At 31.9% G+C, this 57,671-nt stretch carries 62 protein-coding genes (2 of these 62 running past the window's edge); 58 read left to right on the top strand and 4 right to left on the bottom strand.

Annotation, left to right across the window (positions count from 1 at the left end; translation table 11 throughout):
• Window positions 1-421, bottom strand: the 5' end (the start) of a protein-coding gene (locus MUA37_RS08755) for a site-specific integrase (protein WP_262624521.1). The gene continues 632 nt to the left of window position 1, outside the view; the window shows 421 of its 1,053 coding nt (coding positions 1-421); it begins with the start codon at window positions 419-421; the stop codon falls past the left edge of the window.
• Window positions 408-1,061 (bottom strand): helix-turn-helix domain-containing protein, encoded by a 654-nt coding sequence (locus tag MUA37_RS08750; protein WP_262624520.1) that lies wholly within the window; start codon window positions 1,059-1,061, stop codon window positions 408-410. The genes MUA37_RS08755 and MUA37_RS08750 overlap by 14 nt, the downstream gene beginning before the upstream one ends.
• Before the next feature lie 414 nt (window positions 1,062-1,475).
• Here MUA37_RS08750 and MUA37_RS08745 point away from each other — a divergent pair, with 414 nt between their 5' ends.
• The 27 genes from MUA37_RS08745 to MUA37_RS08615 all read left to right on the top strand — a co-directional run bounded on the left by MUA37_RS08745 (window position 1,476) and on the right by MUA37_RS08615 (window position 22,067).
• On the top strand, window positions 1,476-2,090 hold the full coding sequence (locus MUA37_RS08745) for a BRO-N domain-containing protein (protein WP_262624925.1): 615 nt from the start codon (window positions 1,476-1,478) through the stop codon (window positions 2,088-2,090).
• Window positions 2,087-2,356 (top strand): DUF771 domain-containing protein, encoded by a 270-nt coding sequence (locus MUA37_RS08740; protein ID WP_262624519.1) that lies wholly within the window; start codon window positions 2,087-2,089, stop codon window positions 2,354-2,356. The genes MUA37_RS08745 and MUA37_RS08740 overlap by 4 nt, the downstream gene beginning before the upstream one ends.
• An 11-nt stretch (window positions 2,357-2,367) precedes the next feature.
• The gene (locus MUA37_RS08735; protein WP_262624518.1) at window positions 2,368-2,547 is read left to right on the top strand and encodes a hypothetical protein; all 180 of its coding nucleotides are present in this window, start codon (window positions 2,368-2,370) and stop codon (window positions 2,545-2,547) included.
• A 1-nt stretch (window position 2,548) separates the two neighbouring features.
• The gene (locus MUA37_RS08730; RefSeq protein WP_262624517.1) at window positions 2,549-2,899 is read left to right on the top strand and encodes a hypothetical protein; all 351 of its coding nucleotides are present in this window, start codon (window positions 2,549-2,551) and stop codon (window positions 2,897-2,899) included.
• 1 nt (window position 2,900) lies between these two features.
• Complete coding sequence (locus MUA37_RS08725) at window positions 2,901-3,131, top strand: hypothetical protein (protein ID WP_041079686.1); 231 nt, start codon at window positions 2,901-2,903, stop codon at window positions 3,129-3,131.
• A gap of 5 nt (window positions 3,132-3,136) precedes the next feature.
• Window positions 3,137-3,421: a type II toxin-antitoxin system toxin TscT gene (locus MUA37_RS08720; protein WP_262624516.1), complete on the top strand. Its 285-nt coding sequence runs from the start codon at window positions 3,137-3,139 to the stop codon at window positions 3,419-3,421.
• A gap of 72 nt (window positions 3,422-3,493) precedes the next feature.
• A complete protein-coding gene (locus MUA37_RS08715; protein WP_262624515.1) occupies window positions 3,494-4,384 on the top strand; it encodes a primase alpha helix C-terminal domain-containing protein in 891 nt (296 codons plus the stop codon).
• Window positions 4,385-4,397: 13 nt separating this feature from the next.
• Window positions 4,398-6,116 (top strand): DUF927 domain-containing protein, encoded by a 1,719-nt coding sequence (locus MUA37_RS08710; protein ID WP_262624514.1) that lies wholly within the window; start codon window positions 4,398-4,400, stop codon window positions 6,114-6,116.
• 329 nt (window positions 6,117-6,445) lie between these two features.
• Window positions 6,446-6,853, top strand: a complete 408-nt coding sequence (locus MUA37_RS08705; protein WP_262624513.1) for a hypothetical protein — start codon at window positions 6,446-6,448, stop codon at window positions 6,851-6,853.
• A gap of 97 nt (window positions 6,854-6,950) precedes the next feature.
• The gene (locus MUA37_RS08700; protein ID WP_262624512.1) at window positions 6,951-7,151 is read left to right on the top strand and encodes a hypothetical protein; all 201 of its coding nucleotides are present in this window, start codon (window positions 6,951-6,953) and stop codon (window positions 7,149-7,151) included.
• 13 nt (window positions 7,152-7,164) lie between these two features.
• On the top strand, window positions 7,165-7,782 hold the full coding sequence (locus tag MUA37_RS08695) for a hypothetical protein (protein WP_262624511.1): 618 nt from the start codon (window positions 7,165-7,167) through the stop codon (window positions 7,780-7,782).
• 15 nt (window positions 7,783-7,797) lie between these two features.
• The gene (locus MUA37_RS08690) at window positions 7,798-8,271 is read left to right on the top strand and encodes a hypothetical protein (protein WP_262624510.1); all 474 of its coding nucleotides are present in this window, start codon (window positions 7,798-7,800) and stop codon (window positions 8,269-8,271) included.
• A gap of 1,167 nt (window positions 8,272-9,438) precedes the next feature.
• The gene (locus tag MUA37_RS08685; protein WP_041079930.1) at window positions 9,439-9,912 is read left to right on the top strand and encodes a phage terminase small subunit P27 family; all 474 of its coding nucleotides are present in this window, start codon (window positions 9,439-9,441) and stop codon (window positions 9,910-9,912) included.
• 25 nt (window positions 9,913-9,937) lie between these two features.
• Window positions 9,938-10,474, top strand: a complete 537-nt coding sequence (locus MUA37_RS08680; protein ID WP_262624509.1) for a pathogenicity island protein — start codon at window positions 9,938-9,940, stop codon at window positions 10,472-10,474.
• Window positions 10,471-10,797, top strand: coding sequence for a cyclin family protein (locus MUA37_RS08675; RefSeq protein WP_262624508.1), 327 nt, complete (start codon window positions 10,471-10,473; stop codon window positions 10,795-10,797). The genes MUA37_RS08680 and MUA37_RS08675 overlap by 4 nt, the downstream gene beginning before the upstream one ends.
• Window positions 10,794-11,129, top strand: a complete 336-nt coding sequence (locus tag MUA37_RS08670) for a sigma-70 family RNA polymerase sigma factor (RefSeq protein WP_232198138.1) — start codon at window positions 10,794-10,796, stop codon at window positions 11,127-11,129. Before MUA37_RS08675 ends, MUA37_RS08670 begins: the two co-directional genes overlap by 4 nt.
• Before the next feature lie 126 nt (window positions 11,130-11,255).
• A complete protein-coding gene (locus MUA37_RS08665) occupies window positions 11,256-11,834 on the top strand; it encodes an ImmA/IrrE family metallo-endopeptidase (RefSeq protein WP_232198137.1) in 579 nt (192 codons plus the stop codon).
• Between the two features lie 4 nt (window positions 11,835-11,838).
• A complete protein-coding gene (locus MUA37_RS08660; RefSeq protein WP_232198136.1) occupies window positions 11,839-13,062 on the top strand; it encodes an FRG domain-containing protein in 1,224 nt (407 codons plus the stop codon).
• A 132-nt stretch (window positions 13,063-13,194) separates the two neighbouring features.
• Window positions 13,195-13,785, top strand: a complete 591-nt coding sequence (locus MUA37_RS08655; RefSeq protein ID WP_262624507.1) for a hypothetical protein — start codon at window positions 13,195-13,197, stop codon at window positions 13,783-13,785.
• A 52-nt stretch (window positions 13,786-13,837) separates the two neighbouring features.
• On the top strand, window positions 13,838-14,029 hold the full coding sequence (locus tag MUA37_RS08650) for a hypothetical protein (protein WP_015900763.1): 192 nt from the start codon (window positions 13,838-13,840) through the stop codon (window positions 14,027-14,029).
• Window positions 14,030-14,056: 27 nt separating this feature from the next.
• Window positions 14,057-14,443 (top strand): YbgA family protein, encoded by a 387-nt coding sequence (locus tag MUA37_RS08645; RefSeq protein WP_316965048.1) that lies wholly within the window; start codon window positions 14,057-14,059, stop codon window positions 14,441-14,443.
• Window positions 14,444-14,747: 304 nt separating this feature from the next.
• A complete protein-coding gene (locus tag MUA37_RS08640; RefSeq protein WP_262624506.1) occupies window positions 14,748-15,587 on the top strand; it encodes an aminoglycoside 6-adenylyltransferase in 840 nt (279 codons plus the stop codon).
• A gap of 452 nt (window positions 15,588-16,039) precedes the next feature.
• Window positions 16,040-17,392, top strand: coding sequence for an IS1182 family transposase (locus MUA37_RS08635; protein ID WP_021459431.1), 1,353 nt, complete (start codon window positions 16,040-16,042; stop codon window positions 17,390-17,392).
• A 384-nt stretch (window positions 17,393-17,776) separates the two neighbouring features.
• Complete coding sequence (locus MUA37_RS08630) at window positions 17,777-17,995, top strand: hypothetical protein (RefSeq protein WP_002510900.1); 219 nt, start codon at window positions 17,777-17,779, stop codon at window positions 17,993-17,995.
• Between the two features lie 1,673 nt (window positions 17,996-19,668).
• The gene (locus MUA37_RS08625; RefSeq protein ID WP_262624505.1) at window positions 19,669-20,097 is read left to right on the top strand and encodes a helix-turn-helix transcriptional regulator; all 429 of its coding nucleotides are present in this window, start codon (window positions 19,669-19,671) and stop codon (window positions 20,095-20,097) included.
• A gap of 659 nt (window positions 20,098-20,756) precedes the next feature.
• On the top strand, window positions 20,757-20,912 hold the full coding sequence (locus MUA37_RS08620; protein ID WP_172604822.1) for a hypothetical protein: 156 nt from the start codon (window positions 20,757-20,759) through the stop codon (window positions 20,910-20,912).
• 471 nt (window positions 20,913-21,383) lie between these two features.
• Entirely contained in the window at window positions 21,384-22,067 is a 684-nt protein-coding gene (locus tag MUA37_RS08615; protein ID WP_002510902.1) for a YjjG family noncanonical pyrimidine nucleotidase, read from the top strand.
• A 39-nt stretch (window positions 22,068-22,106) separates the two neighbouring features.
• Here MUA37_RS08615 and MUA37_RS08610 read toward each other — a convergent pair whose 3' ends face one another.
• Entirely contained in the window at window positions 22,107-22,547 is a 441-nt protein-coding gene (locus MUA37_RS08610) for an N-acetyltransferase (protein WP_002510903.1), read from the bottom strand.
• A 248-nt stretch (window positions 22,548-22,795) separates the two neighbouring features.
• Between MUA37_RS08610 and bshC the strand changes: the two genes are divergently transcribed.
• From bshC to MUA37_RS08455, 31 genes are all read left to right on the top strand, one after another.
• Window positions 22,796-24,409 (top strand): bacillithiol biosynthesis cysteine-adding enzyme BshC, encoded by a 1,614-nt coding sequence (gene bshC, locus MUA37_RS08605; protein ID WP_002510904.1) that lies wholly within the window; start codon window positions 22,796-22,798, stop codon window positions 24,407-24,409.
• Window positions 24,410-24,558: 149 nt separating this feature from the next.
• Window positions 24,559-24,990 (top strand): division/cell wall cluster transcriptional repressor MraZ, encoded by a 432-nt coding sequence (gene mraZ, locus MUA37_RS08600; protein WP_002510905.1) that lies wholly within the window; start codon window positions 24,559-24,561, stop codon window positions 24,988-24,990.
• A gap of 14 nt (window positions 24,991-25,004) precedes the next feature.
• Window positions 25,005-25,940, top strand: coding sequence for a 16S rRNA (cytosine(1402)-N(4))-methyltransferase RsmH (gene rsmH, locus MUA37_RS08595; protein ID WP_021458932.1), 936 nt, complete (start codon window positions 25,005-25,007; stop codon window positions 25,938-25,940).
• Window positions 25,941-25,954: 14 nt separating this feature from the next.
• Window positions 25,955-26,353: a cell division protein FtsL gene (ftsL, locus tag MUA37_RS08590; RefSeq protein WP_021458931.1), complete on the top strand. Its 399-nt coding sequence runs from the start codon at window positions 25,955-25,957 to the stop codon at window positions 26,351-26,353.
• On the top strand, window positions 26,334-28,532 hold the full coding sequence (locus tag MUA37_RS08585; RefSeq protein WP_262624504.1) for a penicillin-binding protein: 2,199 nt from the start codon (window positions 26,334-26,336) through the stop codon (window positions 28,530-28,532). The genes ftsL and MUA37_RS08585 overlap by 20 nt, the downstream gene beginning before the upstream one ends.
• Window positions 28,533-28,724: 192 nt before the next feature.
• The gene (mraY, locus tag MUA37_RS08580; RefSeq protein ID WP_002510909.1) at window positions 28,725-29,690 is read left to right on the top strand and encodes a phospho-N-acetylmuramoyl-pentapeptide-transferase; all 966 of its coding nucleotides are present in this window, start codon (window positions 28,725-28,727) and stop codon (window positions 29,688-29,690) included.
• A gap of 1 nt (window position 29,691) precedes the next feature.
• A complete protein-coding gene (gene murD / locus MUA37_RS08575) occupies window positions 29,692-31,041 on the top strand; it encodes a UDP-N-acetylmuramoyl-L-alanine--D-glutamate ligase (protein ID WP_021458929.1) in 1,350 nt (449 codons plus the stop codon).
• Window positions 31,042-31,056: 15 nt separating this feature from the next.
• On the top strand, window positions 31,057-31,935 hold the full coding sequence (locus MUA37_RS08570; protein ID WP_021458928.1) for a cell division protein FtsQ/DivIB: 879 nt from the start codon (window positions 31,057-31,059) through the stop codon (window positions 31,933-31,935).
• 111 nt (window positions 31,936-32,046) lie between these two features.
• Complete coding sequence (gene ftsA / locus MUA37_RS08565) at window positions 32,047-33,471, top strand: cell division protein FtsA (RefSeq protein ID WP_002510911.1); 1,425 nt, start codon at window positions 32,047-32,049, stop codon at window positions 33,469-33,471.
• A gap of 29 nt (window positions 33,472-33,500) precedes the next feature.
• Window positions 33,501-34,676, top strand: coding sequence for a cell division protein FtsZ (ftsZ, locus tag MUA37_RS08560; protein ID WP_002510912.1), 1,176 nt, complete (start codon window positions 33,501-33,503; stop codon window positions 34,674-34,676).
• A 171-nt stretch (window positions 34,677-34,847) separates the two neighbouring features.
• A complete protein-coding gene (pgeF, locus tag MUA37_RS08555; RefSeq protein WP_262624503.1) occupies window positions 34,848-35,636 on the top strand; it encodes a peptidoglycan editing factor PgeF in 789 nt (262 codons plus the stop codon).
• 18 nt (window positions 35,637-35,654) lie between these two features.
• Window positions 35,655-36,329, top strand: a complete 675-nt coding sequence (locus MUA37_RS08550; protein ID WP_021458926.1) for a YggS family pyridoxal phosphate-dependent enzyme — start codon at window positions 35,655-35,657, stop codon at window positions 36,327-36,329.
• A 5-nt stretch (window positions 36,330-36,334) separates the two neighbouring features.
• Complete coding sequence (locus MUA37_RS08545; RefSeq protein ID WP_021458925.1) at window positions 36,335-36,937, top strand: cell division protein SepF; 603 nt, start codon at window positions 36,335-36,337, stop codon at window positions 36,935-36,937.
• A 13-nt stretch (window positions 36,938-36,950) separates the two neighbouring features.
• Entirely contained in the window at window positions 36,951-37,241 is a 291-nt protein-coding gene (locus MUA37_RS08540) for a YggT family protein (protein ID WP_002510916.1), read from the top strand.
• A 144-nt stretch (window positions 37,242-37,385) separates the two neighbouring features.
• Window positions 37,386-38,108 (top strand): YlmH family RNA-binding protein, encoded by a 723-nt coding sequence (locus tag MUA37_RS08535; RefSeq protein ID WP_107380034.1) that lies wholly within the window; start codon window positions 37,386-37,388, stop codon window positions 38,106-38,108.
• A 104-nt stretch (window positions 38,109-38,212) separates the two neighbouring features.
• Window positions 38,213-38,806 carry a DivIVA domain-containing protein gene (locus MUA37_RS08530; RefSeq protein WP_002510918.1) on the top strand — a complete coding sequence of 198 codons (594 nt, stop codon included), beginning with the start codon at window positions 38,213-38,215 and terminating at the stop codon, window positions 38,804-38,806.
• A 238-nt stretch (window positions 38,807-39,044) separates the two neighbouring features.
• Window positions 39,045-41,795, top strand: coding sequence for an isoleucine--tRNA ligase (gene ileS, locus MUA37_RS08525; RefSeq protein ID WP_262624502.1), 2,751 nt, complete (start codon window positions 39,045-39,047; stop codon window positions 41,793-41,795).
• Window positions 41,796-42,045: 250 nt separating this feature from the next.
• Window positions 42,046-42,843: a VOC family protein gene (locus MUA37_RS08520; protein WP_262624501.1), complete on the top strand. Its 798-nt coding sequence runs from the start codon at window positions 42,046-42,048 to the stop codon at window positions 42,841-42,843.
• Between the two features lie 281 nt (window positions 42,844-43,124).
• Entirely contained in the window at window positions 43,125-43,598 is a 474-nt protein-coding gene (lspA, locus tag MUA37_RS08515) for a signal peptidase II (protein ID WP_002510922.1), read from the top strand.
• 16 nt (window positions 43,599-43,614) lie between these two features.
• Entirely contained in the window at window positions 43,615-44,532 is a 918-nt protein-coding gene (locus MUA37_RS08510; RefSeq protein WP_021458920.1) for an RluA family pseudouridine synthase, read from the top strand.
• Between the two features lie 374 nt (window positions 44,533-44,906).
• A complete protein-coding gene (gene pyrR / locus MUA37_RS08505) occupies window positions 44,907-45,434 on the top strand; it encodes a bifunctional pyr operon transcriptional regulator/uracil phosphoribosyltransferase PyrR (protein WP_002510924.1) in 528 nt (175 codons plus the stop codon).
• A gap of 193 nt (window positions 45,435-45,627) precedes the next feature.
• Window positions 45,628-46,938 carry a uracil-xanthine permease family protein gene (locus MUA37_RS08500; RefSeq protein WP_002510925.1) on the top strand — a complete coding sequence of 437 codons (1,311 nt, stop codon included), beginning with the start codon at window positions 45,628-45,630 and terminating at the stop codon, window positions 46,936-46,938.
• A gap of 10 nt (window positions 46,939-46,948) precedes the next feature.
• Window positions 46,949-47,860 (top strand): aspartate carbamoyltransferase catalytic subunit, encoded by a 912-nt coding sequence (locus MUA37_RS08495; protein WP_002510926.1) that lies wholly within the window; start codon window positions 46,949-46,951, stop codon window positions 47,858-47,860.
• Window positions 47,847-49,121, top strand: a complete 1,275-nt coding sequence (locus tag MUA37_RS08490) for a dihydroorotase (protein WP_262624500.1) — start codon at window positions 47,847-47,849, stop codon at window positions 49,119-49,121. Before MUA37_RS08495 ends, MUA37_RS08490 begins: the two co-directional genes overlap by 14 nt.
• A complete protein-coding gene (locus MUA37_RS08485) occupies window positions 49,121-50,221 on the top strand; it encodes a carbamoyl phosphate synthase small subunit (protein ID WP_002510928.1) in 1,101 nt (366 codons plus the stop codon). Before MUA37_RS08490 ends, MUA37_RS08485 begins: the two co-directional genes overlap by 1 nt.
• Window positions 50,214-53,387, top strand: coding sequence for a carbamoyl-phosphate synthase large subunit (gene carB / locus MUA37_RS08480; RefSeq protein WP_107377637.1), 3,174 nt, complete (start codon window positions 50,214-50,216; stop codon window positions 53,385-53,387). The genes MUA37_RS08485 and carB overlap by 8 nt, the downstream gene beginning before the upstream one ends.
• Before the next feature lie 30 nt (window positions 53,388-53,417).
• A complete protein-coding gene (gene pyrF, locus MUA37_RS08475) occupies window positions 53,418-54,110 on the top strand; it encodes an orotidine-5'-phosphate decarboxylase (RefSeq protein WP_262624499.1) in 693 nt (230 codons plus the stop codon).
• Complete coding sequence (pyrE, locus tag MUA37_RS08470; protein WP_002510931.1) at window positions 54,111-54,722, top strand: orotate phosphoribosyltransferase; 612 nt, start codon at window positions 54,111-54,113, stop codon at window positions 54,720-54,722.
• Window positions 54,723-54,746: 24 nt separating this feature from the next.
• Window positions 54,747-54,929 (top strand): hypothetical protein, encoded by a 183-nt coding sequence (locus MUA37_RS08465; RefSeq protein ID WP_002510932.1) that lies wholly within the window; start codon window positions 54,747-54,749, stop codon window positions 54,927-54,929.
• A gap of 451 nt (window positions 54,930-55,380) precedes the next feature.
• Window positions 55,381-56,226 carry a YitT family protein gene (locus MUA37_RS08460; protein WP_002510933.1) on the top strand — a complete coding sequence of 282 codons (846 nt, stop codon included), beginning with the start codon at window positions 55,381-55,383 and terminating at the stop codon, window positions 56,224-56,226.
• An 81-nt stretch (window positions 56,227-56,307) separates the two neighbouring features.
• A complete protein-coding gene (locus tag MUA37_RS08455) occupies window positions 56,308-56,718 on the top strand; it encodes a VOC family protein (protein WP_002510934.1) in 411 nt (136 codons plus the stop codon).
• Window positions 56,719-56,766: 48 nt separating this feature from the next.
• Here the strand turns inward: MUA37_RS08455 and MUA37_RS08450 are convergent, their stop codons facing one another.
• On the bottom strand, window positions 56,767-57,671 hold the 3' portion of the coding sequence (locus tag MUA37_RS08450) for an Rqc2 family fibronectin-binding protein (RefSeq protein WP_193325356.1). It continues 793 nt past the right edge of the window; the window shows 905 of its 1,698 coding nt (coding positions 794-1,698); its start codon lies off the right edge, out of view; the stop codon is at window positions 56,767-56,769.

Here is a 57,671-nt window from a genome sequence, read left to right as displayed (position 1 = left end):
GTATAGCTTGGTCACAAGCATTGCGTACATAACTATTTAATTTACGTGCAGTTTCTCTATTATGAGATTTACCATACTCATTTAAGAATTGTTGGTAATCACTTTGTTTAATATCTTTAAGTAATTTGTTATTAAAATAATTTTTAAGATGCATATGAGCAGATTCATAACGATTAAGTGTTGACTTAGACACATGAGGTAACTTATTAATCTCATACCATTGTTTGAAATAATCTACAAATATAACATCATTGGAAATATCGAAACCACGCTTTAAATTATATTCTAGATCATTAGCATGTACTTGTGCTTCTTTCTTAGTATTAAATCCACCTTTTTGTATACGCTTATTTTGTCCTGAATCATCTTTATACGAAATAACATAACGCCACGTTTTACCACGTTTTTCAAAACTTGCCATAGTTATCCCCTTTAATAGACTTTAAAATTCTATCAATTTGATAATATTCTTGATTATATAATTTTTCGTTAATTTTATGTTTATTATACAAGTCGTTCAATTGTGATAAATGAATTTTATATTTTAAAACAATATAATCTTCGATGTATTTATTTATATGTTCTTTGTCGCTTGTACTCAATTTAATTTTGTTAAAGTATTTTGGATTTTCTGGATCTGTTAAATGAAACATTATATCATTTATTGGAAAATCAAAATGCTCTTTATCGCTTTCTCCATTTCGTTTTTCATATTTTAAAGAATTAATTTTTGAAGTATCATCTTCGTAATCATTAACAAACGCATTCATTAATGATGTACTATCATCTAAATAAGTGGCAAGTTGGATTTCACCATTTGCTATTTCGTTTATATTATTAATATAAAAATTCATTTCAGAAAAATTGGAATTGGTAATAAATTTCAAATAGTTAGTGATAAATCTTTTGTTTGGAATAATTTTTGTGCCGTTTTCTATACCACTAATATGACTTTGAGAATATCCTAACACGTCCCCGATTTTTTGGGCTGACACTTTATACTTTTTTCTAGCCTTCTTTAACTCTTCGCCTATTTTAGAACTTAATTCTTTTTCGATCATTTACAATCACCTCAATATGAATAGTAACATTAAAACCTTTTTAAAGAAATAGAAAATTACCACTGGACATAAAAATGAAAATAGTAGAGTTAAATAAAGTTAAAGAAATAAGAAATTATCTCTAGACATAAACAAACAATTATAGTAGAATTAAATCAAATCAAAAGAGATAAAATATTATCTCTAGAAATGAGGTGAATGCAAATGATTGAAGTCAAAGACCCTAAAGAATTAAATAAGCAAATCGTAATGAGTGGCAACACGAAAAACAGTTTTGCATCTTTAATAGGAGTTTCTCCTGCTACTTTAACTATCTTATTTAAAGATAAAAAAGTTAGTCCTAAAACTGCAAAGCTCATTACAGACAGTTTAGGTATAAACTTTGATGACTTTTTTAAAATAAAGGGGCATAACATGATTAAACAAATTTTTGATGACAAAGAAATTCGTTTTATTGAAAAAGACGGTGAGTATTGGGCAATAGCAGGAGATGTTGCAAAAATTTTAGATTTTAGAGATGCACATACTGCCACTAGAGTATTACCAAACCATGTAAAGGATACTCACAAAGTGTGTACCCTTGGTGGTGAACAAGTAGTAACTATTATTAATGAAAAAGGTATATACAGACTTGTAATGAGATCTAATAAAACTGAAGCATTGGACTTTCAAGACTGGATTTGTGATGTACTTGTTGAATTACGACAAGCAACTGGTCTTAAAGGATATGAGGCGTTTCGTATGTTGGATAAGCAAAAGCAAAAAGAGGCAATGGCTATTATCCAGAGAGCGCACAAATCAGATAAACCAATCAATTACATTAAAGCGAATACGATTGCTAATAAAGCAGTATCTACTGCATTTGGCTATAAAAAGATGATTGGCAAAGATGAAATGACACCAGATATGTTAGAAGTACGACAAGCGATACTTGATGATGTTGTAAAACTTACTGAAGCAAAACAACAATTCAATTTGGATATTAAAGTTAGTGAAAGTATTTATGACAAGTATGGGGTGGCACAATGAAGCAAACTATAGAAAAAACCTTCGAACAGACGATGCTTGAACATCGAACAATTTGGAATCGAGAGCAATTCCTACAGCATATTAATTTAAGTTGGAATACAGCAACAAAAATATTGTTATATAATCCAAAATTTCAAGAGGATCTAAAAGCATTTGTACATTATCCAGATGAATATAACAATAAATGGTTATTTTGTGCTGAACCAATGCGGAAGTATATAGAAACAAATTTTCATGAAATATTTAACAAACAAAATGATTATTAGGAGAAGATAACATGAAATTATTCGCAACACTTATCACAGCAAGCTCATTGACATCATTTGCAGTAGGTTATGTGACGGAAGATATATTTAATAGTTTTGCTTTATACACGCCACTAGCTGTTTTGTCATGGGCAATAACAGAATGGTTTAATGATAGAAAAATTAGAAAACAATTATTGGAGGAAAAATAATATGAATCAAGAAATATTGAACGCATTTGAAGAAATGTCGAGCGCTTCTAATAAAGTTTATTCAATAGGTGGTGAAATAGATAGACTTTCAGAACTGTCAGGAGTATTAAGTGAAAAAGTTACAACTTACAGAGAAGTAGGAGATTATGACGGCGCAAATGCAATTAGTGTGATATTGATAGACGACATCAAATCAGAAATTGATGATTTGTTTGAACAATTTTATGAATCTATGGAAATATTCAAACAAAAAGCAAAAAAATTAAAAAATGTATGTGCTTATCATGGAATTAACATCAAATTAAGCAAAAGCGATAATGTCGTTAAATTTAATAAACAAGGAGAGTTATAAAATGACAAAAGATGAATATATAGAGCAGACAGAAAAAATGCATCATTTAATGGGGCAAAGTGATTACTCAAACGAATTAATGCAATGGTTAGTTGATTACTGTAATTCAAAACCACTTGAAAAAGAAATTAGCGAAGATTTGGGAGAATTGCTTTTTAATTTAAATAACAAGTTAACTATCGATTTAGCAGATTTAAAAATGCAAATGCAACAAATTAGAGAAGGAGAATAAATAATATGAATTTTGAAATGGATAATATAGGTACACAACTAGAATTATTGAAGGAAAATTTTGAAGATTTGAAGGAAGCGCAAGGTTGGTTTGACGATGAGTGTTTACCGTATGACCGCAATTATCTTATGACTAAAGATGAAGCTCTTTCATATGCTCATGTTCACAGTAAACAAATGTTTGACCTATTGAGATTGTATATAAACGAATTTGATACGATTATTAAAGAGTTTAGAGAATTAGAAAAAGCGTCATCTGAACAGCGACCAAACTCAACAGATAACGCATAAGAACAAACACATGAGGTAATCATGCATGGATATTTTATCATGGTTGCCTCTCAATTAAAAAGAGGTGAAAGCATGAAAGAGTTTAACAAAATAAAATTGGATAACGATTTTCGTATATCCATTATACAATATGACAGCCTTTATGCCAACTCATTTAGAGCATTTGATACATGGAATTGGTCTGATTGGCTGAATAAATTACAAATACCAATGAATCATACTGATAAATATAAACGTGGTTTAGTGCTTTATGGAGATGTAAAAGATGAAGTGAAAGACGGTGAAACAATACTGAAATACCGTAAAGACGACAATATTATTAATCGTTCAGTGATTGCACTAGATTATGATAAAATTACTGATTTCAAAGGTCTATACAATGCTATTTGCAAGCAATTAGAAAGCTATTCTTGGGCATTTCATACCACGCATTCACATACTACTGATAAGCCACGTATACGCTTAATGATGCCTTTAAATGAACCTGTGAGTGCAGAGGATTATCGTAAATATAGTAGGGCGTTAGCAAATCATGTTGGTTATGAAGTAGATGAAGCTAGTTTTGTACCATCTCAAGCTATGGCGTTACCAGTTAAGAAGGATAAAATCGCAGCATACATGTTTAGGCATAACGATGCACCAGCTATTACAAGTGAACAGTTAGAAAGTTTGTCTAGAAATCTAGACAATCATCAAAAAGATAAACCAATTATTATTAATTACTCAAACCAATATAAAAAACGTGATTCATCATATTGGCGTGATATAGCCTTCGGTGTAGGAGAAGGTGAACGTAATCAATCTTTAGCTTCAATAAGTGGCTACCTATTACGCAGATATGTTGAACCTGAACTTGTATATGGACTCGTGACAGCGTGGGGTAAATCATGTAATCCACCGATGGTCGATAGCGAAATTAATAAAACATTTAATTCTATACTCAAAAAACATATGAGCAACTAGAGGGGGACGGTATATGACAGTAGAGGAAATGGAAGTAACTCAAGAAGATGTTTTTGAAAATATGAATAAATTTAAAAAATTTCAAGAAATTAATAAAGATAAACCAACAATCCCAGAACCCTATTTAATTAAAGGTAAATGGTTATATCTGGAAAAAGAGAAAAAGAATAATAAAGGTGAAGTTATAGATGTAGCACATATTTATATTACTAGCACGCCACCTTATGTTACTGAAAGATATAAAAATATTGAATCTGGTGAATTTTATTATGAATTAGAATTTGAAGATGCAAAACGTAAATATAAATTACCAGTGTTAGCTCGAGATATTACTCAAAGTAAATATTTAGTAGAGCTTGCAAGTAAAGGGTTAGAGGTTACTCAAAATGAAGCAGCTAATCTCGTTCAATATCTTAGTTTTTACAGACGTTTTAATAAGATACCAGATTACGATGTAGCTACACGATTAGGTAATATAAACGGTCATTTCATCTCAACTTATGATGAAGATAAGCAAGATAATCAATACAAAATATTTAATTCTGATAAGGGGTATCGAGCGTTGATTGATGCGTTTGAAACAAAAGGTAGTATTGATGATTATATAAACGGTGTGTTCAATCCAATTAAAAATAACCCAATGGTTATGATGATGTTCTATAGCTCATTAGCTTCAGTATTACTCAAAGATTTCGATGTAGATCCTTTTGTAAGTGAAATATCAGGGCGTACCTCAAGTGGTAAAACATTCACTTTAAAGATATGTGCAAGTATATGGGGAAATCGTAAATTAGTTACTGAATGGAATGCCACAAATGTCAGTGTAGAGCGTATGGCTTCGTTTTTAAATTCATTCCCTTTAATTAAAGATGACACACGTAAGGCAGATAATCCATTTAGGATACCAAGTATTGTATATCAATTTTCTGGTGGGCAATCTAAAGGTCGTGGCAATTCTGACCGTTCTATTGATTATTTAGAACCGTGGAACAATATCATGCTTTCAAGTGGCGAGGTTGCTATACCAGATATTGCACCCGATAAGGCAGGTGTTGCAGGGCGTGTTATTACTTTACAAGATGACCCATTTCCTAACACTGATAAAGCTGAATTTGGCGATATAGCTAAAGCAATGGAAAATAATCATGGTTTACTAGGTAAGTTATTCATCAAGCAATATAGAGCTGACAAAGATAAATACAAATCATCATTTGAGAGTGCCGTTAAATATTTTATGAAACAGGCTAACGGAAATGAAGTGATGGATCGTATAGCACGTAGTTTTGCACTGCTGCAGATTACTGGTGAGATATTAAATGATATTGAAGGCTTTGAGCATGACCCATATATTAATGTGAATAAAGCACATACAAGTATGATGAAGAATAATAAAAATATTGATAAACCAAAACAATTATTAGAAGAATTGCTTGAAAAGTTAAATGCGAATCGAGGTCGTATTGCCTACAATAAATACTACCATGATAATGCAGAATTAATGGCCATTTATAAAAATGAGTTTTTATTGGTTATGACACCAACTATAAAAGAAATGCTAGGTGCTGAATTTAATTCCACTGTTAAACAATGGGACGAAAGAGGATACCTTGAAACGAATAATTATGGCAAACAAAAAAATATTACTTTTGCTGGTGAATCTCAAAAAGGTTATGCCATCAAAACAGCCATAATAAAAGAATTAGGATTTAACTTTGAAAAAATAAATTACTAGTATTACTACTTAATTACTACATTTATAGCAAAAGTAGTAATTCTTGTAACCATTGGTATTAAAAGGTTTAAAGGCGTTGAACTATATAAAATTACTACTATTACTACTTTCAAAATAGGAGGTTATATATAAAGTACACAAAAAACGGTGTGTTTCTTATAAACGTACCCCCTTAAAAAAAGTAGTAATTGTAGTAATTGTAGTAATTGATAGCTCAAAACCACTGGTATAAAAAGCTTTGAGAGATTACCCTAAGTAGTAATTTTAGAAAATAAATAGTAATAAGTAGTAATTTTTTAACACATACGGACAAAAAGGAGATTAAGAAAATGAGATACCTATACAATAGTGGCAATAGATATGGAACAGTAGTAACTAAAGAAAATGCACATCGTGTGATTATGGATTATCCACGTGAAGTATTTAATTTTACCGATGAAGAACTACAGCGATATATGGCAGATAACGATTTAGGATTTAACGCAATTGATTTCAACGATATGACAATGGAACAACTAGAAACAGTATTAATGTGGTGTAAGCAGTTAGAACCTATTAAGACAGTTAATGAAAACTATTCGAGCTATAACTTAAAGCACATGTTTGAACGTGAACCCTATGGCTTTTATATCTCAAATAGCAATATGAAAGAAGCGATGGCACTTGCAGGATTTAAGCCTAAAAGTGCTGATGATCTAAACTGGTTTTATCCAATAAGTGAGCGTAGTATTAAATAACTTTAAAAGTAAGCTTTTCAATTGAAGTTGTATAGCTACAAATCATTAACAGATATTAAAGATTGTTTATATCCATATAATTAAAGGGGGCATGCACATGTGGTATAGAGATGTGGTTAATCAAATTGTTGCCAGATTACCGACCGATATAAGTAATGTATCAGAGAGTTATTTAGATACTGTAATCAAGCGATATGTAACTAGGCGTGAAGATATTGAAGAAGTGAAGCAATGTATTAATGAAATGAAAAGCAGTAAGCAAATTAAAACGTATAAAGATTTTATAACTAAAAAATAAGGGAGTTTTTAAAATGACTAAAGTAAATGAAAAATCAATCGAAGTATTTAATAAGGTAATTGAACCAAAGGTAGAGAATAAAAAACATGTGGCTTTAGAAAAAAGCAAAGTCACTGACAAATTAAAAGAATTTGATTTTAAGATGTCACATTATCGAAATGAAAATGATTACGCTATGATTGCATCACTTAAAAAAGAACAAGGAAAACTTGAAGATGAAATTGTAGCATTACATGAGCAAAGTGAAGATGACAATCATAAATTATTAGATGAAGATATAAAAGCATTTAATGTTGCGTATGATAAAGAGATTAAAGAATTAAAAGATAATAACAGTAAACTAATACAAGAATTCAATGAAAAATTAAATGGTGCATATGAAGTATATGAGAAGATTGCAGCTAATAAAGTAGAGGCTATTCGTAGAGCATCAAGACGTAATTATATGAATACAGCAATAAATAACCCAGACCAATGGAGATTGAGTTTACAGCGTAATACGAATTTAGTTGATGATCCATTTAGAACGAATACTGACCCAACTACATTAGCCAATATTTTTAAGGAAAAGTTATTTAATATAAATGGTCGTGCTGATTCGGAATACAACAACGGAAATCATAAATGGTAAGAGGGGGAATATAAAATGAGTTACACAGTATTAAGTCCAATAAAACAAGATTATGCACTAGGCTTTGATGAAAAGAAGAATACTATTATTTTAAAACCATTATATTCAAATTCACAAGTTGGGATTGCTACAGTTGATGGTGTGGCTAGTTCTGATATTAATTATAAAAAAGGTTCTCTAACTAGAAGAGTGTTTAAAAATTTTAAAGATACTGATGGTATCAATATTGTAATAAACAACAATGAGCATTCATTTGTTGCAAACAGTAAAGATGCAGGCGTACTTACTGTTATTAAAGAAGAATTTATAGGCTTTGGTATTCAAGTAGATAGAGTGAAAGATAAGGGCGAGGGATTAAAAGAATTAATAGACATAGCTAAGAATAAACGTTCAGTGTCAGTACAATGTTACGCTACTATGCTAGGTATGGATAATACAACAATTGGCAATGTTGATAAGATTGAATTAGTATCGGTGAACACAAAATAAATAAGTTATAAAATAATGTTGTTATAATATATTTTGTGTAGTATAATGTAAGTAGGTAGAAATCTACCTTGAATGCTTTATAAAACATTCAACTAATTCTTCTGGTATCGGTTGTTTAAACGCTTGTTCTTGAAAGTTGTATACTTCCTTTGTACGCCATCATCACTTGTTCTGCTCTTATACTTGTGGTGGTGGCTGTTTTAATATCAAGGTTTATTGTAAAGGAAATAGTATTGGTTGATTCTAGTGTTAAGCAATCATATTTAAACATGTTATTAGATCATGATTAACATATTGATAATGAACATTGATTCAGAAGAGAATAATAATAAGTTGTTGTGATGTTAAGTTAAGAAGTAGTTAAGATAGATTATGATAGAAGTTGTATTGAACATTAATAAAGAGATTAGTTCAATGATGATAATGATTAAGTTGTTATATCAACAATGTTAATAAGATAAATAAAATGTATTTAACTAAATGATTAGATCATAATGAATTCATTTATATTATCAATAGAAGTTTGATGAATGAAATAATTTTGCTGAACAAACTTAAAAGATAAATGATTTCAAAATGTTTTTGTTCTTTCATTTGAAATTTAATTTAAAACAAATTATAAAAAGAAGATTAATAAACAATTATAAATAAACATTCAATATGAACATGAATACAATAAGTATCTTCATACTTATTCATAGGTTAAAGGCTTAATAGTGATAATAGGTTAATAGCAAATAGATTACTAATACAATGGTTATAAATTTTCCAATTATAATGACGTATTTTGAGAATGAAAACATTTATAGTTTGAGTTGAATTATTTAACTAAATAAAGTTATAAAATGAAATAAATATCATAATGATTAGTAATACAAAACATTTGAAAATGGACTTCATAGAAGGCATTTAGAGCTTGTTTTAGAGCATATAACAACACTGTGATTAAAGCTATATAAATAATAAATGCACGTCATAATCGCGCAGCTATTACCATCTAAGCATTACTAATATAAAAAGCCAGGGGTCTGTTAGGCGCTCATGTATTTTAAAAAGATTTGTAATCGATCGATACTTAATCTTAACCGAATGTTGAAAATGAAAGTTGAAAATGTGTAAAGTAAAATAACTTTACTTAATAGAATGCATAAGAAAGGGGGAGTTTTAATGGCTCAAAGAAAGTTATTGTCACAACAAAAGAGTAGATTAACTACAGAAGTGCAGGAAACGAAACAAGCTACAGAAGAGGCATTGCAGCAATTAACAAAACTATCACCAGAACCTCCTGAATGGCTAGATGATACGGCTACAAAAGAATGGCATAGGATATTTCCATTACTACAAGAATTGCCTGTAGCTAGTTTAGATTTAGCATTAGTTTCTGCTTATTGTACAGCCTATTCAGATTACATCAATGCAACTATACGTATGAAAAATGAGGATGCAATTATTGTTACTGAACGTGGTACAAAGCTTAATCAGAATCATGCTATAAAACGTGATTCGTTATCTCAATTAAATAGCATTGCCCCTAAGTTAGGGCTAACTGTAGAATCACGATTAAAAATATTAGATCCTTCAAAAGAAAAGACAAATGATAAATCAGTATATGAAATGTTTGGCATTGATGATAATGATTAATTTATAAAATTCTAGGAGGGCTACTATGATATTAAAACATTGTAAATCAGTTTTGTGGTATTACGAAGAAAAGAAAATTACTGAATATGAATTGTTAACGCATTATAACCCACAGTTCATTAATAGTAAGATTCGAGCAATACAGGAACAAATCGATGCAATGTATCACTTAAATACATCTCATATGAGTTGTGATGATGTGATGGGTGTAATTTCAGTTTCATATCCAATAGAGAAATTAGTTTTATGGATTATAGATCAAAAAGAAGAATTGAATCGTTTTAAAAATAGTAGTACTAAGAAGTTAAATTTGTTAAAGAAAATCATCCATAATTACACACCTAAAGAGCAACAAGAAGTGATGAGATACTTTAAATCTAATGGTAGTAACAAGCCATTAAAGACGATTGATAAGTTACAGGAAGATTTATATAAAGTACATCATCATAAGCGTTTAGAGCGTAATAAACAGCAAGAAAAAGAGAGTGAAGTCATTTATAAAAACTTTGTAATAGAAGTTAAAAAATCATTAAATAACGAACATGAGGAGTTGGTTGTGTGATTAGAAGTTTAAACGATGTGGATTATCCTATATTAGAACGCTACATGCGTAATTATCATAGTATGGTAGATACCTATAAGAATAAACCTGGTGATATGAATGAACTTCAATATATGAACCTAGAATCGATTGTAAAAGGCGTTACTCAAGTTTATAACGATAGTGATGTGAAAGTGCAGCAGATTATTAAACTCACATGGTGGGATGATAAAAAGTACTCAGATGAAGTTATAGCTGATGTGATGGGTGTTAGTGAATTAACGTTAAGACAAGCTAGAAAAGTTATATTAAAGCGTGTTGCAAAGGCAGTAGATTATGTATGAGGTATGATAAAGGAACAGTAAAAGAGTTTATATTGAATTACCACAAGACAATAGAAAACGATAAAACATATGACAATGATATTGATATAGATGATTTCTTTAATGTGAATGATCAAATAACTACAGATGAGTTAGATGATAACAATATTAACGATGTGATATTTTTCAATGAATTGGAATCTGTTGTAGAAAGAGTAGCAACTGAAAAAGAACATAATCTATTTTTACTATTATGTAATGGTGTTACCTTTGAAAAGGTAGGAAATATATTTGGTGTTCAGGCGCAACGAGTTAGGCAGATGTTAAATAAGTTGTTGGATAAGTTGGAGTAGATATTATTTAAATCAATTATATTAAATAGTACTATTCAAGAGAAAAATAATGCTATACTATATATAAGTAAAAATAAAAAAAGAGTACAAATCTTTATGAATATAGTATATAAGGAGGGAAAGAAGATGAATGTAGCAGAAAGAAATACACAAGTATATTACAATCAACTTTTTGATAAAGAAATCGTGGATCTTTTTAATAACAATCAAATACTTGAATCTTTAGCGGTTACTTCAGATGAATTTTCCATAAATATAGATAAAATAATTCAATCCTTAGATATTCAAATAATTGAGGAATTTATGGAATACGATTGTTCCGGAAGGATTGATATTCCTAATCGTAAGATGTATATAAACAAAAATCATTCAGAAAACAGAAAAAGATTTACAAAAGCGCATGAATTAGCACACTACTTATATAAACATAAGGGAACCAATCATAGAACTCAAGATATTAATTCATATACTGATGTTAAAGACTTTGAAAATGAGAGAAAAGCTAATACAGTTGCTGCAAATATATTAATGCCTAGAATGCAAGTAGAGGCGCTATATGAAATGTTTTTATCAGATAATAACTTGGATTTTGGGTCTCCGCTAAATTCATCTCAAAAAGACGAATTATATAATATTATGTCAGATAAATTATTCGTATCTAAATCAGCAGTTAGCTATAGATTAATGAATTTGGGGATTTTATAGTAGTATGAATAAATTTACGTATGAAGATGTAATAAGCAAATATAAAGAAGAAGATTATTTTGATAAAATTATTATAAAGGTTAATATCGAGATTAATGACCCCCATAAAGGAAATGTAGCTAGTTATAAAATTGATAACTTAGAATTAAAAATAGATGATAATTTCAAAAATGAAAAACTACTAAAAAAAGTTGAAAGAATAAAAAAAGATATAGAAAATGATATAATTTCATACAGAAGCAATAATAATAAAGAATGGAATATTTTTTATTTATATAAAGAATTCTTTCAGAAGTTAGAAGAAGATTTTAATTATTATAGAGGGCAATGCACAGATTGGGAAATGTTACCTGGAATTATAAGAGAAAATGTAAATACTAAATTACGAAATGATTTTGAATTTATATACCAAGATGTAATGTACAGGTATCCAGATGTGATAAAATATTATCCTCCTATAGCTAAAAGTAAAATTATTAATAAGAGAGAACAACAATTAGCGCATTTACAACACTATGGTTTGAAAACAAGTTTGATCGACATTACTGAAAATCCATATATAGCATTGTTATTTATGGTTTCTGATACAAGTAAGAAAGATTTTAAGAATGCTATTATTGATTTTTATTCCATAAATCAAATGGTTCATACAGAAAAAAATTTGTTTAGTAGAGTGAAAATGTTAAAAAGTAATTCTAGACTAATTGCTCAAAAAGGTGCTTTTTTTAATTTTGATAAAATAGCATTAAGAGATTTACCAACTCAGATTCATAAAATACCTTTAGTTAGATTACAGTTGAGTTTTAACTTTAAAGAACTTGAGAAAACATCAAAGCTATTAGAGGATAGTAATGTTAAACTTGAAAGACTAAATAAAAAACTTTATGATGCAGATAAAATTGAAAATATTGAAAGTAAAGTTTTGAGAGATTTATTTGAACAGCAAAAATATAGAAAAGAATTAAAAACTGAAATAAATTCTTTGAAAAAATACTTTGATGATATACTTTTAGATTCAATCAGGTTTCAAATAAAAAGTAAATTATCTGAATATCATTATATTGAAAGTGAATTATTCCCAGATTTGTATAAATATATCGGATATATTCAATCAGGATATGATTCAGATAAAGATATAAAAAAACCAAACCTCGAAAATATAGATGATAAAAGTCAAAATACTAAACAAAATTTACGTAAGTTACTTAATAAAGAAAATAAAAGTTAAAATATTATTGTTTAAAAAAAATAATATTATGGCTGATTGGGGCAGGCACGTACCAGATGCTTGCCCTATTTTTTTGTGTGAAATGCAATTTTGAATTAGCATGGTATAATTGATATAAAAAGAGGTAATACAATGATTTTAGAAATGTTAGGCGGTTTTCTATCGGGTGGAATAGCTGTAGCGTTAGTGAACCAAGGCTTACAATTTTACAGAGAAAAAAAGCAAAGGATAGTCGAAAATAAAAGTTTTGTAATGAAAGAAAAATTAAAAGTGATTAATGAACTACAATTAGAATTTAAAAATTTCGAATACACTACAGGAATAATCATTTTAGAAATTAGAAACTATATTAATTCAAATATAGAAAATGAAGAAGTCGAGAAGCAAAAAGTTAAGAAAATTAGGGATACGATACAACAATCAAGTATTAATACACCTAATTACTTAGGAAATCTTGAATTGTATCTAAATTATTTTCCAAACTTAAGAAAAGTAATAAATGATAACGAATTATTTGGGGTACAAGGAGAGATTATAACAACTTGTTGGTCTGCTGAAAATAAAAATGATAAATATTTCGTTAAGAGGATTAATGGTATAAAAGACGAAAATATAGAACGGAAATTTTTCGAGAATACAAAACAATTTAAAAATCTAATGCATGAAGTAAAAATAAAACTAGGACAAGAAGTTACTGAGATATTAGGAAATTTAGAAGAATGATAAGTTTACATATACGAACAAACATTCTATCATATTCATGAGGTGATTATAAATGGAACCAAATTTAGATTGGAATAAAGATTTCCAAGAATTCCAGGATATTTTGAATTCAGGAATACATCCCGAATGGTTATATAACGCAAAAGCAAATATGATACTCAACCCTTCATACACAGGACAGGGCAAACAATTTTTCTTTACTAAAGATATTATTAAAGCTAGTAAAATAGTTCCTTTTTATTAAATAGAACATTGAAAGAAGGTATATAACATTAACAAACAATTTCAAAAAGAAAAACTGTGGAGTAGATATAAATACGAAGTTTTATGGCATGATCAAAACGCTTATAATGATATTAGATTTTTGATGAATAATGATGTTGAAATTGAATTAGTTCAACAAAAAATTCAATACGCCTTAAATAAGCAGCCTACTAAAGGCTCAATAATAAATGCTTATTGTCATATGTGGGGATATTTTAAAAAAATAAGTACTGAACAAGAAAAGCAGTTATTTATAAAACTAAAGACAGATTTTGAAAATCGTATTATAACAGAAAAAGTATTAATTGATTTTATCAAGAAATTAGCCGACTTATATGAAGTCACTTATTTAAAACAATCTACTATTATAAATAAAGCCCACCTAAATGAATAGGTGGGTTGTTTATTTATCTTTGAATAGGAAGAATTATTGTGAGAACCAAACGAACAACTATCCGTAAATTGATTTCTCGATGCAGCACAGAGTGAATGTCAGAACTATATATTGAGTTATTTAATGTAACAAAAGCTATTACTCAAAAATGAGTATGTATATTGTTTAGACAAAAGTGTTTAATCAATATGTAAAAGTACACGATCAAAAATGACCACTTACTGTTATCCAAAAAAGACTAGCAGGTATTGTTCAAAATTTAAAAAGTTGTTTATAATAGTATTGTCATATAGTGAGGTGTGTAATGAGAACAGAAAAAGAAATGATGGACTTAATTCTTAATATTGCTAAACAAGATAAAAATATAAAAGCAGTATGTATTAATGGATCTAGAGTTAATGAAAATATTCAACCAGATATACATCAAGATTTTGATATTGTTTACATTGTTGAAAATTTAGAAGCTATGGTAACTGATTTTGAATGGATAAATCAGTTTGGCAATAGAATAATAACTCAATTTCCAGAAGCACAAGATTTATATCCATCTGAATTAGAAGAACGATATCCAATATTAATGCTGTTTGACGATTACAATAGAATTGACCTAACATTATTATCTAAACATAAAATACCTGAATACTTAGAAGAAGATGATTTGATAGAAATACTTCTTGATAAAGAAAATTTATTACCCAAAAACAAAAGTGTTAGTGATTCTAGACACTGGATTAACAAACCATATCAGAAATTGTTTGATGAATGTATAAATGAGTTTTATTGGATTTCTACGTATGTAATGAAAGGAATATGGAGAAATGAACTGCTATATTCAATAGACCATTTGAATATTTGCAGAAGTATGTTACTTATGATGCTAGCATGGGATGAGGGAGTAAAATATAATTTTCAAGTTAATTTCGGTAAGAGTTATAAATACTTGCCTAACTATATAGAGACTTCTAAATATGAAAAATTGACTTCCACTTATCCTCATTTGGATATGACTGAAATAAAAGAAGCATTATTTAAAATGATTGAAATATTTGATTATGCAACAGTAAGGGTCAGTAAGAAGTGTGAATTAGAATATGATATAGAACGCTATGCAGAAGTGAAGAATTATATTGGTTATAAAATTTGAACTAGTAAATTTATGTGAAATTAACTACGCACAAACTAATATTATTAAGTATCTCACGCATACGGGAATGAATAGCGTTTGGGGAAAATATGGGGAAAGTAATTTGAAATACTATGAAAAGGTATAATAAAGAAATTACTAAACTTACTGTTATTAAGCTATTTTGAAATACTATAAAACAGTATGAACAGTAAATAAATCCCTTCCAGGACGCTAACAGAGCTTTATAGCTCACAATTAAAAAAGAAACCCCATTATGATGGGGTTTCTTTTCAGACTGTCGACAAAGTCTCCGACTTTGTTGGCAGTTTTTTTATGCACGCTTTCCGCGGGCACTGCCTTAGCCTGTAGTCTTCGGCTAGTGATATTCCCGCAGGAGTCGGCATAAATTACTGCCAATATTACACAAAAACATTATAATATATGTAAATTAAACAGTGGTGGTGTTTATTATGTTGAATAAATCAATTGATAAAAGAGATCAATATGAAATGATTTCTATCTCTGAATTAGTCCCTAATAATCATTTATTACGTAAAGTCGATGCGATATTAGATTTAAATTTTGTGTATGAACTTGTCGAAGACAAATATTGCCTTGATAATGGTAGACCATCTATAGATCCTGTTATTTTAGTAAAAATATTACTCATACAAAGGTTGTTTGGCATTAAATCAATGAGACAAACAATTAAAGAAATAGAAACAAATGTAGCTTACCGTTGGTATTTAGGATATAGCTTTTTAGATAAAGTACCTCATTACGGAACTTTTAGTAAGAACTATACACGTCGTTTTCATGATACAGATTTATTTGAACAAATATTTGAGAAAATACTAGAAATAGCTATCAAAAATAACTTAATAGATCACTCATCTTTATTCATTGATTCTACACATATTAAAGCAAATGCAAATAAGAATAAATACATCAAAAAAATTGTAAAAAAAGATACACTTCACTTCCAAGAAGAATTGGATAATGAAATAAATGAACAAAGGCGAGCACAAGGAAAAAAGCCAATAAAAAATAAAAGCAAGGAGGAATATAAAACCAAAAAAGTAAGTACGACTGATCCAGAAGCTGGGTACTACGTTAAAGGTGAACGAGAAAAGCAATTTGCTTATAGTTTACACGCATGTGTAGATAAAAATGGTTATATTATTGATAAGCACGTGACACCTGGTAATATTCACGACAGTACACAACTCAAACCAATGATTGAAAGATTGGAAACCAAGCAGATGTTGCCTATCACATTAGCAATTGATTCAGGTTATAAAACACCTTTTAATGCACACTTTTTGCTTGAAAAAGCAATTGTACCAGCAATGCCATATACGAGACCTAAAGGAAAACCTGGTTTTTTCAGAACAAAAGATTTCATCTACGATGAACATTATGATACTTATATTTGTCCTAATGATGAAACTTTACTATATAAAAGAACAATGCCAACAGGACACAGATTATATGTATCAGATGCTTCAATATGTCGAGACTGTCCACTACTAAATAAATGTACTGAAAGTAAAGATGCCATAAAACAAATTAGAAGACATGTTTGGCAAGATGATTTAGATATAGTTGAAGATTTAAGGTTTGTGGATACAATTAAAAAACAATATAAAATGCGAAGTCAAACAATAGAGAGAAAATTTGGCGATGCAAAAGAACAGCATGGTATGAGATGGACGAGATATAGAGGACATGACAAAGTTTCCATGGATACCACGCTAATTTGTGCTGCCATGAATCTTAAAAAAATCGCAATGTGGCTAATAAAAGGCCCAGTAATGGTCTGAAAGACCACTGCAATTTTGAAAAAAACTATAAAAAAAGAAAATAAATAAACCCTTCGCATTAACTTGCGAAGGGTTTGTCCACGTTCTGAAAAGAAACCCCATTATGATGGGGTTTCTTTTTTTGTTATACAATGCCACACTATAGAAAATAATAATCACTATATAAAAGAATAGATATTCTCAAGTGAAGCAAACTTGAGAAAATGATGATTAGAAATTATAGAGCAATCCTATACGACATATGAACTTAAGACTGTATTTTTTATGTACACTTATATTATGGTATGAAGTTATGATTATTGGTATAATTGATAGTTTTCGTTTATGTTTAGTGCAATGTATTTCGGTGTATTGTTGTAGTATTAAAGATAAGGGGGATTAGAAATGAAATGTGAAGTGATTTTAAAAAATGATAAAACAATTTATGTAGATGATTTTAATTGCATTGAATATACTGATGGGTATGATGCTGAAACGAAATTATTTGAAAATAAAGATTTCGGGGGCTTAGATTTGCTAGACGATGTTACATATACAATTATTGGCAGTAGTATCATAAAAGTTAAAGGAGAACAAATTCTTTATTTACATTTTAAAAAATAAGTATCTCATCTAATCAGGATTGAATAGCGATTGGGAAAAATATTTTGAATAACTACAGAAAAATATAAAGCAAATGAATACTTGATTTTGTTTAACTAATAAATGAGTGTATAAATCAACTATAATTATAATTTCTATCTAATATAGTAGATGTTTTATCCTTAAATCAGTACAACATGAGTTATGTTGTCAATCATTCAACTAATTTTAGAAATAATAAGCGTAAGAGGAATAGTACTAACAAAGCAACTAAGAACGCAATATGTTATATTTTAGCTAATAATCTTTTTTGGATATGCAAATAAATCTTGGCAACAAAATATATTGCCAGGTGTGTTAGTTAATAAAAAGGATGCACAAGAATCACTAAATTGGGTTAAGTTTATTGACCAAGACGAAAATTGTGTAGAAGTAATAGCAAATCATGATACGAACACAGAACCACATACAATAGTTTTATAATTTTGGAAAGAGTTAATGTAAGGTTTTTTTGTACAACCACCTATTATGATCAATGGGTGGTTGTTTTATGTGCGTCGCTAGTATGAAAGTTTAAATGAATATGACTCGAAAAAATATTTCATTATTTCGAGATGTAAAATAACTACTTTGTATATGGACAGTTTATATTTAGAAGTAGTGATCAAAACTATTTGAAATCGTAAAAATTAGTATATAGCAAAACTAGGCTAAATCTCATAATTGATAGAACTTTATACATCTAAAATTAAAATATCGTAATAACTAAAAAACAGCACCAACTCTAAAGAGTAAATGCTGTTTATTCTTAAACTTGAGATTGGCAATAATACTAAATGTTTGTCGATAGGATATATCGACTAAATACAGTGTAGCAAATAAAAGTGAAAAGAGCGTAATAGTCATTACAATAGTAAAAAAAGGGACACTATAAGTAATATGGAGAGTAGTTTGTGTAACAAGATTTAGTCATTTGATTCAGCATCATCCACTGATGAAATGAGCTTTTACTGTTCAATTTAAAAATTTTACTTTTAAATTGAATGATATTTACGTATTTATAAAGAGAAGCTTATTATATGAATAGTCTTAAAAACTATAATTTAAAAAAAGATACATAAATAACAATGTTTGGACGAAGTATTAACTTTTAATATAGATGGCATAATGAGCTACACACTTGAATAAAATAATTTACGTTTTGTATTTATCATCGTATGACGTGATTTTATAAATACTAAGTAATGTGAGATTAATAAAGAAATAAGCATGTTTAGTAATAATTAGTAAATATGAAGAGGAGTGGTTTTATAGATTACCGTTATAATATACATACTAATTGTATGGAAGTATTTGGAAACAGTGATGAAGTTAAAATTTGTTTCGTCGCTGCGGGTACTATTGCAATTAAAAAGGATATGAATTCAATTCAATATAAGCAGGGTGAAATCTTTGTACTTACACCTTATGATCAATTACCACTCATTAAATTTACTGGTGTGTTAATAGAATTAAGTATGAACGTGCTTATTTTCAATAGGTTTGCTTTTTATAACATAGAGCATGAAAAGAGTGTTTACTCAGAAAGACATGATTTTTTGAAGCGGCATTTTTTAGAAGTTATATCATAAATTAAAAAACAACAGTGGTTCGATGCTGATGTTAGTGTTATAAAACTTATAAATTATGTGCGTATGTATAATTATTATAATCCAGACGATATTAAGGTTCTGAGTCCTGTAATCAAACAAGTATTGGATTATATTAACGTTAATTATAAGCAAGGTTTAACACTAAACGATTTAGCACAGCAATTTTATGTAAATCCAAGTTATCTGTCGCGACTATTTTCAAAAGAGATGAATATTACTATGGGAAACTATATCAAGAAATTTAAAATATATAAAATAGCGTTGGAGATGTTAATAACTCAAACTACTGAAGGCTTCTATGAAAAGTACGGATATAAAAATTATTCAACGTATAATAAGAATTTTAAAAGTGTATTTGGTGTGCCACCTGAGCAGTTTTTACAAGATAGGAAAAAGTTGAAGGTAAATGACAATAGGTACAAAAACTTTACTGAATTGAAAAATTTTTGTGATGGTATAGAAACTGCATAAATGAATAGCAAAATAGTTCTAGTGTAAATTACACTTACTAAGAAAATATAAAATCAATATGATAAGTAAAATATGTAATTTGCATAAAAAGTAGCGCGCTTTCTGAACTATCATAGTGAAGTGAAGTATGAAACACGTATGATGATATTTTTATTATTATAATTTAATTGTATGAAAATTTAGATTTATAACAAAAGCACATGGATTTTTGTTAGTTATAGTAGCAAAATAAATTAACTAAAGTAAATTTATAAGCTTTGTACATGCGATTATGTAGCTAATCAACTCCATTTTGTGAATAATGTAATAAAATGTGTATATCTATGTAAGTATATAGTCTTATTATTTATATTACTATTTCTTTTCAATGAAATTAATGATATATTACAAATATGTTACATGTTATTGTGTAAACTTGTAACTAAAAAGTTCTCTACATCTAGTTATGCTCAAACTAAGATGTAATTTAAATTACTTCATGTTAATGAACAAAGACATTCATTTGTAAAGGCAATCGGTTGCGATTGCCTTATTTTAATAATCTTTATAAAAATTATACATTTTTTAATTGTGCAGTAATCGTATTGTAAATTGAATATGCTATTATCTGTGGAGTAACAATTAAAGATAGAAAAATAAGCTTGTCTGGAGAGATGACATTGAAGGATAAATTACAAAAAAGTTTAAATAAATATGTTGAAAATGGCAAACTTGAACAAGGTTTGTATAAAGTTAATGACCAAGTAAGAAAAAGAAAAGGTAAGGATTTTTCTAAATATATTGATAAAATAATGAAGAAATTACAACACAAATAATTGTTGCTAAGTATAATTAATGGATTAACAGTAAATAAAAATTATTGTGGGCTAGGGTATACACCTTAACCTTAGACTGTCGACAAAGTTTCTGACTTTTGTTGGCAGTTTCTTTATGCACGCTTTCCTCGGGCACTGCCTAAGCCTGTAGTCTTCGGCGGGTGCTATTACCGCAGGAGTCGGCATAAATCACTGCTAATATTACCCAAAATATTATAATATATAAATTAAACAGTAGTGATGTTTATTCTGTTAATTAATTGGTAAAAGATAGCAATATGAAATGATTTTTGATTATGAATTAGTTACTAACAATCATTTGTTGCGCTATGTTGATGCGATATTAGTTTTAAATTTTGCATATAGGCTTGTCGAAGACAATATTATGCTAGGGTATACACCTTAGTCTTTTTCTATATTCGATAAATTGTTAAACTAATCTTATAGGTAGCATAGATTGGAGATTAAGATATGACTAGAAAAACGGTACTTCTAGATTTTGATGACACATTGGTTAATTTTAACGACGCCGAAGAATTTGCTTTTTATGCTTTGGCAGAAAATTATCAATTAACATTAAATGAACAAGATTTAATAACATTCAAAGAGATTAACCAAGCGCATTGGGAAGCATTCCAAAATGAACGTTTAACTAAGGAAGAGGTATTGAGTAAGCGATTTGAAGCTTATTTTGCATTACATAAAATGAATGTCAATGGTGCTCATGCCGATCAAGTTTTTCGAGACGCTTTAGCAAATGCGCCTTTAAGTTATTTTGAACATACTTTAACTACATTACGTCAATTAAGCAAAGTGCATGATTTGTATATTGTTACAAATGGCGTATTAGAAACCCAAGAAAAGCGTATTGCTAAGTCTTTATTTAAAGATTATTTTAAAGGCGTCTTCGTATCAGAACAGACAGGTTTTCAAAAGCCAATGCCCGAATTTTTTGATTACGTTTTTAATACAATTGGCCATGAAAAACGTAAAAATAGTATCATTATAGGAGATTCTTTAACTTCGGATATTCTCGGTGGGAAAAATGCAGCAATTGCAACCTGTTGGTTTAATCCAAGACAGAATACTAATAATACACAAATACATGCTGATTATACTATTCAATCATTTGATGAATTATTAACTATTATATAGAAAAAGGTTGTGTAGCAAAAAGCCACACAACCTTTTATTTTATGGTTCCCATGTTAAAATGTCATGGTTTTCATTATTTTGTTGCTCTAAATCTTTAAAGCCATGTTTAAGGAAAAATTGCTTAGATTGATTACGAGCAATGACTTTTATAGGCAAATCTTGAGATTTTGCGAAGTCTAATAGATTAGTACCATAACCACGATTTTGGAAGTCTTTTAATACTTCTAATTTCCAAATTACTAAATAATCATCGAAGTTAGGGAAGTGTTCTTCTTCAACTTCTCCTTTTCTATATAAAGCCATCCTTGCACCGAGTCTATCACCGACGTAAACGCCGTAAAATGGAGAGTCGGAACTAGCGTCAATCATTTCTCCACGAAGCTCATCTACAAGATATAAATCTTTATTTCCGAAGTTTCTAAAATCTTCGAATAGTTCATCAGTTTTATAGTTAATATCAAGACGCTTTACTTCAGACATAGCATCTTCCCCCTTTTTAGTATTAACTTTATTATACCTATTTCTATTATATTAGTACAATAAACAATGTTCTAAACGTATATAAATCATTTTGTTTCCGATAGTTTAAAACTGTGGCAGAGATATTATTACAATAATGGATGTATTAGGTTATAGAAAAAATTTAAAATTTGTAAGCCGTTAAATTGTCATTGAAGAATATAAACTTTATACTTATTAGGAATAGAGTAACATAAGGAGAATTACGAATGGATTGTATGACAACGAAATTAAATGATAAAGATCAATTTATAGAAAAAATTAAAAATAGTGATTCTACATTAGCAGCTTTTTATAATTATGATGCTATGAATGAACAAAATTATAAGTTGAAACTAGATCAAGCTACAAATGGTCGAGAAAAAGCTGTAGCTGCAGTTATCAGTAACTACATGGAAGATTTATCACTTAGTGAAGCTCAAGAAAATAATATTGCTCAGTTACAACAGGGGGCTAAAGTTATAATAGGAGGCCAACAAGCGGGTTTGTTTGGAGGTCCGTTATATACATTTCATAAAATTTTTTCTATTATCTCATTAAGTAATTCGCTTTCTTCCAAATATAATCAACAAGTTATCCCAGTGTTCTGGATCGCTGGTGAAGATCATGACTTTGAAGAAGTAAATCATACATTTACGTATAATAATAAGGAAGCGAAATTATATAAAACTAAATATCATACAATGGAGCCTCCTGAAACAAGCGTCTCTAATTATTATCCAAACAAATTGCAATTGAAAGATGCATTGAAGCAATTTTTAAAACAACAGCCGGAAACAAATCATACAAAAGAATTAATAGAATTGTGCCACTCAATAATAGAGCGTTATGACAGTTGGACTGATATATTTAAAGCTTTATTACATGAAGTGTTTAAAGCTTATGGATTATTGTTAATTGACGCGCATAATCCTGACTTGCGTCAAATAGAAAAACCATTTATCCAAACAATTATTGAACAACATGAAACTATTGATCATGCATTTAGAGCCACACAGGGGCAAACAATGGCAGCTGGACTAAATCAAATGATTCAAACGAATACAAATGTACATTTATTTTTAGAAGAAGATAATATGCGCCAATTAATTTCTTATGAAAATGGTGAATTTGTATTAACTAAGTCTGACAAACGTTACTCAAAACATGAGCTCTTACAGCTTGCGGAACAAGAGCCAGAAAGGTTCTCAAATAATGTTGTGACTAGACCGCTAATGGAAGAATGGCTATTTAATACAGTTGCTTTTATAGGAGGGCCAAGTGAAATTAAATATTGGGCAGAGTTACACGGCGTGTTTAACACGTTATCTGTAGATATGCCGATAGTTTTACCTCGTTTAAGAATCAGCTATATTAATGGAAGAATTGAAAAAGTAATCAATAAATATCAACTATCAGTAGATGACATTTTAACAAATGGTGTCCATAATGCTAAAGCATCTTTTATTCGTGAACACGCATCTCAAACTGTAATTGATCAAATTGAAGAAATGAAACAACAACAACAATCATTTTATGAAACAATAAAATCTGAAGTGGCAGGTAATAATGATAATGAGCAATTAGTTGCAAAAAACAATGATATCCATTTAACACAGTATGATTATTTGCTCAAACGTTATTTATTAAACATAGAACGTGAAAATGCAATTAGTATGAAACACTTTAATGAAATAAATGAATCTCTCCACCCAATGGATGGATTACAAGAAAGAATTTGGAATCCACTACAAATAATGAACGAATATGGGATAGATGTGTTCAGTCCCTCCACTTATCCACCACTTCGTTACACTTTTGATCATATTATCTTAAAACCTTGATAACATAAGGATTTAGCCCGATTTATCGTATTGATAAATCGGGCTTTTTTTGTTTGTATAAACAAAATTTTGGTGAAATTTGTATAATTAGTGGAGGATAGTGGGGAGATGTGGTAAATTATATATATGGGAAGGTGAGGTGAGTATAAATGTTCATGGGTGAATACGAACACCAATTAGATACAAAAGGACGTATGATTGTTCCATCTAAATTTCGATATGACCTAAATGAACGTTTTATTATCACCAGAGGCCTTGATAAATGCCTGTTTGGTTACACTTTAGAAGAGTGGCAAGTTATTGAAGAGAAGATGAAATCTTTACCAATGACAAAAAAAGACGCACGTAAATTTATGCGTATGTTCTTTTCAGGTGCTACTGAAGTTGAGTTGGACAAGCAGGGACGTATTAATATCCCACAAAATCTAAGACAATACGCAAATTTAACTAAAGAATGTACAGTGATCGGTGTATCTAACCGCATTGAAATTTGGGATAGAGATACTTGGAATAACTTCTATGACGAGTCAGAAGATAGTTTCGAGGAGATTGCTGAAGATTTAATAGATTTTGATTTTTAAATGGAGGAATTGAATTGTTTCATCATATCAGCGTAATGCTAAAAGAAACCATTGATTATTTGAATATTAAAGAAGATGGTGTGTATGTCGACTGTACGCTTGGTGGAGCAGGTCATGCCCAATATTTACTGAATCAATTAAGTGATAATGGACATTTGATTGCAATAGATCAAGATACTACAGCCATTGAAAATGCGAAAAATGTATTGAAAGAACATTTACACAAAGTGACATTTGTTCATAGTAACTTCCGTGAATTATCTGAAATTTTAAATGAATTAAATATTGAAAAAGTTGATGGCATTTATTATGACTTGGGTGTATCTAGTCCACAATTAGATGTACCTGAAAGAGGTTTTAGTTATCATCATGATGCAAAACTTGATATGCGTATGGATCAGACACAGGAGTTATCAGCGTACGAAGTTGTTAATGAATGGAAGTTTGAAGAGTTAGTAAGAATTTTTCATCGTTATGGCGAAGAAAAATTTGCAAAACAAATCGCCCGACGCATAGAACAAAACAGAGAACTTAAACCTATTGAGACAACGTTAGAATTAGTCGAAAGTATCAAGGAAGGTATTCCAGCAAAAGCACGACGCAAAGGTGGACATCCAGCAAAACGAATTTTTCAAGCTATTAGGATCGCAGTTAATGATGAATTAGCAGCATTTGAAGATTCTTTAGAACAAGCTATAAATTATGTAGAAGTAAACGGTAGAATTTCAGTTATTACCTTCCATTCATTAGAAGATCGTTTGTGTAAACAAATGTTCCAAGAATATGAAAAAGGACCTGAAGTTCCAAGGGGATTACCAGTTATACCTGAAGCATACACGCCTAAATTAAAACGTGTTAACCGTAAGCCCATTACTGCTACTGATGAAGATACAGATAGTAATAATAGAGCGCGTAGTGCCAAGTTACGTGTTGCAGAAATTTTAAAATAAGGAGTGAACCTTGAGTGGCTGTAGAAAAAATTTACGAACCATATAATGAAGCAGAACAACATTCTCCTGAGAGACAACCCTCGACAAAACCACAAACCAAAACGGTAAAGAAGAAAGTTGTAGTACAATTAACGAAGTTTGAAAAAATGTTATACATAGGATTAATAACAATTATTGCTTTGATAAGTATATATATGCTATCTTTAAAAATGGATGCGTATGATACTCGAGGTAAAATTGCAGATTTAGATACAAAAATTGAAAAACAAGCAAGTGAGAACAGCGCAATTGAATCTGAAATTAAAAAGAACTCTTCTTATGAACGCATTTACGACAAGGCTAAAGATGAAGGAATGAGCCTGAAGAACGACAATGTAAAGGTAGTGCGTAATAATGGCGAAGCGAAAAATTAAATTAAAAAAACCCAGAATACCTAAGATACCAATAAAACAAAATAAAATAGGGGCAGTCCTACTCATCCTTGGATTCGGGCTGCTCTTTTTTATGTTAATCTTAAGGTATTCTTATATCATGCTAACCGGACACTCATCTGGTGAGGACTTAATTTTAAAAGCCAACGAAAAATATTTAGTAAACACGCAACAGCAACCCGAAAGAGGTAAAATATATGATCGTAATGGTAAAATTTTAGCTGAAGACGTGGAACGTTACAAATTAGTAGCGGTAGTTGATAAAAAGGCAAGTGAAGGTAGTGACAAGCCTAAACACGTTGTAGATAAAAAGAAAACAGCTAAAAAATTATCAGAAGTGATAGATATATCTGCAAAAGATATCGAAAAAAGACTACAGCAAAAAGGAAGTTTCCAAGTTGAATTTGGACAAAAAGGAACAGATTTAACATATCAAGAAAAAGAAAAAATTGAAAAGATGAATTTGCCAGGTATTACATTGTATCCGGAAACTGAACGCTTTTATCCTAATGGTAACTTCGCATCACATCTTCTTGGCATTGCTCAAAAAGATCCAGATTCAGGAGAGCTAAAAGGTGTGATGGGTGTAGAAAAAATCTTTGATAGTTATTTATCAGGACAAAAAGGTTCATTGTCATATATTCATGATATTTGGGGTTACTTAGCTCCTAATACTAAGAAAGAAAAAATGCCGAAGCGTGGCGATGATGTGCATTTAACCATTGATTCTAATATTCAAGTCTTTGTAGAAGAAGCACTTGATAAAATGGTTGACCATTATGAACCTAAAGATTTATTTGCGGTAGTTATGGATGCTGATACAGGTGAAATCTTAGCATTTAGTCAACGACCAACATTTAATCCTGAAACAGGTAAAAACTTTGGTGAGAAATGGGCAAATGATTTGTATCAAAACACTTATGAACCTGGTTCTACCTTTAAATCATTTGGTTTAGCAGCGGCTATCCAGGAAGGTAAATTCGATCCTAATAAAAAATATGAATCTGGACATAGAGATATAATGGGCTCAAGAATCTCTGACTGGAATAAAGTTGGTTGGGGCGAGATACCAATGTCTCTAGGATTTACTTATTCATCTAATACATTAATGATGCATTTACAAGATTTAGTTGGTGCAGATAAAATGAAATCGTGGTATGAAAAATTTGGATTTGGTGAAAGTACAAACGGTATGTTTGATGGTGAATCGACAGGTGGAATTGCGTGGGAAAATGAAGCGCAACAAAAAACGTCAGCCTTTGGACAATCTACAACTGTAACACCAGTACAAATGTTACAAGCGCAATCTGCTTTTACAAATAAAGGAGAAATGCTGAAACCATGGTTCGTTGATTCGGTAACAAATCCAGTTACAAAAGATACTTACTATAAAGGTAAAAAGCAAACAGCTGGTAAACCAATTACTGAAAAAACAGCAAAACAAGTTCGTAAAGAACTAGATAAAGTTGTTAATAGTGAAAAAAGTAATGCCAAAAATTATCGAATTGATGACTATGAGGTAGCAGGTAAGACAGGTACTGCTCAAGTAGCCGATTCAGATAATGGCGGTTATGTCGAAGGTGAAAATCCTTATTTTGTAAGCTTTATCGGAGATGCGCCGAAAGATGATCCTGAGGTAATTGTTTACGCAGGTATGAGCTTAGCGCAAAAAAATGATCAAGAAGCATATGAAATGGGAGTTAGCAAAGCATTTAACCCAATTATGGAAAACACATTGAAATATTTAAATGTTGATGACAAGAAGACAAAAGACATGTCAGACGTTAAATATAGTAAAGTACCTAATGTCTCAGGAAAAACAGTTCAAAAAGCAGAAGATAGTCTTAATGCTAAGTCATTGAAACCTATCGTTATCGGAGATGGAGAAAAGGTTGAAAAACAATCTGTATCTGCTGATAAAGAAGTGTTGCCTAATAGTAAAGTATTACTATTAACAAACGGCAACATTACGATGCCAGATATGAAAGGTTGGACTAAAGAAGATGTCATTGCTTTTGAACGTTTAGCAAATGTAAAAATAGAAACTAAAGGCAGTGGCTTTGTTAACGAACAATCTGTATCAGAAGGTCAGCAACTTAAGAAAAATGATAAAATTGAAGTGAAATTCGAAGCAGAAAACGTAGATAGTGAAGCAAAATAAATAAAGCGAATTAACACACAGCTTTAAATAAATGAGGTGTAAATAAGAGGTCAAGACAAAGTTTGGTAAGTTTAATATTAGGTGCTTTTTATCCTAATATGTACCTTTGTCTAGCCTCTTTCCTCATGTTATATTGTTTTAGGTGTTAATGAGATATATTACAATTCCATAATATATAAAAAGGAGAATAAGATGGTTTATTTACTCGCAATAATTGCATTTTTAATTACATTTATATTAGTACCAGTTTTAATACCTACCTTAAAAAGGATGAAGTTTGGTCAAAGTATTAGAGAAGAAGGCCCTCAAAGTCACATGAAAAAAACTGGAACACCAACAATGGGTGGCTTAACATTCCTAATTAGTATTATCGTAACCTCTATATTGGCGATTATATTCATGGATAATTCTAATCCGGTCATTTTATTATTATTTGTCACAATTGGTTTTGGATTGATTGGATTTATCGATGATTATATCATTGTTGTTAAAAAGAATAATCAAGGCTTATCGAGTAAACAGAAATTTTTAGCACAGATTGCTATTGCGATTATCTTTTTCATATTAAGCCAAGTATTCCAATTAACTAGTTTTTCTACAGGCATTCATATTCCATTTACAGGCATTGAAGTTCCATTATCACTTGCTTACGTAGTTTTTATTGTCTTTTGGCAAGTTGGTTTTTCAAATGCGGTTAACTTAACAGATGGGTTAGATGGATTAGCAACAGGTTTATCAATTATTGGATTTGTAATGTTTGCAATTATGGCGTATTTCCAAGGTGCAAACTCAATTGGTCTATTTTGTATAATTATGATTTTTGCATTACTTGGTTTCTTGCCATTTAACATGAACCCTGCGAAAGTCTTTATGGGTGATACTGGTAGTTTAGCCCTTGGCGGTATTTTCGCTACGATTTCAATTGTATTAAATCAAGAATTATCATTACTATTGATTGGATTTGTATTTGTTGCTGAAACATTGTCAGTAATGATTCAAGTAACATCTTTCAAATTGACAGGCAAACGAATTTTCAAAATGTCACCATTACATCACCATTTTGAATTGGTGGGTTGGAATGAAAAGAAAGTTGTAACAGTATTTTGGACAGTTGGTTTAATCACAGGTTTAATCGGATTATGGATGGGAGTGCACTAAAATGCTAAAATATACAGGTTTAGAAGATAAAGATGTCTTAGTCATTGGTTTAGCAAAAAGTGGTTACGAAGCAGCAAAGTTGCTTAATAAATTGGGTGCACGTGTAGTAGTTAATGACGGCAAAGATTTGACACAAGACTCTCACGCCAAAGATTTAGAAAATATAGGGATTAAGGTAGTTGGTGGAGAACATCCATTAACATTGTTAGATAATGACCCTATCATCGTTAAAAACCCTGGCATACCTTATACTGCACCTATTTTAGAAGCAGCAGTTGCTAAAGGATTAACGATTTTAACAGAAGTTGAATTAAGTTACTTGGTCTCTGAGGCTCCTATTATTGGTGTTACAGGCACAAATGGTAAGACTACTGTGACATCGTTAATAGGTGATATGTTTCAAAAAAGTAGGTTAGTTGGTAGAATTTCTGGGAATATAGGATATGTTGCCTCAAAAGTGGCACAAGAGGTAACTGCACAGGATTATTTAGTTACAGAGCTTTCATCTTTCCAATTGCTAGGAACAGAGCAATATAAGCCTCATATCGCTATAATTACTAATATTTATTCGGCACATCTAGATTATCACGAAACATTAGAAAATTATCAAAATGCCAAAAAACAAATATATAAAAATCAAGATGAAAATGATTACTTAATTTGTAATTATCAACAACGCCATTTGATAGAATCAGAAAATGTTAAAGCACGTACATTCTACTTTTCAACGCAACAAGAAGTTGAAGGTATTTACATCAAAGATGGTTATATCGTGTTCAAAGGATTTAGAATTATCCATACGGATGACTTAGTGTTACCAGGAGAGCACAATTTAGAAAATATTTTAGCAGCTGTACTTGCTGCATTATTGGCTGGTGTACCTGTAAATGCGATTATTGATAGTTTAACAACATTCTCTGGCATTGAGCATAGATTACAATATATTGGCTCAAATAAAACCAACAAGTATTATAATGACTCAAAAGCAACAAATACATTAGCAACTCAATTTGCGCTCAATTCTTTTAAACAACCAATTATTTGGCTATGTGGAGGACTTGACAGAGGCAATGGTTTTGACGAACTTATCCCATATATGAATAATGTTCGCGTAATGGCTACATTTGGTGAAACGCAAGATAAATTTGTGAAACTCGGAGAAAGCCAAGGTAAATATGTAGTGAAAGCTATAGATGTTGAAGACGCAGTCAACAAAATTCAAGATATTATTGAACCTAATGATGTAGTCTTGTTATCACCAGCTTGTGCAAGTTGGGATCAGTATAATACGTTCGAAGAGCGTGGCAACAAATTCATCAATAGTTTCAAAGCACAATTACCGTCTTTTTAAAGGATGTGACGAATATTGGCTGATAAAGTAAAGAAGTTTGACTCAGAATACTTAAAAGAAAAGCGCGAACGACGTCGAAAACAACAAAAACAAATACAATATGTTATATTTGGGATACTGTTGTTTATAATAATAATCATTTTACTTTATATGTTTACACCACTGAGCAAGATTAATAATGTCAAAGTGGTGGGGAATGATAACGTATCGAAAAGTAAGATTGATAAAATGGTCAATGTCACTTCAAAGTCAAGGATGTACACTTTTAGTACGAAAGATGCAGAAAATAAATTAAAACAACATAAGTTAATTAAAGATGCTAAAGTAACAAAACATTTTCCTAACTCAATGACGATTAAGGTGACTGAATATCAAGTAGTGGGGTTGGTGAAAAAGAAAGATAAATATGTACCTATTTTAGAAGATGGTAAAGAACTAAAAAATTACAGTGGCACAAGTACGGATGACGGACCTATATTAGAAGGTTTTGAGAAAGATAAAAAAGAGAAAATTATCAAGGCTTTAGCAGAAATGCCATCTAAAGTTAGAGCGATGATTTCAGAAATCAAATATGATCCTAAATCTAATTTGAAGAATCAAATAAAGTTATTTACTACGGATGATATTCAAATTATAGGAAATATTAATACAATAGGTAATAAAATGAAATATTACCCTCAAATGTCACAATCACTTGAACGTGATGACTCTGGTAATTTGAAAAAGTCTGGATATATTGATTTGTCTGTAGGTGCTTCATTTATACCATATTCACAATCTGATGATTCTGAGTCAGAAAGTGATAAGGATTTAGAAGAAGGTACCGCAAAAGAAGATAAAGCAAAAGACGAATTACAAAGTGCGTTAAATGACATAAATAAGAATTCAGACTAAACTAATTAAAAATTTTGACAAATACATGTGTTTATAGTTCACAAGCTACGCAACGTATTGTAAACTAAACATAGTGTAAAATAGAAAGTAACTGTCAGGAGGTGCCTATCTATGGAGGAACATTATTATGTAAGTATAGATATAGGTTCATCAAGCGTAAAAACAATTGTAGGCGAAAAATTTCACAATGGTATTAATGTGATAGGTACAGGACAAACCTACACAAGCGGTATTAAGAATGGCTTAATTGATGATTTTGACATCGCTAAGCAAGCGATTAAAGATACAATAAAAAAAGCCTCAATTGCTTCTGGTGTAGATATTAAAGAAGTATTTCTAAAATTACCGATTGTCGGTACTGAAGTTTATGATGAAGCTAATGAAATTGAATTTTATGAAGATACTGAATTAACAGGAGAGCACATTGAGTCTGTATTAGAAGGCATTAGAGAAAAAAATGATGTCCCTGAGACAGAAGTGATTACCGCTTTTCCAATTAAATTTGTTGTAGATGGTGATAATGAAGTTTCTGACCCTAAGGAATTAATTGCAAGACATTCACTTAAAGTCGAAGCTGGCGTAATCGCAATCCAACAATCAATTTTAATTAATATGATTAAATGCGTAGAGTCATGTGGAGTCGATGTATTAGATGTTTATTCTGATGCTTATAATTACGGCTCTGTATTATCAGCAACTGAAAAAGAGCTTGGCGCGTGTATAATTGATGTCGGTGAGGATATTACACAGATTGCCTTTTATGAGCGCGGCGAACTTGTTGATGCTGACTCTGTTCAAATGGCAGGAAGAGACATCACAGAAGATATTGCGGAAGCATTTAATACAACTCATGAAACAGCTGAAAAAATCAAACATCAATACGGACATGCTTTCTTTGACTCAGCTTCAGATCAAGATGTATTTAGTGTTGACCAAATCGATAGTGAAGAAGACGTCCAATATACACAAAAAGATTTAGCTGATGTTATCGAAGCACGTATGGAAGATATCTTCTTTAGTGTATTTGATGTTTTACAAGAATTAGGATTAACAAATGTAAATGGTGGTTTCATTGTCACTGGTGGTTCTGCAAACTTACTCGGCGTCAAAGAATTACTACAAGACATGGTAAGTGAAAAAGTTAGAATTCATACACCATCACAAATGGGAATCAGAAAACCTGAATTTTCTTCAGCAATTTCAACTATTTCTAGTAGCATTACTTTCGACGAATTATTAGATTATGTTACAATTAGTAATCATGATAGTGAAGATTTCGAAGAAGAAGTAATCGAGTCTGATAATAGAGAAAGTGCTTCCAAATCAAATGGTTTTGATTGGTTTAAGAAAAAATCAAACAAGCAAGATGATGAACCATCATATGTATCTGATGAACCAAGTACAACGACAACATCAGAATCGTCACATAGTACAACTGAAAATGACGATACATACGAATACGAAAACAAAAATCATGAGCCTGAACAAAAAGAAGAAGGTAAATTTAAAAAATTGATGAAATCTCTATTCGATTAATTGCCCATTAAAACTAGGAGGAAATATAAATGTTAGAATTTGAACAAGGATTTAATCATTTAGCGACAATAAAAGTCATCGGTGTAGGGGGCGGCGGTAATAACGCTGTAAACCGTATGATTGACCATGGAATGAATAACGTTGAATTTATTTCAATTAACACAGACGGACAAGCATTAAACTTATCAAAAGCAGAATCTAAGATTCAAATTGGTGAAAAGTTAACTCGTGGTTTAGGCGCTGGTGCTAACCCTGAAATTGGTAAAAAAGCTGCTGAAGAATCACGCGAACAAATTGAAGACGCGATTCAAGGTGCTGACATGGTATTCGTTACTGCTGGTATGGGTGGCGGTACAGGTACTGGTGCTGCTCCAGTTGTAGCTAAAATTGCTAAAGAAATGGGATCGTTAACAGTAGGTGTTGTAACTCGTCCATTCGGTTTCGAAGGACGTAAACGTCAAACACAAGCTGCAGCAGGCGTTGAATCTATGAAAGCTGCTGTCGATACATTAATCGTAATTCCAAACGACCGTTTATTAGACATCGTTGATAAATCAACACCAATGATGGAAGCCTTTAAAGAAGCAGATAACGTACTACGACAAGGTGTTCAAGGTATTTCTGATCTAATCGCTGTATCAGGTGAAGTAAACCTTGACTTTGCAGACGTTAAAACAATCATGTCTAACCAAGGTTCAGCATTAATGGGTATTGGTGTTTCTTCTGGCGAAAATCGCGCAGTTGAAGCAGCTAAAAAAGCTATTTCTTCACCATTACTTGAAACTTCAATTGTAGGCGCTCAAGGTGTGTTAATGAATATTACTGGTGGCGAATCACTATCATTATTCGAAGCACAAGAAGCAGCTGATATTGTACAAGATGCAGCGGATGAAGATGTGAATATGATTTTCGGTACAGTTATTAATCCTGAATTACAAGATGAAATTGTAGTTACTGTTATTGCTACTGGTTTCGAAGACAAACCATCAGTTCAAGCACGTAAAGCTTCTAATACTGGATTTGGTTCAAGTGCTACTAGCTCAGCAAAAGATGATTCATTTGCTTCTAACTCAGCTCAATCATCACAATCAACACAATCTTCTGAGTCATCAAGTGAAGGTAGAAGTCATACAACAAAAGAAGATGACATCCCAAGCTTCATCAGAAATAGAGAAGAAAGACGTTCTAGAAGAACAAGAAGATAATTAAAGTTATTACTGTGATTATCTGTTAATAATGGTAGGGAATTAGAATCAACTTAACCATTTTATAATGTCATCAGATCCAGAGATCTGGTGACATTTTTCATATAGTTAGACAACTGAATACTATGTATTTAATAAAACATAATGATTAATCATTTGGAGGAGTGAAACATGATGGAAAAATTTGAAAAGTATAATCATGTTTTATTGTATAAATCGCAAAATATCGACAATATCACTCTTGGTATTACCACTAGAGAACAAGGAATCAGTCCATACCCTCAAAATGCCTTTAATATGGCCAGATATATTGATGATGATCAAAATAATGTGACGCAACATCAACGACAATTAGCAGAAATTATCAACTATCCACGTGAACAATGGGTCTTTCCAATTCAAACACATGAAAATCGTGTCGCACATATTACACAGTCACAGCGCGGTACTAATATTGATGAATTAACAGATGCATTACATGGTATTGATGCTATGTATTCATATGATTCGGATGTCTTACTGACGATGTGTTATGCTGATTGTGTACCTATTTACTTTTATAGTGCAAAAAACAACTTTATTGCGTTAGCGCATGCTGGTTGGAGAGGTACAGTGAGCGAAATCGTTATTGAAGTAATTAAAAAGATTGATTTTGATTTACAAGAATTATCGATAGTCATTGGGCCTGCTACCTCAAATTCATATGAAATTAATGAAGATATTAAATCAAAATTTGATACTTTAGCTATCCCAAGTGAAGATTATATCGAGTTTAGAGCTGAAGATCGATATGGTATCGATTTGAAACAAGCGAACAAATTATTATTAATGCATGCTGGCGTCCCAGAAGCTAATATTTATATTACTAATTATGCAACTTCTGAAGACTTATCATTGTTTTTCTCGTATAGAGTTGAACAAGGAAAAACTGGTCGGATGTTAGCATTTATTGGACAGTAAATTAAGAGGTGTAATACAGTGAATGTACAACAAAATTATGACACAATAAAAACTGAATTAGATACATCAATAAAGAAAGCAGGAATTTCCACACAACCTAACGTGATTGCTGTTACAAAATATGTTACAATAGACCGTGCTAATGAAGCTTACGATGCAGGCTTAAGACACTTTGGAGAAAACCGTGTTGAAGGTTTTCTAGCGAAACAAAATGCTTTACCTGACGACGCAGTATTTCATTTTATTGGTACACTTCAAACACGAAAAGTAAAAGAAGTTATTAATCAAGTGGATTATTTTCATGCGTTAGATCGTTTGAAATTAGCTAAAGAAATTCAAAAACGAGCAGAGCATAAAGTAAAATGTTTTGTTCAAGTTAATGTCTCCGAGGAAGAATCTAAACAAGGCATAACTATCAATGAAATTAATGATTTTATCGAGGCTATTAAAGAATATGACAATATAGAAGTTGTTGGTTTAATGACAATGGCACCTCTAACAGGTGATGTTGACTACATTAGACAGTTATTTAACACATTAAAAGAGAAACAATCAGAAATTCAAGCGCTCAATTTATCATATGCGCCCTGTACAGAATTATCAATGGGAATGAGTAATGACTATCAACTTGCAGCAGAAGCAGGTGCGTCATTTGTGCGAATTGGGACTAAACTTGTAGGAAAAGAGGAGTGAGCCCGATGGCTTTAAAGGACTTATTTAACGGATTTTTCGTAGTTGAAGAAGAGGATGAAGAATTAGAGGCGCCACCAGTAGAAGAAAACGAGAATCAACGACAACAAAAGCAAGCACAGGCTCAGACTAACTTTAATGAACAAGCACAACAACCTAAATATGACAATACAGAAAGCGCACGTGCAATTCAATCAGTGCCTAAAAAACAATCTTCAAGACAGCAAAATGGGTCAAATGAACGTAAATATCAAGTGAACCACAATTCACCGAAAAACAATACAAGGAATGTTGTTAATATGAATCAAGACCAAGGTAATCACAATTATTTACAAGAAAGTTCAAAAATGTGTTTATTTGAGCCACGTGTTTTTTCAGACACTCAAGATATAGCTGATGAACTTAAAAATCGCCGAGCTACTCTTGTGAATTTACAACGTATTGATAAGGTGTCTGCAAAACGTATCATCGATTTCTTAAGTGGTACGGTATATGCAATTGGTGGAGACATTCAACGTGTCGGCTCAGACATCTTTTTATGTACACCAGATAATGTAGAAGTAGCTGGTAGTATTACGGACCATATTGAAAATATGGAACAAGGTGAATAGAGGTTAGAAAATTATGGATATTGGACTTTTAGCTACTATTTTTAATTTTATATTAATCGTAGTACAAATATATTATTACGGAATGATTGTCTATTTCTTTATGTCATGGATTCCTAATGCTAGAGAAAATAAATTTGGCCAATTTTTATCAAAAATATACGAACCATTTTTAGAGCCTTTTAGGAAAATCATCCCACCAATCGGTTTTATTGATATTTCATCAATTGTAGCTATTATAGCACTTGTACTATTTCAAAGAGGTTTAGCCAATATATTTAACTTAATCATTAGTAATTTGGCTTAACGTTCAAACGAAGTACATATTAGATATTTAGTAATGTTAAAGCACCTGTCGTTTAAGACGTTAGGTGCTTTATATCGTTGTTAGGGGTGAACTAAAATAGATATTTATCAACATTTTCGACAAGAGGAACGGGCAATTATCGATATGTTACTCGATAAATGCCAACAAGCAAACGAACAATATGCGCCTGTATTAACACATTTCTTAGATCCGAGAGGGCAGTATATTTTAAAAGTCATCGTGGGAAGCTTTGAAGATTTAGATGTTCATTTTTATGGTGGCAATCAAGCAGAAAGACAACGTGCCATTATTGCACCTACTTATTTTGAACCTAATTCAGACGATTTTGATATTGTGCTAATCGAGATTGACTACCCGCAAAAGTTTGTAACGTTACAACATCAACACATCTTAGGCACTATAATGTCATTGGGAATAGAACGTGAACAATTAGGTGATATCATTGTCAATGAGCGTATACAGTTTGTTTTGACAAAACAACTAGAATCTTATATTATATTAGAACTTACGCGTATCAAAGGTGCTACAGTAAAACTTAATACTATTCCACTGACAAATATGATACAATCTAATGAGCAATGGAAATATTTTGAAACAACGGTGAGTGGTTTACGATTGGATGTCGTACTTAAAGAAATGATTCGTAAATCTAGAACTATAGCCAAACAACTTATTGATAAGAAGAGAGTCAAAGTGAATCATACTATAATTGATGCTAGTGATTTTCAATTAGCACAAGAAGATTTACTATCAATTCAAGGATATGGCAGAGCGGTCGTTGTCGAAATCGGCGGCAAAACAAAAAAAGATAAAGTACGCATCAGTTACAAAACTCTTTTTAAATAATGTATAATAAAAGTGTCTTAAAAACACAATAAAGTATTGAAAGAAATGGTAGACACATATTTTTGAATTAACTAAAATAGTGTAATATAGAAGGAGGATATCCCATGCCTTTTACACCAAATGAAATTAAAAATAAAACATTTACACGTGTGAAAAATGGTTTAGAACCTACTGAAGTTGAAAGTTATTTAGAACAATTAAGTAATGAAATAGAACGATTAAAAGAAGATAAACAACAATTAGAAAAAGTCATCGATGATAAAGAAACTAATATTAATTCTTATAAAGAAGTACATCAATCTGTAAGTGACGCTTTAGTGCAAGCACAACATGCTGGTGAAGAAACAAAAGCAGCAGCTACGAAAGAAGCAGAAGCAACAATATCAAAAGCACAAGGACAAGCAAATCAAATTGTTAATGATGCTATTGAAAAGGCGCGTCGTTTGTCATTCCAAACAGAAGATATGAAGAGACAATCTAAAATATTTAGATCTCGTTTCCGTATGCTAGTTGAAGCGCAATTGGATTTATTAAAAAATGAAGATTGGGACTATTTATTAAACTACGATTTGGATTCAGAACAAGTTACAGAAGAAAATATTAACCATTTGCATGATAATGATTTAACAGAAGCTGAAAAAGCTCAAAAAGCGGCACAAGATAACAATAATCAATCATCAGATAGTGAATCTAAATAATTACAAATACTATATAGACGCGTAAATAACCATACGTATATCACAGCGAATTAGGGATAGTGTGAGCCTAATATATACCGGTTGTTTATATCACTATATGGCACAGTTTCATAATTATAACGAGAGAACTCTAAGTTGAGTTAATCAGGGTGGTAACGCGGTTAAATCGTCCCTGTTAATTGAACTTAGAGTTCTTTTTTAGTTCTAAAATTTAAAGTGAATATGAGGAGTGAAGAAAATGGATTATAAAGAAACATTATTGATGCCTAAAACGGCTTTTCCAATGCGTGGCGGTTTGCCGAATAAAGAGCCGAAAATTCAAGAGCAATGGGATCAACAAAATATATACCAAAAAGCATTACAACAAAATGAAGGAAATCCTTCATACATTCTACATGATGGACCACCGTACGCTAATGGTAGCTTGCATATGGGCCATGCATTAAATAAAATTTTAAAGGATATCATTACTAGATATAAAACAATGCAAGGTTTCTATACACCATATGTGCCAGGATGGGATACTCATGGTTTACCTATTGAACAAGCACTTGCGAAAAAAGGTGTTAAACGTAAAGAAATGTCTATTTCTGACTTCAGAAAAAAATGTGAAGCATTCGCATTAGAACAAATTGAATTACAGAAAAAAGACTTTAAACGTCTTGGTGTTAAAGGTGACTTTAATAATCCATATATTACTTTAAAACCAGAATATGAAGCTGCTCAGTTACGTTTATTCGGTGAAATGGCAGATAAAGGACTAATTTATAAAGGTAAAAAACCTGTTTATTGGTCACCTTCAAGTGAGTCATCATTAGCAGAAGCCGAAATTGAATATCATGATAAACGTTCAGCTTCTATATATGTAGCGTTTGATGTGAAAGATGGTAAAGGCATTGTAGATAATGATGCAAAATTTATTATTTGGACAACTACACCATGGACATTGCCTTCAAATGTTGCAATTACAGTGCATCCTGATTTAACTTATGCTCAATATAAAGTTAATGGTGAGAAGTACATTGTTGGGAAAGATTTAATCTCAGACGTTGTGAACCAACTTGAGTGGGATGAAAATGAGATTGAGTTAGAAAAAGAGTTTAGAGGTTCTGAATTAGAATATGTTGAAGCACAACATCCATTTATGGATCGCACTTCTGTAGTAATTAATGGTACGCATGTTACAACAGATGCTGGTACAGGATGTGTTCATACAGCACCTGGTCACGGTGAAGATGACTATATTGTCGGACAAAAATATAATCTACCTGTTATTAGCCCAGTTAATGATAAAGGTGTTTTCACTGAAGAAGCTGGACAATTTGAAGGCTTATTTTATGATAAAGCTAACAAAGAAATTACAGATCTATTGAAAGAGAAGCATGCATTATTAAAATTAGAATTTATCACTCATAGTTATCCACATGACTGGCGTACGAAGAAACCAGTTATTTTCCGTGCTACGCCTCAGTGGTTTGCATCTATTGATAAAGTGCGCTCAGACATTTTGGCAGCTGTTGAAGATACACACTTCAAAGTTGATTGGGGTAAAACAAGAATTTACAATATGATTCGTGATCGTGGTGAATGGGTAATATCACGTCAACGTGTTTGGGGTGTACCATTACCTGTATTTTATGCAGAAAATGGCGAACCTGTAATCACAACAGAGACAGTTAATCATGTGGCTGATTTAGTAGAACAATATGGTTCAAATGTATGGTTTGAGCGTGAAGCTAAAGATTTACTTCCAGAAGGTTTTACACATGAAGGTAGCCCTAATGGCACATTTACTAAAGAAACGGATATTATGGATGTGTGGTTTGATTCTGGTTCTTCACATCGTGGCGTATTAGAAGCTAGACCAGAACTATCATTCCCGGCAGATTTATATCTTGAAGGTAGTGACCAATATCGTGGTTGGTTTAATTCATCAATCACTACAGCAGTTGCTACAAGAGCACAATCACCATACAAAATGTTGCTATCCCATGGATTCGTTATGGATGGTGAAGGTAAAAAAATGAGTAAATCATTAGGAAATACGATAGTGCCAGATCAAATTGTAAAACAAAAAGGCGCGGATATTGCTCGTTTATGGGTAAGTAGTGTTGATTACTTGGCAGACGTTCGTATTTCTGATGAAATTTTAAAACAAACTTCTGACGTTTATCGTAAAATTAGAAATACGCTAAGATTTATGTTAGGTAATGTGAATGATTTTAATCCTGAAACGGATGCATTACCAGAAACAGAATTATTAGAAATTGATCAGTATTTACTCAACCGTTTACGTGAATTTACAGCTAGTAAAATTGAGCATTATGACAACTTTGATTATCTAGATATCTATCAAGAAGTACAAAACTTTATCAACGTTGAACTAAGTAACTTCTATTTAGATTATGGTAAAGATATTTTATATATTGAAGCTCAAGATGCACATAAACGTCGTAGTATGCAAACAGTGCTATATCAAATTATTGTCGACATGACGAAATTGTTAGCACCAATTTTAGCGCATACAGCTGAAGAAGTATGGTCACATATTCCTCACGTTAAAGAAGAAAGCGTACATTTAACGCGTATGCCTGAAGTAGTAGAAGTAAACCATGAAATATTAGAAAAATGGAATACTTTTATGAAATTACGCGATGATGTGAACCGTGCGTTAGAAGTGGCACGAAATGACAAAGTTATTGGTAAATCGTTAGAGGCTAAAGTTATTATTGGTAATAATGCCCAGTTTGATGTGACTTCATTCCTAAATCAATTTACGGATCTTGAACAATTGTTTATTACTTCTCAAGCAGAAGTAGTAGACGAAGTTGACAACGGTACATCATACCCTTACGGTGATATTCGCATCGAACATGCTGAAGGTGAAAAATGTGAACGTTGTTGGAATTATAGTACAGAATTAGGTAACGTAGGAGAATTAGAAAATCTCTGTCCACGTTGTCAAGAAGTTGTGAAAACTTTAATTTAAAACTGTACAAACTAAAAATGAATGACTGATAAATAGCTTATGTAACATATATAACGACGAAAGTGATTGTTTAGGTGCACAATATGTTGGTATTTTGCACTGTGAACAATGCAATCAATGTTAATGGGGACGCGTATATGAAATCAAATGATTGTTATTTGGTTTCTATAGCGTCCCCAGTTTTTTTATTTTGTCATTATAAATGAATAAAGTATAATTAATGAAATAGATTTGTAGAAAGGTGTTTCATATGTCTGAAAACGTAAAAGACCATTTTATTAATGGCATTACTTTAAATGTTCGAGATAAGGCTTTGATGAAATGGTTTTATGGAGAAGTTCTGGGCTTAAATATAGTAAATGAATCATATACTGAAGTACGTTATGAGATAGGCCAACACAATCATTTTATTATATTTAAACAACTTGCAGCAGGTAGAGAACCTTTGCAATCAGAAGCAGGTTTATTTCATTTAGCCATTGAACTGTCCTCATATAGTGAACTTGCGGATTTACTAGTACAGCTAAATCAATATCATATTCCAATGAATGGTGGAGAGCATAGATTTGCAACTTCCTTATATATAGAAGACCCTGAACATAACGGGTTAGAGTTTTATGTTGCAAATCAAAATATTAAGCCAATTAGTACCAATGAAAAAGAACATAACCATGGCATCCAGCCAATTGATGTTTCACAACTTATGACACATGTTTCACAGGAACAGTGGCAACATATACCAGATTTAGCTAAAATTGGCTATGTTAATATCAAAACTATAGGTATAAATGCTGTTAAGCAATATTATAAAGATTGTTTTGGTATGAGCGCAATGATTAGAGAAACAGAAGACGCTTTATATTTTGAAAATAGTAATCAGCAACAACATTTAGTATTAAATAATTGGAATTCTCATATTAAACGTATGAACAATGAGCAAACATATGGTTTAGCGTGTATTGATATGCATAATCCTCAAACAACTCATAAGCAATTACAAGGTCCTGATGGGATATTGTACAGGTTTAATCAGCTAAAGGTAAAATGACAACATGAAAATGAGCTGTTGATACTGTGTTTCACTTTAGTGTTATTTAAGAATATCAGAATGAAAATATGGTCATGTAGTATAGTTAGCAACTGTTAATTAGTTGGTTCACACTAGCTATGTAAAATGTGTTTTAGCAATACTTATCATTTTACAACATCTACATAAGTAGATTTTCGAAAAATAATTAATTGTGTTGTGACAACTCGAACTTTTTTTATACTAACGAGTAAGCTATAATGAAAGATGTTGTACAGCAAGGTGAAATAGGAGGAACGATCATGAAACGTCAGTATTATGTTGGATTATCGTTAACAGTTACTTTTTTAATAATTATTATTGATCAGTTAACGAAGTATATTATTGCCACTTCAATGAAGATAGGTGATTCAGTAGAAGTATTGCCAGGATTTTTAAATATTACTTCACATCGTAATGACGGTGCAGCTTGGGGCATTTTAAGTGGGAAAATGGGCTTTTTCTATGTTGTTACAGTTATTATTTTAGTTGTGTTGATAGTGTTCTATATACGAGAAGCCAAACATAATTTGTTTATGCAACTTGCACTAAGTTTATTATTTGCTGGCGCTTTAGGGAATTTTATTGATCGTGTGCTACATGGAGAAGTGGTAGATTTTATAGATACTTATATTTTAGGGTATGATTTTCCAATTTTTAACGTGGCCGATTCTAGTTTAACAATAGGAGTTATTTTGATTATTATAGCTCTATTAACAGATATAAATAAGGAATGATAGGAGTATTATTAATATGGATAGACATGAATTTGTTATAGATAGTCCAGCATCAGCCGGGCAACGTATAGATAAAGTATTACCTGAATTTAATGCTGATTGGTCACGCACACAAATGCAAGATTGGATTAAGGATGGGCTTATTAGTGTTAATGGTAAAGAGGTTAAATCAAATTATAAAGTGAAGATGAATGATACAATTGAAGTAACTGAAAAAGAAGTCGTAGAGGCAGACATACAACCAGAAAATTTAGACTTAGATATTTATTATGAAGATGATGATGTTGCGATAGTCTATAAACCTAAAGGTATGGTAGTGCATCCTTCAGCTGGTCATTATACAGGAACTCTAGTAAATGGGTTGATGTATCAGATGAAAAATTTATCAGGTATCAATGGCGAGGTTCGTCCTGGAATTGTTCACCGAATAGATAAAGATACATCTGGTTTATTAATGGTCGCTAAAAATGATATTGCTCATCGAGGCTTAGTAGACCAACTCGTAGATAAATCAGTGACACGTAAATATACAGCTTTAGTACATGGCAATATTCCACATGATTACGGTACTGTAGATGCACCAATTGGTCGTAATAAAAATGATCGTCAAGCAATGGATGTTGTAGACGACGGAAAAGAAGCGGTCACACATTTCAATGTCAAAAAGCATTTTAAAAATTATACTTTAGTAGAATGTCAATTGGAAACAGGACGTACACATCAAATACGTGTGCATATGAAATATATTGGTTTCCCGCTTGTTGGCGACACTAAATACGGTCCTAGAAAAACGATGGATATTGGTGGACAAGCATTACACGCTGGAGTTATTGGTTTTGAGCATCCGATAACAAAAGAATACATTGAGCAAGAAGCACCATTGCCACAATATTTTAATGAAATTTTAACTGAATTAGAAGAAGTAGAATCTTAATTAACAGTAGTATCTACAGCGTGAAAATTAACTTGAATAATTAGAATTCTAATATAGTCGCTTGACTTAAAATAACTAGTGGGTTAAACTAATGACAGTTGAAAAAGAAAACGTTCATCTTTAATTGAAAGTCCAGAGAGGCTTCGAAGATATGAAAATATAGTTGGAATAGAGCATAATATTCTATATATTACAGGAGTTATCATACTTTTGTAGTGGACTACGTGAAGAAAGAGCTACCGGCGGGTAAGCCGTCCAGCGTTCGCGTGTCAGACTGTATATCTAAACCTCATGTCTTCAATGAAGATGTGAGGTTTTTTTGTATCATTGAAGCGCTAGTTATTTTTGAAAACACGAGGAGGCGAGTATATAACATGGCAGAACGAGTTATTATGGATGAGGCTGCGATACAAAGAACAGTAACACGAATTGCACATGAAATATTAGAATACAATAAAGGCACAGATAATCTAATATTACTTGGAATTAAAACACGTGGTGCTTTTTTAGCAAACCGCATACAACAAAAAATTAACTCAATTGAAAATATACAAGTTCCCACTGGTACAATTGATATTACGCAATTTCGAGATGACTTAGAACAAGTTTCAACGACTATGACTGAAAAGTCATATGAAATTGACGTGGATATTACGAATAAAGTAGTAATTATAATTGATGATGTATTATACACAGGCCGAACTGTGAGAGCATCATTAGACGCAGTACTTAAACATGCTCGACCTAAAAAAATTGGTCTAGCAACCTTAGTTGATCGAGGACATCGTGAACTGCCAATAAGAGCAGATTTTGTTGGCAAGAATATACCTACTGCACGTCATGAAGATGTAGAAGTATTTGTAGATGAAATCGATGAGCAAAATGCAGTAATAATTAAATAGACCTTTTAATTCAGTACGAGAGACTGGAAAAGGAAGTGAGTCGCGATTAAGTTGCGGCTCACTTGATACAAACAAAATTTAGTATAGGTATAACTGTTGGCAGTTAAACGCTATTTAAATTACTTTGTATACCTTTGACGTCTCTTTACATGAATTCATGTAAAGAGTTTTTTTGAAGGGAAGCGAATTAAAAATGGAAAATGACATGATGTTTGAACGTACAGCTAAACCAGTGTTAGATGTACGAGATAGGCCAAAATTAGGAAAGTGGGCGTTTTTAAGTACACAGCACCTCTTTGCAATGTTTGGAGCAACAGTACTTGTCCCGTTCTTAACCGGATTGCCAATATCAGCAGCGTTAATTGCTTCAGGAGTTGGCACATTATTATATATCTTAATAACACAAGCAAAGATCCCGGCTTATTTAGGATCTAGTTTTGCTTTTATTACTCCAATCATTTCGGGTTTAAAAGCACACAATTTAGGAGACATGTTAGTTGCTTTGTTCATGAGTGGGGTAATGTACGTCATTATAGGCCTATTTATCAAAATCAGTGGTACCAACTGGTTAATGAATTTGCTCCCACCTGTAGTAGTTGGTCCTGTAATTATGGTCATTGGATTAAGTTTAGCTCCTACAGCAGTAAATATGGCGATGTTTGAAAATTCGAATGCTATGGAGGGCTATAACTTAAATTATTTAATAGTAGCAATGATTACGCTTGTAGTTACCGTCGTGGTCCAAGGTTATTTCAAAGGCTTTTTATCACTCATTCCTGTCTTAATAGGAATTGTGACTGGTTATGTAGTAGCGGCATTTATGGGAATTGTTAATTTTGCACCCATTGCGCAAGCAAAGTGGTTTGCGATTCCTGATATTTATTTACCATTCAAAGATTATACACCTACATTTCACTTAGGCTTAATCCTTATTATGATACCGATTGTCTTTGTCACTGTGAGTGAACATATTGGCCATCAAATGGTAATTAATAAAATTGTAGGTAAAAACTTCTTTAAAGATCCTGGCTTAGATAAATCAATTATCGGCGACGGTGTATCGACAATGTTTGCTAGTATTATTGGCGGGCCACCAAGTACAACATATGGTGAGAACATTGGAGTACTGGCAATAACAAAAATTTATAGCATTTATGTTATTGGTGGTGCAGCAGTTATTGCAATAGTACTAGGTTTTGTAGGTAAATTTACAGCAATTATTTCATCAATACCGACACCAGTTATGGGTGGTGTTTCCATACTCTTGTTTGGAATCATCGCATCAAGTGGCTTGAGAATGTTAGTAGAAAGTGAAATCGACTTTGCACAAAATCGTAATTTAGTTATCGCATCTGTGATACTAGTAATTGGCATTGGTAATTTAATGCTGGATTTAAAAAGTACAGGTATTAACTTGCAAATAGAAGGCATGGCATTAGCGGCATTAGCAGGCATTATACTCAACGTAATTTTACCTAAATCAACGAAGGCAGTTAAAGACTAGGAGGCTAATCATGAATCATCTATTATCTATGGAACATTTAACTACAGCTGAAATAAATACATTAATACAAAAGGCAATTGAATATAAAGAACAAGGAATTCAAACCACACAATTTGATAATAAATATGTTGCTAATTTATTTTTTGAAAACTCAACTAGAACAAAAAGTAGTTTTCTTGTGGCTGAGCAACAACTCGGTTTAAAATTAATAGATTTTGAAACATCAACTTCTTCGATTCAAAAGGGCGAGTCGTTATATGACACATGTAAAACACTTGAAAGCATTGGTGTGAACTTATTAATTATTCGACATTTCCAAAATGAATACTATGAAGAATTGAAAAATATTAACGTGCCAATTATCAATGCAGGCGATGGTAGTGGTCAGCATCCAACACAAAGTTTGCTAGATTTGATGACAATTTATGAAGAATATAGTTCTTTTGAAGGTATGAATGTTTTAATTTGTGGCGATATCAAAAATTCACGTGTCGCCAAAAGTAATTATTTTAGTTTGAAAGCTTTAGGAGCCAACGTAATGTTCTCCAGTCCTGAAGCATGGCGTGATGAAACATTAGATGCACCATATGTAGATATAGATGAAGTTATAGACCAAATCGACATTGTTATGCTGTTAAGAGTTCAGCATGAACGTCATGATAATGGTGATGTTAATACTTTTGAAACAAACAGTTATCATGAAGAATATGGTTTAACACAAGCAAGATATGATCAATTGCAAGCACATGCTATAGTAATGCACCCAGCACCGGTCAATAGAGGTGTAGAAATTGATAGTAACCTAGTAGAAGCATCAAAATCCAGAATATTTAGACAAATGGAAAATGGTATGTATTTAAGAATGGCTGTCATAGATTATATTTTACAAACGAAAGGGGAACAAACAAATGCAATTAATTAAAAACGCACAAATATTACGAGATGGTGAATTATCAGTAGCATCGATTTTGATAGAGGGAAAATATATTAAAGATATTGGCACGGATATTAGTGTAGATTCAACAGTAGAAGTTATTGACGCACAAGGTCAGTTCATAGCACCGGGTTTAATTGATGTGCATGTTCATTTAAGAGAGCCAGGTGGTGAGCATAAGGAAACTATAGAAACAGGAACAAAAGCAGCTGCACGAGGTGGCTTTACAACAGTTTGCCCTATGCCGAATACACGACCAGTACCAGACTCTGTCGACAATATAGAGCGTTTAAATCAATTAATTGCAAATAACGCACAAGTGCGGGTGCTACCTTACGCAGCTATTACTGAACGTCAAGCTGGTAAAAAGCATGTTGATTTTGCTGCGTTAGCAGAGCACAATGCATTTGCTTTTACAGATGATGGTGTTGGAGTACAAGAAGCAAGTATGATGTATGAAGCTATGCAACAAGCTGCAAAAGTCAATAAACCAGTTGTAGCACATTGTGAGGATAACAGTCTAATTTATGGAGGGGCTATGCATGAAGGTAAACGTAGTGAAGCATTAGGAATACCAGGCATTCCCAATATTTGTGAAGCAGTTCAAATTGTTAGAGATGTATTACTAGCGGAAGCAGCTAATGCACATTATCATGTTTGTCACGTATCTACTAAAGAGAGTGTTCGTGCAATTAGAGATGCTAAACAAGCTGGTATTCATGTGACAGCAGAAGTAACACCGCATCATTTGTTGTTAACTGAAGACGACGTACCTGGTGACGACGCAATTTTCAAAATGAATCCTCCATTAAGAAGTCAAGAAGATCGAGCGGCATTACTCGAAGGCTTAGTAGATGGAACGATTGACTGTATTGCTACTGATCACGCACCACATGCTGCAGAAGAAAAAGCACAACCTATGACTAAGGCACCATTCGGTATTGTAGGTAGTGAAACAGCATTCCCACTGTTATATACGCATTTTGTAAAAAATGGCAGTTGGACATTACAACAACTTGTAGATTATTTAACGATAAAACCGGCACAAACGTTTGATTTACCTTATGGTAAGTTGGAAGTAGGTAGCTTGGCAGATTTGACGATTATCAATTTAGATACTGAACGTGAAATTAAAGCTGAAGATTTCCATTCTAAGGCGTTTAATACACCATTCTTAGGTTACAAAGTATATGGTAATCCAGTACTAACAATGGTCGAAGGTGAAGTGAAATTTAAGGAGGAAATGTAATGTTAAAAACGCGTTATCTCGTATTAGAAGATGGATCATATTATGAAGGGTATCAATTAGGTTCAGATCAACTTACAATTGGAGAAATTGTATTTAATACAGCAATGACAGGCTATCAAGAAACTATTTCAGACCCGTCATATACTGGACAAATCATTACATTTACGTACCCGTTAATTGGTAATTATGGTATTAACAGAGATGATTTTGAATCATTAATTCCCACGCTTAATGGTGTAGTGGTGAAGGAAGCAAGTGCCAAACCAAGTAATTTTAGAATGAAAAAAACGTTGCATGAAGTGCTCGATGAATATGATATACCAGGTATTTCAGGTGTAGATACGCGCAGTATTACACGTAAAATTAGACAACATGGTGTTTTGAAAGCAGCTTTTACTGACAATAAAGAAGAAATTACTCAAATCGTAGATAAGTTAAAAACATATGTGTTACCACACAATGAAGTAGAAACTGTCTCTACAAAAACATCATATATTTCAACTGGATATAAATATAGTGTAGTATTAGTAGACTTTGGAAAAAAAGAAAATATCGTGCGTGAACTGAATGCCCGAGGTTGTAATGTGACGGTCGTACCACATAATACTACAGCTGATGAAATTATAAGAATGGAGCCAGATGGCGTAATGTTATCCAATGGTCCAGGTGATCCAGAAGCGGTCAAAGAAGCAGTAACAATGATTAAAGGTATCTTAGGACAAATTCCATTTTTCGGTATATGTTTAGGCCATCAACTATTTGCCCTTTCTCAAGGTGCACAATCATTTAAAATGAAATTTGGTCACCGTGGTGCAAACCACCCAGTTAAAGACTTGAAAACTAATAAAATAGCTTTAACTAGTCAAAACCATGGTTATGCGATAGATAAAGATTCGCTACAAAACACTGATTTAGAAGTAACGCATATAGCTATCAATGACGGAACAGTTGAAGGATTGAGACATAAATTTTTACCGGCTTTTTCTGTTCAATACCATCCAGAAGCATGCCCTGGTCCTTCTGATTCTAATTACTTATTTGATGAATTTATTGAGATGATGAACAACTTTAATACAAAGGAGTCAATTGCCAATGCCTAAACGTAATGATATAAAAACAATATTAGTAATCGGATCTGGACCTATAATAATTGGTCAAGCTGCAGAATTTGATTATGCTGGAACACAGGCTTGTTTAGCTTTAAAAGAAGAAGGCTACAAAGTCATTTTAGTAAACTCAAACCCTGCAACAATCATGACTGATAAAGAAATTGCTGACAAAGTCTATATTGAACCACTAACGCACGATTTTATTGCACGAATAATACGAAAAGAACAACCAGATGCATTATTACCAACACTTGGTGGTCAAACAGGCTTAAATATGGCAATACAATTACATAATAGTGGTGTACTCGCTACAAATAATGTGCAATTACTTGGTACAGAATTGGACTCTATTCAACAAGCAGAAGATAGAGAGTTATTCAGAACATTAATGAACGATTTGGATGTACCAGTACCAGAAAGTGACATTGTCAATACAGTTGAACAAGCATTCGAATTTAAAGAGCGTGTTGGATATCCATTAATAGTAAGACCTGCGTTCACTATGGGCGGTACTGGTGGCGGTATTTGTTACAACGATGAAGACTTACAAGAAATAGTCTCTAACGGCCTACATTACAGTCCAGCTACACAATGTTTGATTGAAAAATCTATCGCAGGATTTAAAGAAATCGAGTATGAAGTTATGCGTGACAAAAATGATAATGCAATTGTTGTGTGTAATATGGAAAACATTGACCCTGTAGGTATTCATACTGGAGATTCAGTTGTGGTAGCGCCGAGTCAAACATTATCAGATATCGAGTATCAAATGTTACGCGATGTATCCTTAAAAGTAATACGTGCATTGGGCATTGAAGGTGGATGTAATGTGCAGTTAGCTTTAGATCCACATTCTATGTCCTATTACATTATCGAGGTTAATCCTCGAGTGTCACGTTCGTCTGCACTTGCGTCTAAGGCAACTGGTTATCCAATAGCAAAATTAGCAGCTAAAATTGCTATTGGTTTAACACTTGATGAAATGTTAAACCCTATAACTGGAACTTCATATGCTGCATTCGAACCAGCGCTGGATTATGTTATTTCAAAAATCCCACGTTTCCCGTTCGATAAATTTGAAAAAGGTGAGCGTATATTAGGCACACAAATGAAGGCCACTGGTGAAGTTATGGCAATAGGTCGAACGTATGAAGAGTCATTACTAAAAGCTATACGTTCATTAGAATATGGTGTCCATCATTTAGGATTACCTAATGGCGAAACTTACGATTTAGACTATATTAAAAATCGTATTCAAGACCAAGATGATGAACGATTATTCTTTATTGGTGAAGCTATACGTCGAGGAACAACATTAGAAGAAATTCATGACATGACACAAATCGATTATTTCTTTTTAAATAAATTTCAACATATTATCGATATCGAGCACGATTTAAAAGCACATAAAGGTGATATCAATTATTTAAAATTTGCAAAAAATTACGGTTTCAGCGACCGTGTTATAGCACATCGTTTTGAAATGACTGAGCAAGAAGTATATGAATTGAGAAAAGCACATGGTATAACACCGGTGTACAAGATGGTTGATACTTGTGCAGCTGAGTTTGAGTCAGCAACGCCTTATTATTACGGAACTTATGAACAAGAAAATGAATCAGCAGTAACAGAAAAAGACAAAATCCTAGTACTTGGTTCAGGACCAATTCGTATCGGTCAAGGCGTTGAATTCGATTACGCAACGGTGCATGCAGTGTGGGCAATACAAGATGCAGGTTATGAAGCAATCATAGTTAATAATAACCCTGAGACAGTTTCTACAGACTTTTCAATTTCTGATAAGTTGTATTTCGAACCACTAACTGAAGAAGATGTTATGAGCATTATTGATTTAGAGCAACCTAAAGGCGTTGTTGTTCAATTTGGCGGACAAACAGCAATTAATCTTGCAGACAAATTAAGTAAACATGGTGTGCAAATATTAGGAACAACGTTAGGTGATTTAAATCGTGCTGAAGATAGAAAAGAGTTTGAGGCATTACTGCATACAATTGATGTACCGCAACCACAAGGGAAAACAGCAACATCACCAAAAGAGGCACTTGCAAATGCTCAAACAATTGGTTATCCCGTAGTAGTACGACCATCATATGTACTTGGTGGTAGAGCTATGGAAATTGTTTACAGTGATGAAGAACTAGAAAATTATATGAATCAAGCAGTTAAAGCTAGTCCTGATCATCCCGTGTTAGTAGACCGTTATTTAACAGGTAAAGAAATTGAAGTGGACGCCATTAGCGATGGCGAAACGGTAATTATTCCTGGAATTATGGAACACATTGAACGAGCGGGAGTACATTCTGGTGATTCTATTGCAGTTTATCCACCACAAACATTAACGCAAGCAGAGATTTATACATTGGAAGATTATACTATTAGATTAGCAAAAGGATTAAATATTGTAGGTCTCATCAACATCCAATTTGTAATTGCACATGACGGTGTATATGTACTTGAAGTAAACCCACGTTCTAGTCGTACTGTACCGTTTTTAAGCAAAATTACAAATATCCAAATGGCACAACTCGCAATGAAAGCAATAATGGGTGAAAAATTAAAATCATTAGGCTACCAAGAAGGCATTCAAGCATATACCGAAGGCGTCTTTGTTAAAGCACCCGTATTCAGTTTCAATAAATTAAAAAATGTCGATGTTACATTAGGGCCTGAAATGAAATCTACTGGCGAAGTAATGGGTAAAGATCAAACTTTAGAAAAAGCATTATTTAAAGGTTTAACAGCAAGTGGAGTGGAAGTTAAAGATCATGGCACTGTACTAATGACTGTCAGTGATAAGGATAAAGAAGAAATTGTGTTGTTAGCACAACGTTTAAATGAAGTGGGTTATAAGATATTAGCTACAGAAGGTACAGCACAGAAATTAATGGAACATCATATTCCCGTTGAAATTGTAGGTAAAATTGGTGCTGAAGGTGATTTGTTAACGCGTATCCAAAATGGAGAAGTTCAAATTGTCATTAATACCATGACTAAAGGAAAAGAAGTGGAAAGAGATGGTTTCCAAATTAGAAGAACTACAGTTGAAAATGGTGTACCATGTCTCACATCTTTAGATACAGCAAGTGCACTAACAAACGTAATAGAAAGTATGACATTTACTATGAGTAACATGTAAATGTCATAACTGAGAGGTGTAAAAATATTAATGAAAAACCTACCAATTATAGCATTAGATTTCGATTCTGCTAGTGCAGTACATGACTTCTTAGATCAATTTGACGAACCTTTATTCGTTAAAATAGGGATGGAGCTTTTTTATCAAACAGGTCCACAATTAATAGATGATATTAAAGTTAAAGGTCATGACATATTTTTAGATCTGAAATTACATGATATTCCTAATACTGTAGGTAAAGCCATGGAAGGATTAAGTAAATTAAATGTTGATTTAGTGAATGTGCATGCTGCAGGTGGTACTATGATGATGAAACAAGCTGTCCAAGGGCTGCGCAAATACAATCAAGATATTAAAATTATAGCTGTTACTCAATTAACTTCAACTTCAGAAACGATGTTACATGAAGAACAAAAGATAAACACTACTATGGATGAAGCAGTACTAAATTATGCGTCATTAGCACATAGTGCAGGTTTAGATGGTGTAGTATGTTCACCACTTGAGACGACAATGTTAACAGAACAGTTTGGTTCAACATTTTTGAAAGTTACGCCGGGCATAAGATTAAACAGTGCAACAACAGATGATCAACAACGTATTACAACACCGCAACAAGCAAAAGCATTGGGGTCTACGCATATTGTAGTTGGTAGACCTATTACTCAAAGTAGTTCACCAGTGGAACAATACAATATTATTAAAGAAAGTTGGTTACAATAAATGACAAAAGCGATTGCACAATCATTATTAGATATAAAAGCGGTGAGTTTATCTCCTAATAATTTATTTACGTGGAGTTCTGGAATTAAATCACCAATTTACTGTGATAATCGAGTTACATTAGGCTATCCAACTGTAAGAAAAGAGATTAGAGACGGATTGACTGATTTAATAAAGCTTCATTTTCCAGAAGTACAAGTAGTATCAGGTACTGCTACTGCTGGTATTCCTCATGCTGCTTATATTTCAGAGCAATTAGACTTACCTATGAATTACGTTCGTTCTAAAAGTAAAAGTCACGGAAAACAAAATCAAATTGAAGGTGCAAATTGCCAACAGCAAAAAGTAGTTGTAGTTGAAGATCTTATTTCTACTGGAGGCTCCTCTATTACTGCAGTTAATGCATTGAAAGAAGCAGGTGCAGAAGTGTTAGGTGTTGTAGCTATATTTACTTACGGTTTAAAAAAAGCTGATGATCAATTCGCTGCAGAAAAGTTGCCATTTTATACACTGAGTGACTATAACGAATTGATTGAAGTTGCACAAGAAAATGGAGAAATTTCTGCTAATGATATACAGACATTAGTTGATTGGAGAGACAACTTGTCATAAAATGATAGGTGGAGGGGATACTCTATGTCCAATAACCCAGATGAGATTTATCGAAAATTTTCGCATGTAAATAAATTTTTACAAAAAGATGAAGATTTTAGACACAATGTAAAACAAGAGAATAGTCATGAATGGCTGTCGAATTCAACAGACAAAGATATTTTTAAAAAAGCAAAGTCCGATATCAAGCAAAAAGGACATATTTAAAACCACATAAATAAGAGGTCGAGACAAAATAGTGTGCACACATCATTGTGAGTGGATACATTATTTTGAATCTCGACCCCTTTTTATATTTATCTAATATAAAGTTTAATTAATAAGTAACCGATTAATAAGACAAGAACAGCAATAGCTACAGGAATAATATAAAACATCATAAATTAAAACCTCCATAGGTATTTGTTATTAATTTTAACGGTTTCTATATAAATGTAAAGTTTTGGCTTTCTATAAACCCGACTATTAAATATATCATGAGTAAAATTCCAAAGCAATTTTGCAAGCTATTTATTGTAATGAAGCTTTAAAGCTAACGTGATGAGAGTTATGTCTTTTTGAGTGAAATATGCTACACTAATTTTATTTCTATGCAATTAAATAAAAGTGTTGAGGTAGTAACATCAATATAAGAAACTACTGGGGGTTAAAAGATCATATGAAAAAATTTATACAAGAACATTATAAAAACGTCTTATTTTGTTTAATTGGCTCATTTATCAATGCACTTGGTGTTAATTTGTTTATTATTGGTGCCAATATGGGGGACGGTGGTACGATAGGTATCGCGTTGGCATTAAAATATACATTAGGATTTTCTCCTGCAATAAGTTCATTAATTATTAATACCCTCGTTATTATAATTGGTTGGAAATTTTTAAGTAAATGGACTGCAGTATATACGTTTATTACAAACACTTCACTCTCGTTATTTTTAGATTTAACGAGTAGTTGGCACCTTGGACTGCATGATTTTATTATTAGTGCAGTATTTGGCGGTGTCTTTATTGGTATTGGTTCAGGTTTTATCATAGCTGCCAACAGTACTTCTGGTGGTACCTCAGTTGTAGCAAAAATGCTTAATAAATATTTTGACGTGAAAACATCACAGGGCATTTTTATTTTAGATGGTATTGTGGTATTATCATTTTTACTCGTATTACCAGTCAAAAATGTCTTGTTCACTGTAATAATGCTCTTTATTACAGAAAGAGCTACAGCATTTATTGTCGAAGGCTTTAATCCGAAAAAAGCAGTTACTGTTATTTCGTCAGAGAATGAGAAAATTAGTGATGCCATTAATTCCTTTACTGGAAGAGGGTCCACACTGCTTAATGGTAAAGGTGGTTACGGAAAAACTGAAACGAGTATGCTGTATGTCGTAGTACCTCAATCACAAGTTACTCGTGTAAAAAGGATGATAAGTGAGATTGATGATAATGCATTTTTAGTTATTCATGATGTTCGTGATGTCTTAGGTAATGGATTTATGAATGTGAAGTGATGGATCGTACAGCGCTTTATTCGATTTCTCAAAGTATATGTTTTATCATTAAGTTACTGAAGTAATGAAAGGGGAATTAGAATGAGCATACCCAAAGTCACAACATTTTTAATGTTTAACGGTAATGCTGAAGAAGCAATAAATCTCTACATGGATGCTTTTGAAGATGCTGAAATATTATCGATGGTCAAATATGACGAAGAGAGTGGGGAAATGGCTGGTGCAGTACAGCACGCTATTTTTAGAATTAAAGACCAAGTGTTAATGGCCATTGATAATATAAATGGAGTCGATATAGAAATAACACCAGCAATGTCTCTATATGTAACAGTTGATAATGCAATGGAGATGGAACGTTTATTTAGTAAATTAAAAAGTGGTGGTGCTATTTTAATGCCGAAAACGGAAATGCCACCAACTTTCAAAGAATTTACATGGATTGTTGACCGTTTTGGAGTCAATTTCCAACTTGCCTTACCAGAAGAAAATTAATAATAAAAATCCGAAGTTCTATGCAATGACAGAACTTCGGATTTTTGTTTATTCGTTTTTCATAGATTGAATGTGATTATAATCTGGTGTTACAAATAAAGTTTTTTGATTATCATAAGTGACAAAACCTGGTTTGGCACCTGAAGGCTTATGCACATGTCGAATTTCAGTGTAATCTACAGGTATTTGACTAGATAATCCAGCTTTAGAAAAATAACCTGCTAACATAGCCGCTTCTTTAATGGTATTTTCCGTAGGATTGTCAGCCAATATAACTACATGTGACCCAGGAATATCTTTAGTATGGAACCATAAGTGATGTTTTGCTGCTTTTTTATTCGTTAAATGGTCATTTTGCTTATTGTTTTTACCGACTAATATGGGCATACCATCTGTTGATGTGTAACTTTGTAAATGTATCGTGTGTTTCTTTTTTTGTTTTTGTTGTTTTCGCTGCTTCATAAATCCTTGTTCAGCAAGCTCATCTCTTATATCATCAATTTCATCAACTGAAATGTGCGTTAACTGTTGCTCTATACTTTCAAAGTAAGCAATGTTTTCTTGTGTTAATTCCATTTGATGTTGTAATTCATGTTCACGTGTTTTCAATTTATTGTATTGTTTATAATAATGTTGAGCATTAACTGATGGTGATTTTGTTGGATTTAATGGAATTGTCAATTCTTCGTTCGTATAATAATTCAATACTGTAACACTATCATCACCTTGTGCAATACGATAAATATTAGCAGTAATCAATTCACCAAACAGCTGTTGTTGTTCTTTGTCCTTAGTTCCTTCCAGTTCAGCTGCCAATTTGGATAATTTATTTTGATTTTTTTGCAATTGTTGATGAACAAATTTTACTAAATCATTCGCACGTTGTTTAACACGTTCGCGTTCGCCACGTGCATCATAGTAGCGATCTAATAGTTCATTTAATGAAGCATAAG

The organism is Staphylococcus arlettae (genome assembly GCF_025560845.1).
Taxonomy (GTDB): domain Bacteria; phylum Bacillota; class Bacilli; order Staphylococcales; family Staphylococcaceae; genus Staphylococcus; species Staphylococcus arlettae.
The sequence above is the reverse complement of the archived record's forward strand: the minus strand, read 5'-3'. Positions and strand labels throughout refer to the sequence as shown.

Excerpts from the sequence above, each read along its gene's own strand:
- MUA37_RS08695 (WP_262624511.1), top strand. The coding sequence starts at position 7,165 with ATGACTAAAGTAAATGAAAAATCAATCGAAGTATTTAATAAGGTAATT.
- MUA37_RS08665 (WP_232198137.1), top strand. The coding sequence starts at position 11,256 with ATGAATGTAGCAGAAAGAAATACACAAGTATATTACAATCAACTTTTT.
- ileS (WP_262624502.1), top strand. The coding sequence starts at position 39,045 with ATGGATTATAAAGAAACATTATTGATGCCTAAAACGGCTTTTCCAATG.
- MUA37_RS08730 (WP_262624517.1), top strand. The coding sequence starts at position 2,549 with ATGAATCAAGAAATATTGAACGCATTTGAAGAAATGTCGAGCGCTTCT.
- MUA37_RS08630 (WP_002510900.1), top strand. The coding sequence starts at position 17,777 with ATGAAATGTGAAGTGATTTTAAAAAATGATAAAACAATTTATGTAGAT.
- pyrR (WP_002510924.1), top strand. The coding sequence starts at position 44,907 with ATGGCAGAACGAGTTATTATGGATGAGGCTGCGATACAAAGAACAGTA.
- MUA37_RS08540 (WP_002510916.1), top strand. The coding sequence starts at position 36,951 with ATGGATATTGGACTTTTAGCTACTATTTTTAATTTTATATTAATCGTA.
- MUA37_RS08740 (WP_262624519.1), top strand. The coding sequence starts at position 2,087 with ATGAAGCAAACTATAGAAAAAACCTTCGAACAGACGATGCTTGAACAT.
- lspA (WP_002510922.1), top strand. The coding sequence starts at position 43,125 with ATGAAACGTCAGTATTATGTTGGATTATCGTTAACAGTTACTTTTTTA.
- MUA37_RS08670 (WP_232198138.1), top strand. The coding sequence starts at position 10,794 with ATGAGGTATGATAAAGGAACAGTAAAAGAGTTTATATTGAATTACCAC.
- ftsA (WP_002510911.1), top strand. The coding sequence starts at position 32,047 with ATGGAGGAACATTATTATGTAAGTATAGATATAGGTTCATCAAGCGTA.
- MUA37_RS08635 (WP_021459431.1), top strand. The coding sequence starts at position 16,040 with ATGTTGAATAAATCAATTGATAAAAGAGATCAATATGAAATGATTTCT.
- MUA37_RS08585 (WP_262624504.1), top strand. The coding sequence starts at position 26,334 with ATGGCGAAGCGAAAAATTAAATTAAAAAAACCCAGAATACCTAAGATA.
- MUA37_RS08610 (WP_002510903.1), bottom strand. The coding sequence starts at position 22,547 with ATGTCTGAAGTAAAGCGTCTTGATATTAACTATAAAACTGATGAACTA.
- pgeF (WP_262624503.1), top strand. The coding sequence starts at position 34,848 with ATGATGGAAAAATTTGAAAAGTATAATCATGTTTTATTGTATAAATCG.
- MUA37_RS08660 (WP_232198136.1), top strand. The coding sequence starts at position 11,839 with ATGAATAAATTTACGTATGAAGATGTAATAAGCAAATATAAAGAAGAA.
- MUA37_RS08500 (WP_002510925.1), top strand. The coding sequence starts at position 45,628 with ATGGAAAATGACATGATGTTTGAACGTACAGCTAAACCAGTGTTAGAT.
- MUA37_RS08715 (WP_262624515.1), top strand. The coding sequence starts at position 3,494 with ATGAAAGAGTTTAACAAAATAAAATTGGATAACGATTTTCGTATATCC.
- MUA37_RS08615 (WP_002510902.1), top strand. The coding sequence starts at position 21,384 with ATGACTAGAAAAACGGTACTTCTAGATTTTGATGACACATTGGTTAAT.
- MUA37_RS08640 (WP_262624506.1), top strand. The coding sequence starts at position 14,748 with ATGAGAACAGAAAAAGAAATGATGGACTTAATTCTTAATATTGCTAAA.
- MUA37_RS08705 (WP_262624513.1), top strand. The coding sequence starts at position 6,446 with ATGAGATACCTATACAATAGTGGCAATAGATATGGAACAGTAGTAACT.
- MUA37_RS08690 (WP_262624510.1), top strand. The coding sequence starts at position 7,798 with ATGAGTTACACAGTATTAAGTCCAATAAAACAAGATTATGCACTAGGC.
- MUA37_RS08485 (WP_002510928.1), top strand. The coding sequence starts at position 49,121 with ATGTTAAAAACGCGTTATCTCGTATTAGAAGATGGATCATATTATGAA.
- MUA37_RS08680 (WP_262624509.1), top strand. The coding sequence starts at position 9,938 with ATGATATTAAAACATTGTAAATCAGTTTTGTGGTATTACGAAGAAAAG.
- MUA37_RS08520 (WP_262624501.1), top strand. The coding sequence starts at position 42,046 with ATGTCTGAAAACGTAAAAGACCATTTTATTAATGGCATTACTTTAAAT.
- MUA37_RS08465 (WP_002510932.1), top strand. The coding sequence starts at position 54,747 with ATGTCCAATAACCCAGATGAGATTTATCGAAAATTTTCGCATGTAAAT.
- MUA37_RS08750 (WP_262624520.1), bottom strand. The coding sequence starts at position 1,061 with ATGATCGAAAAAGAATTAAGTTCTAAAATAGGCGAAGAGTTAAAGAAG.
- MUA37_RS08685 (WP_041079930.1), top strand. The coding sequence starts at position 9,439 with ATGGCTCAAAGAAAGTTATTGTCACAACAAAAGAGTAGATTAACTACA.
- carB (WP_107377637.1), top strand. The coding sequence starts at position 50,214 with ATGCCTAAACGTAATGATATAAAAACAATATTAGTAATCGGATCTGGA.
- MUA37_RS08625 (WP_262624505.1), top strand. The coding sequence starts at position 19,669 with ATGTATAATTATTATAATCCAGACGATATTAAGGTTCTGAGTCCTGTA.
- MUA37_RS08725 (WP_041079686.1), top strand. The coding sequence starts at position 2,901 with ATGACAAAAGATGAATATATAGAGCAGACAGAAAAAATGCATCATTTA.
- MUA37_RS08510 (WP_021458920.1), top strand. The coding sequence starts at position 43,615 with ATGGATAGACATGAATTTGTTATAGATAGTCCAGCATCAGCCGGGCAA.
- bshC (WP_002510904.1), top strand. The coding sequence starts at position 22,796 with ATGGATTGTATGACAACGAAATTAAATGATAAAGATCAATTTATAGAA.
- MUA37_RS08495 (WP_002510926.1), top strand. The coding sequence starts at position 46,949 with ATGAATCATCTATTATCTATGGAACATTTAACTACAGCTGAAATAAAT.
- ftsZ (WP_002510912.1), top strand. The coding sequence starts at position 33,501 with ATGTTAGAATTTGAACAAGGATTTAATCATTTAGCGACAATAAAAGTC.
- MUA37_RS08710 (WP_262624514.1), top strand. The coding sequence starts at position 4,398 with ATGACAGTAGAGGAAATGGAAGTAACTCAAGAAGATGTTTTTGAAAAT.
- mraZ (WP_002510905.1), top strand. The coding sequence starts at position 24,559 with ATGTTCATGGGTGAATACGAACACCAATTAGATACAAAAGGACGTATG.
- mraY (WP_002510909.1), top strand. The coding sequence starts at position 28,725 with ATGGTTTATTTACTCGCAATAATTGCATTTTTAATTACATTTATATTA.
- pyrE (WP_002510931.1), top strand. The coding sequence starts at position 54,111 with ATGACAAAAGCGATTGCACAATCATTATTAGATATAAAAGCGGTGAGT.
- MUA37_RS08650 (WP_015900763.1), top strand. The coding sequence starts at position 13,838 with ATGGAACCAAATTTAGATTGGAATAAAGATTTCCAAGAATTCCAGGAT.
- MUA37_RS08745 (WP_262624925.1), top strand. The coding sequence starts at position 1,476 with ATGATTAAACAAATTTTTGATGACAAAGAAATTCGTTTTATTGAAAAA.
- MUA37_RS08530 (WP_002510918.1), top strand. The coding sequence starts at position 38,213 with ATGCCTTTTACACCAAATGAAATTAAAAATAAAACATTTACACGTGTG.
- MUA37_RS08735 (WP_262624518.1), top strand. The coding sequence starts at position 2,368 with ATGAAATTATTCGCAACACTTATCACAGCAAGCTCATTGACATCATTT.
- MUA37_RS08655 (WP_262624507.1), top strand. The coding sequence starts at position 13,195 with ATGATTTTAGAAATGTTAGGCGGTTTTCTATCGGGTGGAATAGCTGTA.
- MUA37_RS08490 (WP_262624500.1), top strand. The coding sequence starts at position 47,847 with ATGCAATTAATTAAAAACGCACAAATATTACGAGATGGTGAATTATCA.
- MUA37_RS08545 (WP_021458925.1), top strand. The coding sequence starts at position 36,335 with ATGGCTTTAAAGGACTTATTTAACGGATTTTTCGTAGTTGAAGAAGAG.
- murD (WP_021458929.1), top strand. The coding sequence starts at position 29,692 with ATGCTAAAATATACAGGTTTAGAAGATAAAGATGTCTTAGTCATTGGT.
- MUA37_RS08700 (WP_262624512.1), top strand. The coding sequence starts at position 6,951 with ATGTGGTATAGAGATGTGGTTAATCAAATTGTTGCCAGATTACCGACC.
- MUA37_RS08720 (WP_262624516.1), top strand. The coding sequence starts at position 3,137 with ATGAATTTTGAAATGGATAATATAGGTACACAACTAGAATTATTGAAG.
- MUA37_RS08535 (WP_107380034.1), top strand. The coding sequence starts at position 37,386 with ATGTTACTCGATAAATGCCAACAAGCAAACGAACAATATGCGCCTGTA.
- MUA37_RS08460 (WP_002510933.1), top strand. The coding sequence starts at position 55,381 with ATGAAAAAATTTATACAAGAACATTATAAAAACGTCTTATTTTGTTTA.
- pyrF (WP_262624499.1), top strand. The coding sequence starts at position 53,418 with ATGAAAAACCTACCAATTATAGCATTAGATTTCGATTCTGCTAGTGCA.
- MUA37_RS08455 (WP_002510934.1), top strand. The coding sequence starts at position 56,308 with ATGAGCATACCCAAAGTCACAACATTTTTAATGTTTAACGGTAATGCT.